Origin of the sequence: Rhodovulum marinum, from assembly GCF_004343075.1 — a bacterium.
GTDB classification, from domain to species: domain Bacteria; phylum Pseudomonadota; class Alphaproteobacteria; order Rhodobacterales; family Rhodobacteraceae; genus Rhodovulum; species Rhodovulum marinum.
In genome coordinates this window covers 167459-223590 of record NZ_SLXP01000002.1, presented here as the reverse complement: position 1 = coordinate 223590, position 56132 = coordinate 167459, and the positions used below count along the sequence as shown (strand labels likewise).

54 protein-coding genes and 2 pseudogenes (2 of these 56 running past the window's edge) are annotated in these 56132 nt (G+C 68.6%); 44 read left to right on the top strand and 12 right to left on the bottom strand.

Features of this window, described 5'->3' with window-relative positions; genetic code table 11:
• From EV662_RS04170 to EV662_RS04155, 4 genes are all read left to right on the top strand, one after another.
• On the top strand, window positions 1-386 hold the 3' end of the coding sequence (locus tag EV662_RS04170; RefSeq protein ID WP_132460884.1) for a cyclodeaminase. 607 nt of this gene lie to the left of the window's left edge; only the last 386 of its 993 coding nucleotides appear in the window; the start codon falls outside the window, past its left edge; it ends in the stop codon at window positions 384-386.
• Between the two features lie 7 nt (window positions 387-393).
• Window positions 394-879: an Lrp/AsnC family transcriptional regulator gene (locus EV662_RS04165; protein WP_132461231.1), complete on the top strand. Its 486-nt coding sequence runs from the start codon at window positions 394-396 to the stop codon at window positions 877-879.
• Window positions 880-995: 116 nt separating this feature from the next.
• The gene (locus tag EV662_RS04160) at window positions 996-2480 is read left to right on the top strand and encodes an NAD-dependent succinate-semialdehyde dehydrogenase (protein ID WP_132460883.1); all 1485 of its coding nucleotides are present in this window, start codon (window positions 996-998) and stop codon (window positions 2478-2480) included.
• 99 nt (window positions 2481-2579) lie between these two features.
• On the top strand, window positions 2580-3950 hold the full coding sequence (locus EV662_RS04155) for an aspartate aminotransferase family protein (RefSeq protein ID WP_132460882.1): 1371 nt from the start codon (window positions 2580-2582) through the stop codon (window positions 3948-3950).
• Between the two features lie 65 nt (window positions 3951-4015).
• Here the strand turns inward: EV662_RS04155 and EV662_RS04150 are convergent, their stop codons facing one another.
• Both EV662_RS04150 and moaA read right to left on the bottom strand, forming a co-directional pair.
• Window positions 4016-4462, bottom strand: coding sequence for a DsrE family protein (locus EV662_RS04150; protein ID WP_207903588.1), 447 nt, complete (start codon window positions 4460-4462; stop codon window positions 4016-4018).
• Between the two features lie 145 nt (window positions 4463-4607).
• The gene (gene moaA, locus EV662_RS04145; RefSeq protein WP_132461229.1) at window positions 4608-5618 is read right to left on the bottom strand and encodes a GTP 3',8-cyclase MoaA; all 1011 of its coding nucleotides are present in this window, start codon (window positions 5616-5618) and stop codon (window positions 4608-4610) included.
• A gap of 101 nt (window positions 5619-5719) precedes the next feature.
• On the opposite strand from moaA, the gene EV662_RS04140 reads away from it, so the two are divergent.
• The 4 genes from EV662_RS04140 (at window position 5720) to EV662_RS19840 (ending at window position 9433) form a co-directional block, all read left to right on the top strand.
• Window positions 5720-6181: a D-galactarate dehydratase gene (locus EV662_RS04140; RefSeq protein ID WP_132460881.1), complete on the top strand. Its 462-nt coding sequence runs from the start codon at window positions 5720-5722 to the stop codon at window positions 6179-6181.
• A gap of 3 nt (window positions 6182-6184) precedes the next feature.
• Window positions 6185-7789, top strand: coding sequence for an AMP-binding protein (locus EV662_RS04135; RefSeq protein WP_243695762.1), 1605 nt, complete (start codon window positions 6185-6187; stop codon window positions 7787-7789).
• A gap of 208 nt (window positions 7790-7997) precedes the next feature.
• On the top strand, window positions 7998-8678 hold the full coding sequence (locus EV662_RS04130; protein WP_132460880.1) for a phosphatidylserine decarboxylase: 681 nt from the start codon (window positions 7998-8000) through the stop codon (window positions 8676-8678).
• Complete coding sequence (locus tag EV662_RS19840; protein WP_165915514.1) at window positions 8675-9433, top strand: CDP-alcohol phosphatidyltransferase family protein; 759 nt, start codon at window positions 8675-8677, stop codon at window positions 9431-9433. Before EV662_RS04130 ends, EV662_RS19840 begins: the two co-directional genes overlap by 4 nt.
• A gap of 9 nt (window positions 9434-9442) precedes the next feature.
• On the opposite strand, the pseudogene EV662_RS19835 reads toward EV662_RS19840, so the two are convergent.
• Window positions 9443-10117 (bottom strand): annotated as a pseudogene (locus EV662_RS19835) (DNA alkylation repair protein); the annotation flags it as partial.
• A gap of 112 nt (window positions 10118-10229) precedes the next feature.
• Between EV662_RS19835 and EV662_RS04120 the strand changes: the two are divergent.
• A complete protein-coding gene (locus EV662_RS04120) occupies window positions 10230-10832 on the top strand; it encodes a hypothetical protein (RefSeq protein ID WP_132460878.1) in 603 nt (200 codons plus the stop codon).
• Window positions 10833-10836: 4 nt separating this feature from the next.
• On the opposite strand, the gene glmS is transcribed toward EV662_RS04120, so the two are convergent.
• Window positions 10837-12657, bottom strand: a complete 1821-nt coding sequence (gene glmS / locus EV662_RS04115) for a glutamine--fructose-6-phosphate transaminase (isomerizing) (RefSeq protein WP_132460877.1) — start codon at window positions 12655-12657, stop codon at window positions 10837-10839.
• A 4-nt stretch (window positions 12658-12661) separates the two neighbouring features.
• The gene (gene glmU / locus EV662_RS04110; RefSeq protein WP_132460876.1) at window positions 12662-14011 is read right to left on the bottom strand and encodes a bifunctional UDP-N-acetylglucosamine diphosphorylase/glucosamine-1-phosphate N-acetyltransferase GlmU; all 1350 of its coding nucleotides are present in this window, start codon (window positions 14009-14011) and stop codon (window positions 12662-12664) included.
• 126 nt (window positions 14012-14137) lie between these two features.
• Here glmU and EV662_RS04105 point away from each other — a divergent pair, with 126 nt between their 5' ends.
• Window positions 14138-14818 (top strand): HAD-IA family hydrolase, encoded by a 681-nt coding sequence (locus tag EV662_RS04105; RefSeq protein ID WP_132460875.1) that lies wholly within the window; start codon window positions 14138-14140, stop codon window positions 14816-14818.
• Window positions 14815-16002 carry a DegT/DnrJ/EryC1/StrS family aminotransferase gene (locus EV662_RS04100; protein WP_132460874.1) on the top strand — a complete coding sequence of 396 codons (1188 nt, stop codon included), beginning with the start codon at window positions 14815-14817 and terminating at the stop codon, window positions 16000-16002. The genes EV662_RS04105 and EV662_RS04100 overlap by 4 nt, the downstream gene beginning before the upstream one ends.
• Window positions 16003-16050: 48 nt before the next feature.
• Here the strand turns inward: EV662_RS04100 and EV662_RS04095 are convergent, their stop codons facing one another.
• Window positions 16051-16512, bottom strand: a complete 462-nt coding sequence (locus tag EV662_RS04095; RefSeq protein WP_132460873.1) for a CreA family protein — start codon at window positions 16510-16512, stop codon at window positions 16051-16053.
• 184 nt (window positions 16513-16696) lie between these two features.
• On the opposite strand from EV662_RS04095, the gene EV662_RS04090 reads away from it, so the two are divergent.
• The 32 genes and pseudogenes from EV662_RS04090 to EV662_RS03930 all read left to right on the top strand — a co-directional run bounded on the left by EV662_RS04090 (window position 16697) and on the right by EV662_RS03930 (window position 47354).
• Window positions 16697-16972, top strand: a complete 276-nt coding sequence (locus EV662_RS04090) for a beta/gamma crystallin family protein (protein WP_132460872.1) — start codon at window positions 16697-16699, stop codon at window positions 16970-16972.
• Between the two features lie 157 nt (window positions 16973-17129).
• Window positions 17130-18293 (top strand): isovaleryl-CoA dehydrogenase, encoded by a 1164-nt coding sequence (locus EV662_RS04085; RefSeq protein WP_132460871.1) that lies wholly within the window; start codon window positions 17130-17132, stop codon window positions 18291-18293.
• 36 nt (window positions 18294-18329) lie between these two features.
• Window positions 18330-18845 (top strand): lysozyme inhibitor LprI family protein, encoded by a 516-nt coding sequence (locus EV662_RS04080; RefSeq protein ID WP_132460870.1) that lies wholly within the window; start codon window positions 18330-18332, stop codon window positions 18843-18845.
• A gap of 113 nt (window positions 18846-18958) precedes the next feature.
• On the top strand, window positions 18959-20563 hold the full coding sequence (locus EV662_RS04075; protein WP_132460869.1) for a carboxyl transferase domain-containing protein: 1605 nt from the start codon (window positions 18959-18961) through the stop codon (window positions 20561-20563).
• 81 nt (window positions 20564-20644) lie between these two features.
• The gene (locus EV662_RS04070; RefSeq protein WP_132460868.1) at window positions 20645-22588 is read left to right on the top strand and encodes an acetyl-CoA carboxylase biotin carboxylase subunit; all 1944 of its coding nucleotides are present in this window, start codon (window positions 20645-20647) and stop codon (window positions 22586-22588) included.
• Entirely contained in the window at window positions 22585-23244 is a 660-nt protein-coding gene (locus tag EV662_RS04065) for a glutathione S-transferase family protein (RefSeq protein ID WP_132460867.1), read from the top strand. The genes EV662_RS04070 and EV662_RS04065 overlap by 4 nt, the downstream gene beginning before the upstream one ends.
• Complete coding sequence (locus EV662_RS04060; protein ID WP_132460866.1) at window positions 23237-24112, top strand: hydroxymethylglutaryl-CoA lyase; 876 nt, start codon at window positions 23237-23239, stop codon at window positions 24110-24112. Before EV662_RS04065 ends, EV662_RS04060 begins: the two co-directional genes overlap by 8 nt.
• Window positions 24105-24899, top strand: coding sequence for a crotonase/enoyl-CoA hydratase family protein (locus tag EV662_RS04055; RefSeq protein ID WP_132460865.1), 795 nt, complete (start codon window positions 24105-24107; stop codon window positions 24897-24899). The genes EV662_RS04060 and EV662_RS04055 overlap by 8 nt, the downstream gene beginning before the upstream one ends.
• 304 nt (window positions 24900-25203) lie before the next feature.
• Entirely contained in the window at window positions 25204-25521 is a 318-nt protein-coding gene (ndhC, locus tag EV662_RS04050) for an NADH-quinone oxidoreductase subunit A (protein WP_425056993.1), read from the top strand.
• Complete coding sequence (locus EV662_RS04045) at window positions 25512-26045, top strand: NuoB/complex I 20 kDa subunit family protein (RefSeq protein WP_132460863.1); 534 nt, start codon at window positions 25512-25514, stop codon at window positions 26043-26045. The genes ndhC and EV662_RS04045 overlap by 10 nt, the downstream gene beginning before the upstream one ends.
• Window positions 26046-26193: 148 nt before the next feature.
• The gene (locus tag EV662_RS04040; protein WP_132460862.1) at window positions 26194-26805 is read left to right on the top strand and encodes an NADH-quinone oxidoreductase subunit C; all 612 of its coding nucleotides are present in this window, start codon (window positions 26194-26196) and stop codon (window positions 26803-26805) included.
• Window positions 26806-26807: 2 nt separating this feature from the next.
• On the top strand, window positions 26808-27683 hold the full coding sequence (locus tag EV662_RS04035) for a sulfotransferase (protein ID WP_165915513.1): 876 nt from the start codon (window positions 26808-26810) through the stop codon (window positions 27681-27683).
• A 2-nt stretch (window positions 27684-27685) separates the two neighbouring features.
• Window positions 27686-28897, top strand: coding sequence for an NADH-quinone oxidoreductase subunit D (locus EV662_RS04030; RefSeq protein ID WP_132460860.1), 1212 nt, complete (start codon window positions 27686-27688; stop codon window positions 28895-28897).
• The gene (locus EV662_RS04025) at window positions 28894-29199 is read left to right on the top strand and encodes a hypothetical protein (RefSeq protein WP_132460859.1); all 306 of its coding nucleotides are present in this window, start codon (window positions 28894-28896) and stop codon (window positions 29197-29199) included. Before EV662_RS04030 ends, EV662_RS04025 begins: the two co-directional genes overlap by 4 nt.
• Window positions 29199-29921 (top strand): annotated as a pseudogene (gene nuoE, locus EV662_RS04020) (NADH-quinone oxidoreductase subunit NuoE); the annotation flags it as partial. The gene EV662_RS04025 and the pseudogene nuoE, both read left to right, overlap by 1 nt.
• A 73-nt stretch (window positions 29922-29994) precedes the next feature.
• Window positions 29995-30708 carry an NADH:ubiquinone oxidoreductase gene (locus EV662_RS19435; protein WP_165915511.1) on the top strand — a complete coding sequence of 238 codons (714 nt, stop codon included), beginning with the start codon at window positions 29995-29997 and terminating at the stop codon, window positions 30706-30708.
• Between the two features lie 255 nt (window positions 30709-30963).
• Window positions 30964-32259: an NADH-quinone oxidoreductase subunit NuoF gene (gene nuoF, locus EV662_RS04005; protein ID WP_132460857.1), complete on the top strand. Its 1296-nt coding sequence runs from the start codon at window positions 30964-30966 to the stop codon at window positions 32257-32259.
• Window positions 32260-32387: 128 nt separating this feature from the next.
• Window positions 32388-32798, top strand: a complete 411-nt coding sequence (locus tag EV662_RS04000) for a DUF5333 domain-containing protein (protein WP_132460856.1) — start codon at window positions 32388-32390, stop codon at window positions 32796-32798.
• 128 nt (window positions 32799-32926) lie between these two features.
• Window positions 32927-34939: an NADH-quinone oxidoreductase subunit NuoG gene (gene nuoG, locus EV662_RS03995; protein ID WP_132460855.1), complete on the top strand. Its 2013-nt coding sequence runs from the start codon at window positions 32927-32929 to the stop codon at window positions 34937-34939.
• A 4-nt stretch (window positions 34940-34943) separates the two neighbouring features.
• Entirely contained in the window at window positions 34944-35351 is a 408-nt protein-coding gene (locus EV662_RS03990) for a hypothetical protein (RefSeq protein ID WP_132460854.1), read from the top strand.
• A gap of 17 nt (window positions 35352-35368) precedes the next feature.
• The gene (gene nuoH, locus EV662_RS03985) at window positions 35369-36406 is read left to right on the top strand and encodes an NADH-quinone oxidoreductase subunit NuoH (RefSeq protein ID WP_132460853.1); all 1038 of its coding nucleotides are present in this window, start codon (window positions 35369-35371) and stop codon (window positions 36404-36406) included.
• A 3-nt stretch (window positions 36407-36409) separates the two neighbouring features.
• Entirely contained in the window at window positions 36410-36925 is a 516-nt protein-coding gene (locus EV662_RS03980; RefSeq protein ID WP_132460852.1) for a hypothetical protein, read from the top strand.
• Window positions 36926-36997: 72 nt separating this feature from the next.
• Window positions 36998-37492: an NADH-quinone oxidoreductase subunit NuoI gene (nuoI, locus tag EV662_RS03975; RefSeq protein ID WP_132460851.1), complete on the top strand. Its 495-nt coding sequence runs from the start codon at window positions 36998-37000 to the stop codon at window positions 37490-37492.
• Window positions 37493-37676: 184 nt separating this feature from the next.
• On the top strand, window positions 37677-38093 hold the full coding sequence (locus tag EV662_RS03970) for a carboxymuconolactone decarboxylase family protein (RefSeq protein WP_207903587.1): 417 nt from the start codon (window positions 37677-37679) through the stop codon (window positions 38091-38093).
• Window positions 38090-38704, top strand: coding sequence for an NADH-quinone oxidoreductase subunit J (locus EV662_RS03965; protein ID WP_132460849.1), 615 nt, complete (start codon window positions 38090-38092; stop codon window positions 38702-38704). The genes EV662_RS03970 and EV662_RS03965 overlap by 4 nt, the downstream gene beginning before the upstream one ends.
• A gap of 46 nt (window positions 38705-38750) precedes the next feature.
• Window positions 38751-39056 (top strand): NADH-quinone oxidoreductase subunit NuoK, encoded by a 306-nt coding sequence (gene nuoK, locus EV662_RS03960; protein ID WP_132460848.1) that lies wholly within the window; start codon window positions 38751-38753, stop codon window positions 39054-39056.
• A 6-nt stretch (window positions 39057-39062) separates the two neighbouring features.
• Window positions 39063-41132, top strand: coding sequence for an NADH-quinone oxidoreductase subunit L (gene nuoL / locus EV662_RS03955; RefSeq protein WP_132460847.1), 2070 nt, complete (start codon window positions 39063-39065; stop codon window positions 41130-41132).
• Complete coding sequence (locus EV662_RS03950; RefSeq protein ID WP_132460846.1) at window positions 41132-42673, top strand: NADH-quinone oxidoreductase subunit M; 1542 nt, start codon at window positions 41132-41134, stop codon at window positions 42671-42673. Before nuoL ends, EV662_RS03950 begins: the two co-directional genes overlap by 1 nt.
• A 10-nt stretch (window positions 42674-42683) precedes the next feature.
• Entirely contained in the window at window positions 42684-44126 is a 1443-nt protein-coding gene (gene nuoN, locus EV662_RS03945) for an NADH-quinone oxidoreductase subunit NuoN (RefSeq protein WP_132460845.1), read from the top strand.
• Complete coding sequence (locus EV662_RS03940) at window positions 44116-44892, top strand: biotin--[acetyl-CoA-carboxylase] ligase (RefSeq protein WP_132460844.1); 777 nt, start codon at window positions 44116-44118, stop codon at window positions 44890-44892. The genes nuoN and EV662_RS03940 overlap by 11 nt, the downstream gene beginning before the upstream one ends.
• Window positions 44893-44904: 12 nt before the next feature.
• A complete protein-coding gene (locus EV662_RS03935) occupies window positions 44905-45684 on the top strand; it encodes a type III pantothenate kinase (protein ID WP_132460843.1) in 780 nt (259 codons plus the stop codon).
• Window positions 45681-47354 (top strand): ribonuclease J, encoded by a 1674-nt coding sequence (locus EV662_RS03930; RefSeq protein ID WP_132460842.1) that lies wholly within the window; start codon window positions 45681-45683, stop codon window positions 47352-47354. Before EV662_RS03935 ends, EV662_RS03930 begins: the two co-directional genes overlap by 4 nt.
• A 351-nt stretch (window positions 47355-47705) precedes the next feature.
• Here EV662_RS03930 and EV662_RS03925 read toward each other — a convergent pair whose 3' ends face one another.
• From EV662_RS03925 to kynU, 6 genes are all read right to left on the bottom strand, one after another.
• Window positions 47706-49157, bottom strand: a complete 1452-nt coding sequence (locus tag EV662_RS03925; RefSeq protein ID WP_132460841.1) for a DEAD/DEAH box helicase — start codon at window positions 49155-49157, stop codon at window positions 47706-47708.
• A gap of 153 nt (window positions 49158-49310) precedes the next feature.
• A complete protein-coding gene (locus tag EV662_RS03920) occupies window positions 49311-49904 on the bottom strand; it encodes an exopolysaccharide biosynthesis protein (protein ID WP_132460840.1) in 594 nt (197 codons plus the stop codon).
• A 117-nt stretch (window positions 49905-50021) separates the two neighbouring features.
• On the bottom strand, window positions 50022-50495 hold the full coding sequence (locus EV662_RS03915; RefSeq protein ID WP_132460839.1) for a DUF6869 domain-containing protein: 474 nt from the start codon (window positions 50493-50495) through the stop codon (window positions 50022-50024).
• Between the two features lie 85 nt (window positions 50496-50580).
• The gene (locus tag EV662_RS03910) at window positions 50581-53679 is read right to left on the bottom strand and encodes a Hint domain-containing protein (RefSeq protein ID WP_132460838.1); all 3099 of its coding nucleotides are present in this window, start codon (window positions 53677-53679) and stop codon (window positions 50581-50583) included.
• A 203-nt stretch (window positions 53680-53882) separates the two neighbouring features.
• Window positions 53883-54383 (bottom strand): GNAT family N-acetyltransferase, encoded by a 501-nt coding sequence (locus EV662_RS03905; RefSeq protein WP_132460837.1) that lies wholly within the window; start codon window positions 54381-54383, stop codon window positions 53883-53885.
• The gene (gene kynU / locus EV662_RS03900; RefSeq protein ID WP_132460836.1) at window positions 54341-55534 is read right to left on the bottom strand and encodes a kynureninase; all 1194 of its coding nucleotides are present in this window, start codon (window positions 55532-55534) and stop codon (window positions 54341-54343) included. Before kynU ends, EV662_RS03905 begins: the two co-directional genes overlap by 43 nt.
• Before the next feature lie 189 nt (window positions 55535-55723).
• Between kynU and EV662_RS03895 the strand changes: the two genes are divergently transcribed.
• On the top strand, window positions 55724-56132 hold the 5' portion of the coding sequence (locus EV662_RS03895; RefSeq protein WP_132460835.1) for a methyltransferase family protein. It continues 47 nt past the right edge of the window; the window shows 409 of its 456 coding nt (coding positions 1-409); it begins with the start codon at window positions 55724-55726; the stop codon falls past the right edge of the window.

Sequence of the window (56132 nt, the reverse complement as noted above, 5' to 3'; positions counted from 1 at the left end):
TCACCACCACCCCCGCGCGCGAACCCGTGCTGCGCGCCGCCTGGCTGCACCCGGGCCTGCATGTCACCGCGATGGGCGCCGACCGGTCCGGCAAGAACGAGATCGAGGCCCGCGCCCTGGCCGAGGCCGATCTCTATGTCGCCGACAACGCCGCGCAATGCGCGCGCCTGGGCGAGCTGCGCGCGGCCGAGCGCGCCGGTCTCTGGACGCGCGGCCTGCCGCCCGAACTGGGGCAGGTCGTCACCGGCGCGCATCCGGGGCGCACCGATGACGCGCAGGTCACCATCTGCGACCTGACCGGCACCGGTGCGCAGGACACCGCCATCGCCACACATGCGCTGCGGGCCACGCAGGCCGCCGGCGCAGGTATCAGGATCGAGACGTAACCCAATGATACAGCTTGACGATCGCGACCTGGAAATCCTGCGCATCCTGTCGCAAGACGGCCGCATCACCAAGGCCGAGCTTGCCCGCCGGATCAACCTGACGCCGACGCCGGCCTGGGAACGGCTGAAGCGGCTGGAACAGGCCGGCCTGATCGCGGGCTACCGCGCCGAGATCGCGCTCAAGGCATTGGGCCCCCATGTCACCGTCTTCGTCGCGGTCGAACTTTCGGGCCACACGGTCGAGGATTTCACCCGCTTCGAGGGTGGGCTGAACGCCTATCCCGAAGTGACCGCCTGCTGGGCACTGGGCGGCGGGTTCGATTACCTGATGCAGGTCGTCACCCGCGACATCGACAGCTATCAGCGCCTGATCGATCGCATGCTGGAGAACCGGATCGGGCTGTCGCGCTATTACACCTACATCGTGACGAAACCGGTCAAGGGGCCGGGCCTGCCGCCCCTGGGCCTGCTGGCCGGTCCGCAGAAGGACTGACTGCCGGCCCGGCCGGGGCGCAGTCGAATCCTCTGCCGGGGCGCGGGACTTTGGTCCCTTCCTCTGGGCGGAACAGGGCATTCTTCCGGGACACGCCAAAGCGCGAAGGAGACGCCATGACCCTGCACCAGAGCCATCCGGATTCCCCGCTTTCCGGCCTGTCCGACCCCCGGCTGGTTCGCAGCTTTTCCTATGTGAACGGCAAGTGGACCGGCGGCGCCGAGGGCGCGACCTTCGCCGTCACCGACCCGGCCACGGGCGACTGGCTGGGCGAGGTCGCGGCGCTGACCGCCGCCGATAGCGCCGCCGCCGTGGACGCCGCGCAGGCCGCCTTTCCCGCCTGGGCGGGGCTGTTGCCGCAGGACCGTTCCGCCCTGTTGCGCAAGTGGTTCCGGCTGATGGAGGAAAACCGCGAGGACCTTGCCCGGCTGATGACCCTGGAACAGGGCAAGCCGATTTCCGAGGCCCGTGGCGAGATCGACTATGCCGCCTCGTTCCTGGAATTCTATGCCGAGGAAGCGAAACGCCCGAACATCGAAGGCGTGACCAGCCACCTGGCCGATGCCGAGATGGAGCTGTGGCGCGAACCGGTGGGCGTGGCCGCCTGCATCACGCCGTGGAATTTCCCTTCCGCCATGCTGACCCGCAAGGCGGGGGCCGCGCTGGCCGCGGGCTGCACGGTCGTCGCCCACCCCTCGCACGAAACGCCGTTCTCGGCGCTGGCGCTGGCGGAACTGGCCGAACGGGCGGGGATCCCGGCGGGCGTGTTCAACGTGGTCACCGGCGACGCGGCCACCGTGGTGAAACCCTGGACCGAAGACCCCCGCGTCCGCGCGCTGTCCTTTACGGGGTCCACCGAGGTCGGGCGGCTGCTGTACCGCCAATCCGCCGGGACCGTGAAACGGCTGGTGCTGGAACTGGGCGGCCACGCGCCCTTCATCGTCTTCGCGGATGCCGACCTGGACGAGGCCGTGGACGAGGCGATCAAGGCCAAGTTCGCCACGTCGGGCCAGGATTGCCTGGGCGCCAACCGTTTCTACGTGGAAAGGCCGGTCTATCTCGAGTTCTGCGCGCGCTTCGCCGAGGCGACGGCGAAGCTGAGCGTGGGGCCCGGGATGGGCGACCCGGATATCGGCCCGCTGATGAACGCGGCCGCGATCGCCAAGCAGGAGGACCACGTGGCCGATGCGCTGGGGCAGGGCGCGCGCCTGTTGACCGGGGGCACGCGCCACGAGGCGGGGCCCCTGTTCTATCGCCCCACGGTGCTGGCCGGCGTGCCGGACGGGGCGAAGATCATGGCCGAAGAGACCTTTGGCCCCGTTGCCGCGATCACCCAATTCGAGACCGAGGAAGAGGTGATCCGCCGCGCCAACGCCACGGAATTCGCGCTGGTGGCCTATGTCCACACCCGCGCGCCGCGGCGTATCTACCGCGTGGCCCGGGCCCTGCAATTCGGCATGGTCGCGGTCAACCGCACCAAGGTCACCGGCGCGCCGATCCCCTTTGGCGGCTACAAGCAGTCGGGGCTGGGCCGCGAAGGCGCGAGGCTGGGGATGGAGGCCTTTACCGAAGTGAAGTATGTCTGCCGCGACTGGGCCTGAAAGGGGGCCGGCCCCTGCGGGGCCGGTGCCTCCGGCGGGGATATTTTTGGCCAGAAGAAGGGCAGGGCGCTTGTGCCTGTCAACGAAAGGACGAACGATATGTTGAAGAACGACATGCTGGAGCAGTGGGACCGCGAGAACTTTTTCCATCCCTCGACGCATCTGGGCCAGTTCGCACGCGGCGAGGCGTCCGAGCGGGTGATCCGGGGGGGCGAGGGCGTTTTCATCGAGGATCGCGACGGAAACCGTTTCCTCGACGCCTTTGCCGGGCTTTACTGCGTGAACGTGGGCTATGGCCGGACCGAGATCGCCGAGGCGATCGCCGAGCAGGCGAAGCAACTCGCCTATTACCACGCCTATGTCGGCCATGGCACCGAGGCCAGCATAACGCTGGCCAAGATGGTGATGGACCGGGCGCCGGGGCACATGTCGAAGGTCTATTTCGGGCTGGGCGGGTCTGACGCGAACGAGACCAACGTGAAACTCGTCTGGTATTACAACAATATCCTCGGCCGCCCCGAGAAGAAGAAGATCATCTCGCGGATGCGCGGCTATCACGGTTCGGGGCTGGTCACCGGGTCGTTGACGGGGCTGACGCTGTTCCACAACAAGTTCGACCTGCCGCTGGATCGCATCCTGCATACCGAACCCGCCTATTACTTCCGCCGCCCGGACCTGGACATGTCCGAGGCCGATTTCGTGGCCTTCTGCGCGGCCGAACTGGAGGCGCTGATCGAGAAGGAAGGCCCCGACACCATCGCCGCCTTCATCGGCGAGCCGGTGATGGGGACGGGGGGCATCGTGCCGCCGCCGGCGGGCTACTGGGAGGCGATTACGCCGATCCTGGAGCGTCACGACATCCTGCTGATCGCCGACGAGGTGGTGACGGGCTTCGGGCGGCTGGGCACCATGTTCGGATCGGACCATTACGGGCTGAAGCCGGACCTCATCACCATCGCCAAGGGCCTGACCTCGGCCTACGCGCCGCTGTCGGGGTCGATCGTGTCGGAAAAGATGTGGAAGGTTCTGGAACAGGGCACCGACGAGTTCGGCCCCATCGGCCATGGCTGGACCTATTCGGCGCATCCGATCGGGGCGGCGGCGGGTGTCGCCAACCTGAAACTGGTGGACGATCTTGGTCTGGTGCAGAACGCGCGCGAGGTGGGCGGCTATTTCGTGGGCGCCATGGCCGACGCGCTGGGGGCCCATGCCCATGTCGGCGAGGTGCGCGGCGAGGGAATGCTGTGCGCCGTCGAGTTCGTCGAGGACAAGGGCGCGCGGACCTTCTACGACCCCGCGGGCAAGGTGGCCGGCGCCGTGGTGGCCGAGATGGCCAAGGATGGGGTCATCGCACGCGCCATGCCGCAGGGCGACATCATCGGCTATGCGCCGCCGCTCTGCCTGACCCGGGAAGAGGCCGACCAGGTGGTGGCGGCGACGGCGAAGGCGGTCAAGGCCGTGCTGGGCTGAGCCCCCGAAGGGGAAAGCGCGGAGCGCCACCCTGGCGCTCCGCATCCATAGGGCCGGAGGCTGGCCTACCAGGACAGCGTCTTGACCTCGGGGTCGAACAGCCAGCTTTCGACCAGCGGGAATGTCCCCATCTGCACGCCGTCGATATAGTCCTCGGCGGTCAGCCCTGCGGCCTGCGAGCACGCCTGGCACATGATCACCACGCCGCCATCGGCCATGAAATTGGCCAGCATGTCCTGGATCGAGAGGCCCTGATCGGCCATCAGACCGTGCACATGGCTGGGCCGTTTCCTGTCGGCTAGGTAGACCGCGCGCACGTTCATCCAGATCGCCGTCTTGTGGCCGTTCTTCAGCGATTTCTCATGTGCGAACATGATCGCCTTGGCCGCGGCCCAGGTGTCGTCGGTGGTCAGGTTGATGAATAGCCCCGGCTTGGCGTCCTGGGCCGCCGCCGCGAGCGGCGCGAGCAGCAGCGCCAGCGCAAATGTAAGTTTCAGAATCATGAATCGCATGTCGTCCTCCTGTGCCTGCGGTGACAGGCTCGGACGAACGGCGCGTTTCGGGTTTGATTTCGGTCAAGTGCACGACAAATCGGGGTATTTTCGGTTCGTGTGACAAACCGGACGCATGCGTTCACCGTTCCGGGGGCGGCCCAATTCAGCCGCCGGTATGGCTCATGTGCCGGGAAACCTGCCCATCCGCCCGCTGCCGGGAATAGTCGAAATCGTGGCCCTTCGGTTTCCGCTCGATCGCCGCGCGGATGGCCGCCACCAGCGGCGCGTCGTCGTCCGGTGAGGCGCGCAAGGGCGCCCTCAGGTCGGCCATGTCCTCCTGGCCGAGGCACATGTACAGCTCGCCGGTGCAGGTCAGGCGCACGCGGTTGCAGCTTTCGCAGAAATTGTGGCTCAGCGGCGTGATGAAGCCGACCTTCTGGCCCGTCTCTTCCAGCCGCACGTATCGCGCAGGCCCGCCCGAACGTTCGGCGAGGTCCACGGTCGTGAACCGCTCCTCCAGCCGAGAGCGCACGTCGCGCACCGACCAGTATTGCCCGACCCGGTCCTCGTTGCCCAGGTCGCCCATCGGCATCACCTCGATGAAGGTCAGGTCCATGTCGCGGCCCGCGCACCAGTCGACGATGTCGAACAGCTCGGCCTCGTTGAACCCTTTCAGCGCGACGGTGTTGATCTTGACCCGCAGCCCTGCCGCCTGTGCCGCGTGGATGCCGCGCATCACCTGGTCCAGCTTGCCCCACCGCGTGACGCGCGCGAATTTCTCGGCGTCCAGCGTGTCCAGGCTGACATTCACCCGGCGCACGCCCGCCGCATAGAGATCATGGGCGAATTTCTCCAGCTGCGAGCCGTTGGTGGTCAGCGTCAGCTCGTCCAGCGCGCCCGACTCCAGGTGCCGGCCCATCGCGTTGAAAAACGTCATGATGCCCCGGCGCACCAGCGGTTCGCCCCCGGTGATGCGCAGCTTGCGCACGCCGAGGCCCACGAAGGCCGAACACATCCGGTCCAGTTCCTCCAGCGTCAGAAGTTCCTTCTTCGGCAGGAAGGTCATGTTCTCGGCCATGCAATAGACGCAGCGGAAATCGCAACGGTCGGTGACCGAGACGCGCAAGTACGTGATCGCGCGGGCGAAGGGGTCGATCAGGGGCGGCTGCTGCATCATGTCGCAGAACGTAAGGGCGGGGCAGCCGCGCGGCAAGCGTCTTTCGGGGCGCGGCGCGACCGGCTAGGCTGGGGCAGCACCGACGGGGAGGCGCGGCGATGGGACGGATCAACGCGATGGCACTGGCGCTGGCACTTGCGGGCTGCGCGGCGGCGCCGCCCGGCGAGGCCCCTGCGCCCCAGAGGGAACCGGGGGCGCCGCTCTCGGTGCTTCAGCCGCCTGCCGCCGCGCGCACCGTCGAGGAGTTCGACACGACGACGGCCGCCCAGCGGGCCGCGGCGACGCGGGCGCCCTCGACCCCCGAGGAAATGCTGGGCCGCACCGTCGCCAGCCTCGGCGATCCGGCCGATCCGGGGTTCTGGGCGCTGACGCCCTTGGTGTCGTCCGTCCGGCAGGGGCGGCTGGTCGACCCGGTCACGGGGTTCAGCGTGCTGGTGGAACTGCGCCCGCGTAGGGCCGATCCGGGGGCGGGCACGCTGGTGTCCTTGCCCGCCCTCCGGGCGCTGGGGGTGCCGTTGACGGCGCTGCGCGAGATCGCGGTCTATTCGGCGGGGTCCTGAGCGATGCGCGACCGCAGGCTCTTGCCGGACCAGGGCGACTGGGACGCGATGCGGGCGGGGTTCCGCTGTGACATTCCCGCGCGCTTCAACATCGCGCGCGCCTGTTGCGACGACTGGGCGGCCGAGGCGCCGGACCGGGTCGCGGTGATCGACGCCAGCGACGGCGACCGGGACTGGACCTATGGCGCGCTGAAAGACGCGTCCGACCGGCTGGCAAGCGTGATGGCGGCCGCGGGCGTGGGGCCGGGCGACCGGGTGGCGGTGCTGTTGCCGCAGGCACCCGCGGTGCTGATCGCGCATTTCGCGGCGATGAAGCTGGGGGCCATCGTGCTGCCGCTGTTCACGCTGTTCGGGCCGGACGCGCTGGAATACCGGCTGGCCGACAGCGGTGCGAAACTGGCGGTGACCGATGCCGAGGGCGCGGCGAAGCTGGCCGGGATCGCGGACCGGCTGCCCGCGCTCGATCACGTGTTTTCGGTCGATGGCGGCCCCGCGCGCGATCTCTGGGCCGAGATCGCCGCCGCCGAGCCGATCCCCGCGCCCCGCGACACCGCCGCCGAGGACCCGGCAGTGCTGATCTACACCTCGGGCACCACCGGCCCGCCCAAGGGCGCGCTGCACGCGCACCGCTTCCTGATCGGCCACCTGCCGTCGATCGAGCTGCACCATCGCGGCTTTCCGCAGGAGGGCGACCGCGGCTGGACGCCGGCCGACTGGGCCTGGATCGGCGGGCTGATGGACATGGCGATGCCCTGCCTTTTCTACGGCGTGCCGCTGGTGGCCTGTCGCATGCGCAAGTTCGACGCCACCGAGGCCTGGGCGTTGATCGACCGGCTGAAGGTGCGCAACCTGTTCCTGCCGCCCACCGCGCTGAAACTCATGCGGCAGGTTCCGGTGCCTACGGGCATCGCCTTGCGCAGCGTGGGATCGGGCGGCGAAAGCCTGGGGCCCGACCTGCTGGCCTGGGGGCGGGACGTGCTGGGCCTGGAGATCTGCGAATTCTACGGCCAGACCGAATGCAACCTCGTCGTCACCTGCGTGCCCGGGCTGATGGACGCGCCCCCGGGCGCGATGGGCCGCGCGACGCCCGGTTTCGACGTGGCGGTGATCGGGCCGGACGGGGCGCCGTTGCCGCCGGGCGGGCTGGGCGAGATCGCGGTGAGGCGCGGCGCGGCCTCGATGTTCCTGGGCTACTGGGGCCAGCCAGACAAGACCGCGGCGAAATTCGCGGGCGACCGGATGCGCACGGGCGACCTGGGGCGGTGCGACGCGGGCGGGCATTTCACCTATGTCTCGCGCGACGACGACGTGATTACCTCCGCGGGCTACCGGATCGGGCCGACCGAGATCGAGACCTGCCTGACAGGCCATCCCGACGTGGTGATGGCCGCCGTGGTGGGCGCGCCCGACCCGGTCAGGACCGAGATCGTGGTGGCCCATGTCGTGCTGCGCGCGGGCGCGGACTGGGACGGTCTGGCCGAGGCGCTGATCCAGCGCGTGCGCGACCACGTCAGCCCCCATGTCGCGCCGCGCAAGGTGATCCGCGCCGACAGCCTGCCGATGACCGCGACCGGCAAGATCATGCGCCGGGCGCTGCGGGGCGGATAGGGCGGGCGCTGACCGGTTTCGCCCTGGCGTTGCCAGGGCGACCCGCCGGGGGGCGCTGCCCCCCCCGACCCCCCGGGATACTTGTGGCCAGAAGAAGGGGCGGGTGCGACGATGAGCGGGCTCGGCCACCGGCCGGGCGAGGATCCGCCGTTTCCTTGGGCACGCAACTGGTCTAAGGACGGGGCCAGCCAAAAAACCGGGTGTTCTCATGTCCGTTTCGATGCTGTCGACCTTCGTCAAGCCGATGCACCCCGAGGGGCGCCGCTTCGTGGCCATCGCCGCTGGGATCACGTTGCTGGCCTTCCTGCTCTGGGCGCCGCTGGGCTGGGTCTGCGCGGGTCTGACGATCTGGGTCTACTACTTCTTCCGCGACCCCGAACGGGTCGTGCCCGACCGCCCCGGAATCATGGTCTCGCCCGCCGACGGGATCGTCTCGCTGATGGGGCGCGCTGTGCCGCCGGCCGAACTGGGCCTGGGCGAGGCGCCGATGATGCGCATCTGCGTCTTCATGTCGGTGTTCAACTGCCATGTGAACCGGTTGCCCGCCGCGGGCCGGGTCACGGCGGTGGCCTACCGGCCGGGCAAGTTCCTGAACGCCTCGCTCGACAAGGCGTCCGAGGACAACGAGCGTAACGGTCTGGCGGTCGAGATGGCGGACGGGCGGCGTTATGGCGTGGTGCAGATCGCCGGGCTGGTCGCGCGCCGCATCCTGTGCTGGACGGCGCAGGGCGACCGGTTGGCCACGGGCGCGCGGTTCGGCCTGATCCGCTTCGGCTCGCGGCTGGATGTCTACCTGCCGGAGGGGGCGGTGCCGCGGGTCGCCATTGGCCAGACCATGGTGGCGGGCGAAACCGTGATCGCGGATCTGGTCGCGGAGCCGCGCCCATGAGACGCTTCGGCCCGCGCAATCCCGACAGCCTGGACCGCGTGCCGGTGCTGCAACTGCTTCCGAACATGGTGACGCTGGCGGGGATGTGCGTGGGTCTCACCTCGATCCGCTTCGCGATGGACGAACGCTTTGGCGTGGCGGTATTCCTGCTGCTGGTGGCGGCCGTGATGGACGGGCTCGACGGGCTGATCGCGCGGCGGCTGCAGGCGACCTCGGAAATCGGGGCGCAGCTCGATTCGCTGTCGGATTTCCTGTGCTTCGGGGTCGCGCCCGGCGTGCTGATCTACCAGTTCCACCTGGCGCCCGCGGGCAGCCTGGGCTGGATCTTCGTGCTGGTCTTCGCCGCCGCGACCTGCCTGCGGCTTGCGCGGTTCAACGTGATGTCCGGCAAGGCACAGGAAGACGACACCGCGAACACGCATTTCGTCGGCGTGCCCGCGCCCGCGGGCGCCATGCTGGCGCTGATGCCGGCCTTTGCGACGCTGGGCGGCGTGGTGGATTTCCACCAGGTGCCGCTTCTGGTGGCGGCCTGGATCGGCGTCGTCGCGCTTTTGATGATCTCCAAGGTGCGGACGCTGTCGCCCAAGTCGATCCGGGTGCCGCGCCGGCTGATCGGGCCGATCATGTTCGCCCTGGTGATCGGGGTCGGGCTGACCTTCTCGCGGCCCTGGGCGCTTTTGCTGGTGCTCGACCTCGTTTACCTGGGCCTGGTGATCCGCAGCTTGGCCGCGGCGCGCTGGCGGTTGTTCGGCTGACGCCCAGGGCAACAGCCGCGCGGCGTCTTTCCGGGCAAAGGGTTTCATCGCCGCACCATGGGCGTCGAGAAAGGCGCGCACCCGGCACGCATCGCGTTTCGAAAGGTCGCGCAGCCACCAGGCCACCGCCTTCTGGATGAACCGGTCGCGGTCCCCGACGTAAGCGGCCGCCCAGCCCAGCACCCGCTCGCGGACGCCCAGGTCGGCGGGCTTGGGGTTCGGCATCTTGGCCCAGGGCAGCGTCATCACCAGCGCGGCGCGGCGGGTCCACATGTGATCCGACCGGGTCCAGCCCGCCACCTCGTCCAGCCGCCCGGGGTCGGCCACCAGCCGTTTCTGCCCGGCGATCGAGGCCGCATCGGCGATCGCCCAGCCATCGAAGTCCGGTACCCAGGAGGCGATCAGCCGCCAGGCCCCCGTGTCGTCGGGGCGTATCCGCGCCTGCGTCAACAGCTTCGCCGCCGCGATCCGCGCCTCGTGGATGTCGCTGTCCCACAGCGCCCCGGCCAGCGCCAACCGTTCCTCCAGCGAGCACGCCGCCCGCCAGCCCTTGGCCAACGCGTCGATCTCGGGGTTTGCCACGCCCAGGTAGACCCGTTGCGCCTTGTTATAGGCCGCCATCTCGGCGGCCTTGGCGGGGTCGGCGTGGGCGGTCAGCTCGGCGAGGGCGTCCTCTGGTGTCATGCTGCGTTCCTGACCCCGGCCCGGCCCCCCGTCAAGCCGGGACCGAGCGTCCCATTCTCCCGCCGGGCGGTCCGGGCTATCGAGGGGACGACCGGGACGGAGGAGCAGGGCGATGGCGCAGGATCGGGTCTGGGTGAGTGCGATCAAGACCGACTCGTCCTTGGTCAAGGGGCTTGAGAAGGACGAGAGCGAACCCGGATGGGTGGCGCTGAACGAACGCCGCGATCCCGCCGAGCAGGACCTACCGGTGCATCTCTATGGCAAATACCGGGACGATCCGCTCAAGGACCTGCCACCGCTGTTCATGGGCGGCAGCGGCATCAGCATGAGCGGCCAGATCGCCGCGCCCATGCTGAACTTCGACCTCGGCCGGACGCTGCTGTTGCCGCTGCGGATTCTCCTCGCCGACCGCACCACCGAGATCGGGGCGGAGCGCGCCTTCTACACGATCCCGCGCTACCACGTCTTCGAGGCGCTGGCGCCCGAGGACAGCCCGGCACTGCGGCAAAGCGAATACGACGATGCACAATGGCTGCTGCCGCGCGCGCCGAAGGATGGCGACGTGGCCGTGAAGCCCCAGGCGCTGGAGGCCCCGGCGATCTGGTTCGACTCCAGGCTGATCAATGGGTTCTTCATGAGCGGCCCGCTGGTCGCCGCCCTGCAGGAGGCGGGCGTGGCGCGATACTGGCAGCTCTTCGAGTGCCGGGTGGTCTGAGGCGCTATTCCACCGTCACCGATTTCGCCAGGTTGCGCGGCTGGTCCACGTCGGTGCCCTTGGCGACCGCCGTGTGATAGGCCAGCAACTGCGCGGGCAGCGCATAGAGGATCGGTGCGAAAAGTTCGGGCGCCTCGGGCAGAACCAGCGTCTGCCAGACGCCCTCGCCCGCCTCGGCCGCGCCTTTCGCGTCGGTGATCAGCAGCACCTTGCCGCCGCGGGCCATCACCTCCTGCATGTTCGACACGGTCTTGTCGAACAGCCGGTCATGGGGGGCCATCACGATCACCGGGACGGTCTTGTCCACCAGCGCGATGGGGCCGTGCTTCAACTCGCCGGATGCATAGCCTTCGGCGTGGATATAGCTGATTTCCTTGAGCTTCAGCGCCCCTTCCAACGCCAGCGGATACATCGTGCCGCGGCCAAGGAACAACACGTCCTCGGCCTCGGCCAGGCGCCGCGCGGTCTCGGCCACCGTGGCCTCGGTGGCCATCGCGGCGTTCAGCCGGCCGGGCATCGAGCGCAGGTCCTGAACATGCGCCGCCAGCGTCGCCGCGTCGAGCGTGCCCCGCTGCCGCGCGGCCTCCAGTGCGACCAGCGCCAGAACGGCCAGCTGGCAGGTGAACGCCTTGGTCGAGGCCACCCCGATCTCGGCGCCGGCCAGGATCGGCAGGGCCAGGTCGCTTTCCCGCGCGATCGAGCTTTCGGCCACGTTGACCACCGAAACGATCCGCTGCGCGCGCCCCGTGCAATAGCGCAGCGCGGCCAGCGTGTCGGCGGTTTCGCCCGATTGCGACACGAAAACGGCCAGCGTGCCCTCGGGGATCGGCGGCTCGCGATAGCGGAACTCGGATGCGATATCGACATCCACCGGCAGGCCCGCCAACTGCTCGATCCAGTATTTGGCGGTCATGCAGGCCAGGTAGGCGGTGCCGCAGGCGACCATGGTCAGCCGGCTGACACCGGTGAAGTCGATGCCGCCCCCGGGCAGGGTGATCTGGCCGGTTTCGCCCAGGTAATGGCGCAGCGCATCGCCCAGAACGGCGGGCTGCTCGGCGATTTCCTTGGCCATGAAATGCTTGTAGCCGCCCTTTTCCACGCGGGTGGCGTCGATCTCGATCGTGCGCACCTCGCGGGTGACGGGCTGGCCCGCCTCGTCGAAGAACGCCGCGCCCGCGCGGGTGATCACCGCGCGGTCGCCTTCCTCCAGATAGGTGATCCGGTGGGTCAGGGGGGCCAGCGCGATGGCGTCCGAGCCGACATACATCTCGCCCTCGCCATGTCCCACGGCCAGCGGGCTGCCCTTGCGCGCGGCGATCATCAGGTCGTCCTCGCCCTCGAACAGGAACAACAGCGCAAAGGCGCCGTCCAGCCGGGCCAGCGTGCGTTCGGCGGCCTCGCGCGGGGACAGGCCGTCGTCCAGGAAGGCCTGCGCCAGGTGCGCCACGGTCTCGGTGTCGGTGTCGCTTTCGAACCCCGCGCCCCGGGCCACCAGCTCGTCGCGCAGCGTGCGGAAATTCTCGATGATCCCGTTATGGACGACCGCGACCCGGCCCGCGCGATGCGGGTGGGCGTTGGCCACCGTGGGCGCGCCATGGGTGGCCCAGCGGGTGTGCCCGATGCCCGACTTGCCCGCCAGCGGGTCGTGCACCAGCAGGTCCGACAGGTTGACCAGCTTGCCCACCGCGCGGCGGCGGTCCAGTTTGCCGTCATTCACCGTGGCCAGCCCCGCGCTGTCATAGCCGCGATATTCCAGCCGCCTGAGCGCCTCGACCAGGATGGGGGCCACCTCGTGATCGCCCAGGACGCCGACTATTCCGCACATGGGTCTACTCGCCTTTCCGCCGGGCCTTCTCGGCCCGCAATCTCTCGAACAGCTTGGTCGCAAGGCCGGGCTTGTTCTCCTGCCGCGCGCGGCCGACCGCCAGCGCGCCGTCGGGCACGTCGCCGGTGATGACCGACCCCGACCCGGTCATCGCGCCCGCGCCCACCCTGACCGGCGCCACCAGCATCGTGTCGGACCCGATGAAGGCCCGCGCGCCGATCTCGGTGCGGTGCTTGAACACGCCGTCGTAATTGCACGTCACGGTGCCGGCGCCGATATTCGCGTGCTCGCCCACCGTGGCATCGCCCACGTAACTCAGGTGGTTGATCTTGGCGCCCTCGGCGACCAGCGCGTTCTTGACCTCGACGAAATTGCCGATGCGCACATCCTCGGCCAGTTCCGCGCCGGGGCGCAGCCGGGCATAGGGCCCCACCACCGCGCCGCGGCTGACATGGGCGCCCTCGAGATGGCTGAAGGCGCGGATGCGGGCGCCCGATTCGACCGTCACGCCGGGGCCGAAGATCACGTTGGGTTCGATCACCGCATCACGGCCCACCACCGTGTCGTAGGCGAAGAACACCGTTTCGGGCGCGACCAGCGTCACGCCGTTCTCCATCGCCTCGGCGCGGGCCCGCGCCTGGAACGCGGCCTCGGCGGCGGCCAGATCGGCGCGGGAATTCACGCCCAGCGTCTCGGCCTCGTCGCAGGTCACCACGCCCGCCGACAGCCCGCGTGCCCGCGCCAGCGCCACGATGTCGGTCAGATAGTATTCGCCCGCCGCGTTGTCGTTGCCGACCTCGGCGATCAGCTCGAACAACAGGCTCGCATCGGCCGCGATCACGCCGGAATTGCACAGCGCAATCGCCCGTTCGGCGGCGCTCGCGTCCTTGTATTCCACGATCCGGTCCAGCTCGTCGCCCGCCATCACCAGGCGCCCGTAACGCCCCGGCTCGGCCGGCTCGAAGCCCAGCACCACGACCGCGTGGCGCGCCCGCGCCTCGGCCATGGCGGCCAGCGTTTCGGGCCGGATGAAGGGCGTGTCGCCGTAAAGGACGATCGCGTCGCCCTCGAACCCGTCCAGCGCGGCGCGGGCCTGGGCGACGGCATGCGCGGTGCCCAGCTGCTCGGGCTGCACCGCGACGGTCACGTCGGGATCCAGGTCCAGCGCGGCCGCCTGCACCGCCTCGGCGCCGTGGCCCGCCACGATCACCGTGCGGGCGGGCTCTACCGCGGCCCCGGCCGCCATCGCATGCGCGATCAGCGGCGCGCCCGCCACCTCGTGCAGCACCTTCGGACGGTCGGACCGCATCCGTGTGCCTTGGCCCGCGGCCAGGATGATCAGCGCTGTCGGCATGGGGTCTGTCGCTCTTTCCTTTTGGACGCATCCCTTTTATCGCGGTTCTGCGGGTGCGCAACCGGCACCCGGATCACTTGGGGTTTCGCTCTGTTTCAGGGGCGGAACGCGCGGGGCGGAGGGGAAATGCGCACGGTCATCTTCGATCTCGACGGCACGCTGGCCGACACCAGCCGCGATCTGATCGACGCGGCGAATGCCTGTTTCGAGGGCGTCGGGCTGGGCCTGCCGCTGGATCCGGTGAAGGATGCCGCCACCGCGTTCCTGGGCGGCCGGGCGATGCTGCGGCTTGCGTTCCAACGGCTGGGCCTGCCCGAGGCCGAAACCGAGATCACCCGACAATTCCCCATCTTTCTGGACCATTACGCCCGCAACATCGACCGCCACACGCGGATGTATCCCGGCGCCATCGACGCGGTGGAACGGCTGCGGGACGAGGGGTTCCGCGTCGGGATCTGCACCAACAAGCCCGAGGCGCTGGCCGAGGACCTGCTGGGACGCCTTGGCGTGCGGCGGCTGTTCGGCTCGCTGGTCGGCGCCGACACGCTGCCCGTGCGCAAACCCGACCCCGCGCCCTATCGCGCGGCGGTGGAACGGGCGGGCGGCGCCGTTGCGCGTTCCATCCTGATCGGCGATTCCGCGACCGACCGGAACACCGCGCGTGCCGCCGGTGTGCCTTGCGTGCTGGTCACCTTCGGCCCCGCAGCCGACGCGATGCCGGGGCTCGACCCCGAGGCGCTGATGGCCGATTACGCCCAGCTTCACGGCCTGGCCGAACGCCTGATCCCGCGCGGGACGGCGCAATGAGCGACCGGTTCACCGGCAGCTTCACCCAGCAGGAACCGATCCCCGAGGACGCGATCGATGCCGCCGTCGCCGTGCTGCGCCACGGCCGGCTGCACCGCTACAACCTCGCCCCCGGCGAGACGGGCGAGGTGGCGCTTCTGGAACAGGAATTCGCGCGGTTCACCGGCGCGCGCTATTGCCTGGCGGTGGCCTCGGGGGGCTATGCGCTGGCCACGGCGCTTCGCGCGCTGGGCGTCGTGCCGGGCCAGCCGGTCCTGACCAACGCCTTCACGCTCGCCCCCGTGCCCGGCGCCATCGCCAGCCTTGGCGCACGCCCCGTTTTCGTCGAGACCACCGCGGACCTGGTGATCGACCTGGGCCACCTGGCCCGGCGTATCGCCGAAACCGGCGCGCGGGTGCTGACGCTCAGCCACATGCGCGGGCATATCTGCGACATGGCGGCACTCATGGCGATCTGCGACGCGGCGGGGGTCACCGTGATCGAGGATTGCGCGCATACCATGGGGGCGGCGTGGAACGGCACGCCCTCGGGGCGGCACGGGGCCATGGGCTGCTATTCCACCCAGACCTACAAGCACTTGAATTCGGGCGAGGGCGGGTTGATCCTGTCGGACGACCCCACGCTGATGGCCCGCGCCATCCTGCTGTCGGGGTCATACATGATGTATGACCGCCACCGCGCCGCGCCGCCCCCCGAGGCGTTCGAGGGGCTGGTGGCCGAGGTGCCCAATGTCTCGGGCCGGATGGATGCGCTTCGCGCGGCGATCCTGCGCCCGCAACTGGCCCGGTTGCCCGACCGGGTGGCACGCTGGAACCGGCTTTACCGCGCGGTCGAGGCCGGGCTTGCGGGGGCACCGGGTATCGCGCTGATCGACCGCCCCGAGGCCGAAGGCTTCGTCGGGTCGTCCTTCCAGTTCCGGCTGCCCGATTTCCGGCCGGACCGGATCGCGGATTTCATCCGGCGCTGCGCCGCCCGGGGGGTCGACCTGAAATGGTTCGGCGCCCCGGCCCCGGCCGGGTTCACCTCGCGCTATGCCCACTGGGCCTGGGCGGCGCCCGAACCGCTGCCGCAGACCGACCAGGTGCTGGCGGGGCTGATCGACCTGCGCCTGCCGCTGACCTTCACCCCGGACGATTGCGCCCGGATCGCCCGCATCATCCGGGAAGAGGCGACCGCCGGCTGAATCGCGGCTTGGCCGGCATGGTCCGCCCCGGTCGCGGGGCCTGTTGCCTTATTCCACGCCCGACCCGTAAAGCGGCACGGTCGAGATCGCCATCTTGGCCGATCCCTGGGCCAGTTCCCGCGCATGCGCCAGGTAGATCAGCGTTCGGTTCGGCGCATCGTAGATACGCTTGACCCGGATCGACTTGAACACGATTGACTGGCGCTCGCGGAACACCTCTTCGCCATCGGGACCCATGTCGATATCGCCGATCTCGATCGGCCCGGTCTGGCGGCAGGCGATCGAGGCGTTCGACGGGTCCTCGAACCAGTTGCCCTGGCTGAGACGGTCCAGAAGCGACCGGTCGAAATAGGTCAGGTGGCAGGTCACGCCCTTTACCTTGGGGTCGTGGACCGCCTCGATGATGATGTCGTTGCCGGTCCAGTCGACGCCCACGCGCCCGACTTCCTCGGCAGGGGCGGCCAGCGGCAGGGCGGCAAGCAGCGCGGCGAACAGGGCAGGGCGTCTCATGGCGGCTCCTCCGGGTGGTTGCGCGCCAAAGGTAAGCACCCCGCCGGCCGGTTGCCACCGTTTCAACCCGGCGCCCCCGGTCCGCGCCCGGCCCGTGCGGCAATATGTGCGCCACCCCGCGCTATCGGGAATCGGTTCGGCCGTGCTGAACTCACCCCATGGTTGAGTAAAAAGGAGATTGGCCATGCCCATGCCCATTCCCGTCCGGGGACAAATCGTTTTGTACCAACACGCGAATTTGCGCGGCGCGTCGAGACATGTCTTCAACGAGTGCAACCGGCTTACGGATTTGAACTTTAATGACACGGTCTCCAGTTTCGTCGTGCTTTCGGGCTATTGGCGGTTCTACCAGCATGCCAATTATGGCGGCTGCTACGCCCCGATCCTGGGGCCCGGCATCTACAATTCCTGCCGGCATTTCGGCATTCCGAACGACCAGATTTCGTCCCTGCGCTGCTAGGCGGCCCATCCATTCGGTTTGGTGATCCAGAGGCCCGCGCCCGCATGCTGGCGCGGGCCTCGTCCTGTCGGGGCTGTCGCGTGGCGATTGACGCCGCACCCGGCCCGGTGCTATTTAATGAACAAGCGTTCAATAAGCGCAGCGGAGGAGGCCCCACATGTTCACCGCCACCATGGATTTCGACCTCGACGAGGATACCGCCGCCCTGCGCGACATGGTGCATCGCTGGGCGCAGGAACGGGTGCGCCCGATGGCCGCCCAGATCGACAAGACCAACGATTTCCCCGCCGAGCTGTGGCGCGAGATGGGCGAGCTGGGCCTTCTGGGCATCACCGTGCCCGAGGAATACGGCGGTGCGGGCATGTCCTATCTCGCCCACACCATCGCCATCGAGGAAATCGCCCGCGCGTCGGCCAGCGTTTCGCTGTCCTACGGGGCGCATTCGAACCTGTGCGTGAACCAGATCAAGCTGAACGGCACCGAGGAGCAGAAGCGGAAATACCTGCCGAAGCTCTTGAGCGGCGAACATGTCGGTGCGCTCGCCATGTCCGAGGCGGGCGCCGGGTCCGACGTCGTGTCGATGAAGCTGCGCGCCGAGAAGAAGAACGGCTATTACACGCTGAACGGCACGAAATACTGGATCACCAACGGCCCCGACGCCGAAACGCTGGTGGTCTATGCCAAGACCGACCCGGAGGCGGGGCCCAAGGGCATCACCGCCTTCATCATCGAGAAATCCATGAAGGGGTTTTCCACCTCTCCGCATTTCGACAAGCTCGGGATGCGTGGGTCCAACACCGGAGAGCTGATCTTCGACGACGTGGAAGTCCCCTTCGAGAACGTCCTTGGCGAGGAGGGCAAGGGCGTTCGGGTGCTGATGTCGGGCCTCGACTACGAACGCGTGGTCCTGGCGGGCATCGGCACCGGTATCATGGCCGCCTGCCTGGACGAGATCATGCCCTACATGCGCGACCGCAAGCAGTTCGGCGAAAGCATCGGGAATTTCCAGCTGATGCAGGCCAAGATCGCCGACATGTACACGGCGATGAACAGCGCGCGGGCCTATGTCTACGCGGTTGCACGATCTTGTGATCGCGGCGCGGTGACGCGGCAGGACGCCGCCGCCTGCGTGCTTTACGCCTCCGAAGAGGCGATGAAACAGGCCCACCAGGCCGTGCAAGCCATGGGCGGGGCTGGATTTTTGGCCGATTCAGCGGTCAGCCGCCTGTTCCGCGACGCCAAGCTGATGGAGATCGGCGCAGGCACGTCCGAGATCCGGCGGATGCTGGTGGGGCGTGAACTCATGAAGGCGATGGGGTAAAGGTGACTTATACAGTCAACTTTATGAGGTGATCCCATGCGACTCCCCCTGATCCTTGCCGCCTGCCTGGCCGCAGCCCCCGCCGCCGCCCAGGAGGTCAAGTTCTCGCCCGACGCCACGCTCGACTGCATGGAAAAACAGCGCCTGCCCGGCGCCGATGACACCTGCATCGGCGAATCCGCGCGGGTCTGTTTCCAGCGCATGAAGAACCCCAGCAATTCCGATATCGCCGCCTGCATGGGCAAGGAATCCGAATACTGGAAGGGCCGTCTGGACGCCGCCTATGACCGCATGGTGGAACTGGCCAAGGTGGCCGATGCCGAGTTCGAAAAGACCGCCAAATCGAAGGACATCCCCTTCAGCCTGGTGGAGGATCTGGCGATCCAGCAGGAGAAATGGGGCGACTGGCGCGAGATCCGCTGCGCGGTCGAGGCCATGATGCGCCGCGGCACGCCCTACACGATGACGGCCGCCGCCAGCTGCACGATGAAACGCATGGGCGAACAGGCGCTCTTCATGGAAAGCGCCGTGACCTACATGGAAACCAAGTAAGCCTGCCCGCGCGCGGCCCCGGGGGAGGGGGCCGCGCAGCGCGGGCGCACAGGGAGGAGCGGGACAATGGGAACGGCTTGCGCGATGACTTCCGCCTGCGCGGGGGATCGGCGATGAAACTGACCTCCGCCGCCGTCCCGGGCTCCGAGGCGTTCCAGGCCAATCGCGCCGCCCATCTCGACGCGCTGCGCGTGGTTCGCGAGGCCGCCGCGCTGGCCGCCGCGGGCGGCGGGTCCAAGGCGCGCGACCGGCACCTCGCGCGCGGCAAGATGCTGCCCCGCGAGCGGGTGGCGAACCTGCTCGACCCCGGCGCGCCCTTCCTCGAAATCGGCGCGACCGCCGCCCATGGCCTTTACGACGGCGCCGCCCCCTGCGCGGGCGTGATCGCGGGCATCGGCCGCGTCCACGGGACCGAGGTCATGGTGGTCTGCAACGATGCCACGGTAAAGGGCGGCACCTACTACCCGATGACGGTCAAGAAACACCTCCGCGCGCAGGAAATCGCCGAGGAATGCGCGCTGCCCTGCGTTTACCTGGTGGATTCGGGCGGCGCCAACCTGCCGAACCAGGACGAGGTCTTCCCCGACCGCGACCATTTCGGCCGCATCTTCTACAACCAGGCCCGGATGTCGGCCAAGGGGATCCCCCAGATCGCCGTGGTCATGGGAAGTTGCACCGCGGGCGGCGCCTATGTCCCGGCCATGTCGGACGTGACCATCATCGTGCGCGAACAGGGCACGATCTTCCTTGCCGGGCCACCGCTGGTGAAGGCCGCGACCGGCGAGGTGGTGACAGCCGAGGACCTCGGCGGCGGCGACGTCCACACGCGGCTGTCCGGCGTGGCCGACTACCTGGCCGAGGATGACGCCCACGCGCTCGCGCTCGCCCGCCGCGCGGTCAGCCATCTGAACCGGGAAAAACCGCAAACCGTCCGCTGGGAAACCCCCGAAGACCCCGCCTACGACCCCGAGGAACTGCTGGGCGTGGTCCCCGCCGACCTGCGCACCCCCTACGATATCCGCGAGGTGATCGCGCGCCTCGTCGACGGCTCGCGCTTCGACGAGTTCAAGCCGCGCTTCGGCGAAACCCTCGTCACCGGCTTCGCCCATGTCATGGGCTGCCCGGTCGGCATCATCGCCAATAACGGCGTCCTCTTCTCCGAAGCCGCCCAGAAAGGCGCGCATTTCGTCGAACTCTGCAGCCAACGCGGCACGCCGCTTGTGTTCCTGCAGAACATCACCGGCTTCATGGTCGGCCGGAAATACGAAAACGAAGGCATCGCGCGCCACGGCGCCAAGATGGTCACCGCCGTCGCCACCACATCGGTCCCCAAGATCACCATGATCGTCGGCGGGTCTTTCGGCGCCGGGAACTACGGCATGGCCGGCCGCGCCTACCAGCCGCGCTTCCTGTGGTCCTGGCCGAACTCGCGCATCAGCGTCATGGGCGGCGAACAGGCCGCGGGCGTGCTGGCCACCGTGAAACGCGACGCCATCGAACGGTCGGGCGGCACCTGGTCCCCCGAGGAGGAAGCCGAATTCAAGCGCCCCACCATCGAGATGTTCGAGGCCCAAAGCCACCCGCTCTACGCCTCGGCGCGGCTCTGGGATGACGGCATCGTGGACCCCCGCAAGTCCCGCGCGGTCCTCGCCCTCTCGCTTTCCGCCGCGCTCAACACCCCGATTCCCGAAACCCGCTTCGGCGTCTTCAGGATGTAACCCCATGCCCTTTTTCTTGGTCCAAATACTCCGGGGGGCGCGGGGGGCTGGCCCCCCGCCATGGTCCGGCAAGAGGTGAACATGTTCCGCAAACTCCTGATCGCCAACCGTGGCGAGATCGCGTGCCGGATCATAGAAACGGCGCACCGGATGGGCGTTGCCACCGTCGCCGTCCATTCCGAGGCGGACGAACTGGCCCGCCACGTGGCGCTGGCCGATCAGGCCGTGCCCATCGGCCCGCCGCCGCCTGCCGAAAGCTACCTGCAAGGCGCGCGGATCATCGAGGCGGCGCAGGCCACGGGGGCCGAGGCGATCCACCCGGGCTATGGGTTCCTCTCCGAGAACCCCGATTTCGTCGAGGCCGTGGAGCGGGCGGGCCTGACCTTCATCGGCCCCTCGGCCAAGGCGATCCGCGCCATGGGCCTCAAGGACGCGGCCAAGGCGCTGATGGAACAGGCCGGCGTGCCGGTCGTGCCGGGCTATCACGGGGAAAACCAGGACGACGCGCACCTTTCCGGCGCGGCCGAGGCGATCGGCTATCCCGTGCTCATCAAGGCCGTCGCGGGCGGCGGCGGCAAGGGGATGCGCAAGGTGATCCGCGCGGCCGAGTTCCCCGCCGCCCTCGCCGCCGCACGGTCCGAGGCCCGAAATGCCTTCGGCAATGACGCGGTGCTGATCGAGAAATATATCGAGCAGCCCCGCCATATCGAGGTGCAGGTCTTCGGCGACGGCACGGACGCCGTCCACCTCTTTGAGCGCGACTGTTCGCTGCAACGCCGCCACCAGAAGGTCATCGAAGAGGCCCCGGCGCCCGGCATGACCCCCGAGATGCGCGCGGCCATGGGCGATGCGGCGGTCCGGGCGGCCAAGGCCATCGGCTACAAGGGCGCCGGAACCATCGAATTCATCGTCGACGGCTCGGACGGGCTGCACCCCGACCGGTTCTGGTTCATGGAAATGAACACGCGGCTCCAGGTCGAGCATCCCGTGACCGAGGCCGTCACCGGGCTCGACCTCGTGGAATGGCAACTCCGCGTGGCCGCCGGCGAGGGGCTGCCGCTGACCCAGGACCAGATCCCGCTGAACGGCCACGCCTTCGAGGCGCGGCTTTACGCCGAGGACGTGCCCGCCGGATTTCTGCCAGCCACCGGCACGCTCGCCCACCTCGCCTTCCCCCCCGGCATCCGCGCCGACACGGGCGTGCGCAGCAGCGACGCGATCAGCCCGTTCTATGACCCGATGATCGCCAAGATCATCGCCCATGGCCCCACTCGCGCGGTGGCGCTGAACCGGCTGGCCCGCGCGCTGGAGGATACCCGGGTCGCCGGGACCACCACCAACCTCGCCTTCCTGGGCGCGCTGGCCCGCCACCCCGGTTTCGCGCGTGGCGAGGTCGACACCGGCCTGATCGAGCGTGATCTGTCCACGCTGACCGCCGCAACCGGCCCCTCGCGGGCGGTCCAGGCCGCCGCGATGCTGGAGGCCGCCGCCCCGCCCGACGGCCCGCTTGCGGGTTTCACCCTCTGGGCACCCTTGCGCCGCACGCTGACGCTGGCCCATGCGGGCGACGAGATCACCGGCGCGGTGCTGGTCCACGGCCCGGGCCGCGCCACGGTCGAGATCGACGGCGACACCCTAGAGGCGCATCGCGACGCGGGCGGCTGGCGTATCGCGGGCGCCTCGCCGGGCCAGGTCGCCCGCGCGGGCGGTGCGATTCATGTCTTCGCGGGCGCGGCGGGCACGTTCTCCTTCACGTCGCTCGACCCGCTCGACCGTGCGGCCGCCGCCGCCGCCCATTCCGGCCTGATCGAGGCGCCCATGCCGGGCCTCGTCAAATCCGTCATGGTGGGCGCGGGCGAGGCCGTGACAACCGGCCAGCCGCTCGCCATCCTCGAGGCGATGAAGATGGAACACACCCTCACCGCGCCCCGCGACGGCACCGTGGCCGAGGTGATGGCCACAGCCGGCGCCCAGGTCGAGGCCGGGGCCGCGCTGATCCGGCTGGACGAGGAGGACACCGAATGATCCGCCTTCACCACTGCCCGCAGGCGCGGTCCTTCCGCACGCTCTGGCTGATGCACGAGATGGGGCTGGACTTCGACATCCGGCACTACTCGTTCTTCGACCGCTCGCTGCGCCATCCCGATTACCTGGCGCTGTCGCCCGCGGGCCGGGTGCCCGCGCTGGAAATCGACGGGCGGGTTCTGTTCGAGTCGGGCGCGATCACCGAATACCTGGTCGAAACCCGGCCCGACTGCGGCCTCGGCCGCTTCCCGGGCGAGGAGGAGCGCGCCGACTGGCTGGAATGGCTGCATTTCGCCGAAACCATCGGCCAGCACCTCGCGATCCTGACCCAGCAGCATATCGCCCTGCGCGAGGACTGGATGCGCAGCCCCACCGTGATGCGGCTGGAAGCCAAGCGGCTGGAAAAGGCGCTGGAGGTTGTCGACCGCGCGCTGGAAGGGCGCGACTGGCTGTTGCCCTCGGGGTTCTCGGCGGTGGATACCAACCTGGGCTACGGCGTGATGATCGCGCGCCGCTTCGTGCCTGCCGACCTGCTGCCCGGGGTGGACGCCTATTACCACCGCCTCGCCGCGCGCCCCGCCTTCCAGAAGGCTATGGGCGAGGACGGCACGCCCGAGATCTATACCCGCGATTTCTACGGGCCGCCCGATGCCTGAGCGGGTCGAAATCTTCGAGGTCGGCCCCCGCGACGGGCTGCAGAACGAGAAACGCCCGATCCCCACCGCGGACAAGATCGCGCTGATCGACACGCTGTCGCGCGCAGGGTTCCGGCGGATCGAGGTCGCCAGTTTCGTCTCGCCGAAATGGGTGCCGCAGATGGCCGACGGGGCCGAGGTGCTGGCGGGCATCACCCGCGCGCCGGGCGTGCGCTACGCCGCGCTGACCCCCAATATCAAGGGCTATGACCGCGCCCGGGCGGCCCGCGCCGACGAGATCGCCATTTTCGGCGCGGCGTCCGAGGGCTTCAGCCGCGCCAATATCAACGCCACCATCGCCGAAAGCCTGGACCGCTTCGCCCCCGTGGCCGAGGCGGCGCGCGCCGACGGGATACCGGTGCGCGGCTACATCTCCTGCGTGACCGATTGCCCCTATGACGGCCCGACCGCGCCCGGCAAGGTGGCCGAGGTCGCCGAACGCCTGCTGGCGCTGGGCTGCTACGAGATATCCTTGGGCGACACGATCGGGCAGGGCACGCCCGACACCGTGACCGCGATGCTGCGCGCGGTGCTGGACGTCGCCCCCCCCGACCGGCTGGCGGGGCATTTCCACGACACGGGCGGCCGGGCGCTGGCCAATATCGAGGCGTCGCTGGACCTGGGCCTGCGGGTCTTCGACGCCGCCGTGGGGGGGCTGGGCGGCTGCCCCTATGCAAGGGGCGCGACCGGCAATGTCGCGACCGAGGCGGTGGCCGACCGTCTGGCGGCGCTGGGCTATGAAACGGGCCTGGACCGCGATGTGATCGCCGCGGCGGCCGACATGGCCCGCGCGATGCGGACAAGCGAGGGAGATCAGCGCGATGCGTGAGGAACTGGGGGTCGCCATCGACGACCGCGGCGTGGCACGGCTGACGCTGAACCGCGTCGACAAGCACAACGCCCTGTCCGAAAGCCTGATCGCCGCCCTGCACGAGGCCGCCGACCGCCTGGGCGCCAACCCGGACGTGCGCGCCGTCGTGCTGACGGGCAACGGCGCCAGTTTCTGCGCGGGGGGCGATCTGGCCTGGATGCAGGCGCAGATGGCCGCCGATGCCGACACCCGCGCCGCGGCCGCCCGCCGCCTTGCGCGGATGCTGGGCGCGCTCAACACCCTGCCCAAGCCGCTGATCGGCCGGGTGCAGGGCCAGGCCTTCGGGGGCGGGGTGGGGCTGATCTCGGTCTGCGACGTGGCGGTGGCCGTCAACACCGCGCGTTTCGCCCTGACCGAAACGCGGCTGGGGCTGATCCCGGCCACCATCGGCCCCTATGTCGCCGCCCGCCTGGGCGAGGCGGCGGCGCGGCGGGTCTTCCTGTCGGGTCGGCGTTTTGATGCGGGCGAGGCGGTGGCGCTGGGCCTTCTGGCCCGCGCCGTCCCCGAGGCCGAACTGGACGCCGCGACCGAGGCCGAGATCGCGCCCTACCTGGCCTGCGCGCCGGGGGCCGTCGCGCGCGCCAAGGCGCAGCTGCGCGCGCTGGGCCCGCGCATCGACGACGCGGTGATCGAGGACAGCATCCGCCGCCTGGTGGACGCCTGGGAAAGCGACGAGGCGGCCGAGGGAATCGCGGCCTTTTTCGGCCGGCGCAGGCCGCGCTGGGCCCCGGGCGAGGCCGGTTGACCGGACCGCAAAGGCCCCCGAATCCCCTGAAAGCCGACTGCCAAGACTTTGTGAAGAAACCATTTCGTCCTGATGCGGCATTCCGGCGCGTTTTCAATGCGCACGACTGTATACATTTCCGGAAGACCACGATAACAGAGGGGCCAAAGATCGGCGCGGGGCTTTGTTGACCCGGCCCCGGCGGCCCGGCTAACGTCGACGTCGAAAAGACGCGCATCAAATGCAAGAATGCGCCGAAGACAGAAGGGAGAACCCGGTGGAAAACCTGCTGAGCGACTACCTTCCGATCGCGATCTTCTTCGGTATGGCGATCGGGCTTGGCCTGCTCTTGATGCTGTCGGCCCTCGTGATCGCCGTCCGCAACCCCGACCCCGAGAAGCTGTCGGCCTATGAATGCGGCTTCAACGCGTTCGACGATGCGCGCATGACCTTCGACGTGCGGTTTTACCTCGTGGCGATCCTGTTCATCATCTTCGACCTGGAAATCGCGTTCCTGTTCCCCTGGGCGGTGTCTTTCGGCACGGTGGGGATCGTGGGCTTCTGGTCGATGATGGTGTTTCTTGCCGTGCTGACCATCGGCTTTGCCTATGAATGGAAGAAGGGGGCGCTGGAATGGGAGTGACGACGAATCCGACCACTGCGGGCGCCGATGCCGAACACGCCACCCGGGCCCTGAACGCCGAGTTGCAGGACAAGGGCTTCCTCGTCACCTCGACGGCGGACATCATCAACTGGGCGCGCACCGGGTCGCTGCACTGGATGACCTTTGGCCTCGCCTGCTGCGCGGTCGAGATGATGCACACCTCGATGCCGCGCTACGACCTCGAACGGTTCGGCACCGCGCCGCGCGCGTCCCCGCGCCAGTCCGACCTGATGATCGTCGCCGGAACCCTGACCAACAAGATGGCCCCGGCGCTCCGCAAGGTCTATGACCAGATGCCCGAACCGCGCTACGTGATCTCGATGGGATCCTGTGCCAACGGGGGCGGCTATTACCACTACAGCTATTCGGTGGTGCGCGGTTGCGACCGGATCGTGCCGGTGGACATCTACGTGCCCGGCTGCCCGCCGACCGCCGAGGCGCTGCTGTACGGCATCCTGCAATTGCAGCGGAAAATCCGCCGCACCGGGACCATCGTGCGATGACCGGGCGGCCTGCGACATCGGTTCGGCGCGGGGGTGACTTGGTCACATACTTGCGCCCCGGACATGCCGCAGAACGTGTCGGCACGGCGGCGCGCGCCCCCCTTGCGGGGGGGCATGGCGCGGCGCGGTGCCAAGGGAGGAACCTGTGATGAACGAGGCGCTGAGGGAACTCGGGGCACATATCGAGGCACGCCGGCCGGATTGCGTGATCTCGTGGGAGGTGGCCCATCACGAGCTGAACGTGATCGCCGCGCCCAGTTCGATCGTCGGGCTGACCGACTTCCTGCGCACGGATGCCACCTGCCGGTTCTCGTCGCTGGTCGACATCACCGCCGTCGACTACCCCGAGCGCGAGGCGCGCTTCGACGTGGTCTACCACTTCCTGTCGATGTACCAGAACCAGCGCATCCGCGTGAAATGCGCCGTCCGCGAGGACGAGATGATCCCGTCCATCGTGTCGGTCCACCCCTCGGCCAACTGGTTCGAGCGCGAGGTGTTCGACATGTTCGGCATCCTCTTCTCGGGCCATCCCGACCTGCGCCGCATCCTGACCGATTACGGCTTTCGCGGGCACCCGCTGCGCAAGGATTTCCCGACCACCGGCTATACCGAGGTGCGCTATTCCGAGGCGCAGAAACGCGTGGTCTACGAACCCGTCAAGCTGACCCAGGAATACCGCCAGTTCGACTTCATGAGCCCGTGGGAGGGTGCCGATTACATCCTGCCCGGCGACGACAAGTCCCGCGGGGCCGGGGGATGACCATGACGGACGAGGCAACCCTTCTGTTCGGCGTCGGCGCCACCAAGGCGGGCACCAGCTGGCTGCATGCCTACCTGGCCGGCCACCCCCAGTGCCACCTGCGCTCGATCAAGGAGCTGCATTACTTCGATACCCTGGAGGAGGGTCGCACGGCGCGCGCGAGAGAGGAGCTCGACGCAGAGCGGGCCCTTCTCGCCGCGCGCCCGGTCCCCTCGAACCGTGCGCGGGCCGAGGCGCGCGCCCGGCGGCTGAAGGACATGGCCGACTGGTCGGCGGCGCTGGCCACCGGGACCGAGGCGGCCTATCTCGGCTACCTGTCGGACGGTCTCGGCAAACGCCGTCTCGTCGCGGACATAACCCCTGCCTATTCCTTGCTGCCGGTGGGGCGTTTGAAACGGATGGCCGCGATGGCGTCTGACGTGCGCTTCGTCTACCTGCTGCGCGACCCGGTCGAACGGCTGTGGAGCCATGTGCGCATGATCGCGCGCCGCCGCGCCAACCCGGGCGAGGCGATCGGGCCGCGCGCCGGCCGCATCCTGGCGCGGGTGCTCGCGGGCGACGAGGCGCATATCGCCGAGCGCGGCGATTACCGGGCGGTGCTGACCCGGCTGTGGTCGGCGGTCGACCCGACCCGGCTGTGCCTGTCCTATTACGAAGAGCTGTTCTCGCAATCCTCGGTCGACCGGCTGTGCGGCTTTCTCGGCATTCGCCCGGTGCAGGCCGAATTCGGGGTGCGCGTCCATGCCGGCGTGCCGGTCCCGATGAGTCGCGACCAGCGCCGCGCGGCGGCCGAATGGCTGGCGCCGCAATACGATTTCGTCGCCGAACGGCTGGGCCGGGTGCCCGCCGTCTGGCAATCGCATCGGGTGGGGGTGTGACGATGAAGGACAACGCCTTTCACGACGCGCGGACAGGCGAACAGAGCATCCGCAACTTCAACATCAACTTCGGTCCGCAACACCCTGCGGCGCATGGCGTTCTGCGCCTGGTGCTGGAGCTGGACGGCGAGATCGTCGAACGCGCCGACCCGCATATCGGCCTGCTGCACCGCGGCACCGAAAAGCTGATGGAAAGCCGTACCTACCTGCAGAACCTGCCCTATTTCGACCGGCTCGATTACGTGGCCCCGATGAACCAGGAACATGCCTGGTGCCTGGCCATCGAGAAGCTGACGAAAACCGAGGTGCCGCGCCGGGCACAGCTGATCCGGGTTCTGTATTCCGAAATCGGCCGGGTGCTGAACCACCTGCTGAACGTCACCACGCAGGCGATGGACGTGGGCGCGCTGACGCCGCCGCTCTGGGGCTTCGAAGAGCGCGAAAAGCTGATGATCTTCTACGAGCGGGCCTGCGGTGCGCGCCTGCACGCGGCCTATTTCCGGCCCGGCGGCGTGCACCAGGACCTGCCCGACGAGTTGATCGAGGATATCGACCGCTGGGCGGTGGAATTCCCCGCGGTGATCGACGACATCGACGGCCTGCTGACGGAAAACCGCATCTTCAAGCAGCGCAACGCCGATATCGGTGTCGTCACCGAAGAGGAAATCCTCGAATGGGGCTTTTCGGGGGTGATGGTGCGCGGCTCGGGCCTGGCCTGGGATTTGCGCCGGTCGCAGCCCTATGAATGCTATGACGAGTTCGAGTTCCAGATCCCCGTGGGCAAGAACGGTGACTGTTACGACCGCTACCTCGTCCGCATGGAAGAGATGCGCCAGTCCACCCACATCATCCGCCAGTGCTGCGAAAAGCTGCGCCGCGAAAAGGGCGATGTGCTGAACCGGGGCAAGATCGCGCCGCCCACGCGGGGCGACATGAAAACCTCGATGGAAGCGCTGATCCACCATTTCAAGCTGTATACCGAGGGCTTCCACGTTCCCGAGGGCGAGGTCTACGCCGCGGTCGAGGCGCCCAAGGGCGAATTCGGCGTCTACCTGGTGGCCGATGGCACCAACAAGCCCTACCGCGCCAAGCTGCGCGCGCCGGGTTTCCTGCACCTGCAGGCGATGGACCACATCACCCGCGGCCACCAGCTGGCCGACGTGGCCGCGATCATCGGCACGATGGACGTGGTGTTCGGGGAAATCGACCGGTGAGCGGCCCGCGTCCCATAACCGCCCGCGCCGCGACGGCGCTGGGCCTTGCCGGCGCGCTGGCGCCATGGGCGGCCTTCGCCGAGGTCGGCCAGTCCGATCTCGACGCGCTGCGCCGCGCGATGGTCGATGTCGGCTGTCTCGTCGACAGCGCGGCCCGGGCCGCCGCCGTGGAAACCGCCACCGGCTTCGACGAGGCCAAGCTGGAAGAGATCGCCGCCGCGCTGCGTGCCCGCGGCGAGATCGAGGACCAGACCGGCGACCGGGCCGGGATCCGGCTCATTTCGGGAGACTGTGCCAAGTAATGCAAAGACGTCTGCACCACGACCAACCCGACAGCTTCGCGTTCACGCCCGAGAACCGGGCGTGGGCCGAGGCCCAGATCGGCAAATATCCGCCCGGCCGCCAGGCCAGCGCCATCATCCCGCTGCTGTGGCGTGCCCAGGAGCAGGAGGGCTGGCTGACCCGGCCGGCCATCGAATACGTGGCCGACATGCTGGGCATGGCGCATATCCGCGCGCTCGAGGTGGCGACGTTCTATTTCATGTTCCAGCTGGCCCCGGTTGGCTCGGTGGCCCATGTGCAGATCTGCGGCACGACGTCCTGCCTGATCTGCGGCGCCGAGGACCTGATCGCGGTCTGCAAGGACAAGATCGCCACCCAGCCCTTCACGCTGTCCCCTGATGGCAAGTTCAGCTGGGAAGAGGTCGAATGCCTGGGCGCCTGTTCCAACGCGCCGATGGCGCAGATCGGCAAGGATTACTACGAGGATCTCACCGCCGAGCGGCTGGGCTGGATCCTCGACGAACTGGCCGCGGGCCGGGTGCCGACCCCGGGGCCGCAGAACGGCCGTTTCGCCTCGGAACCCAAGGGCGGCGCGACCAGCCTGACCGGGCAGGGCGGTGCGAAACTGGCGCAGAACGCCTCGGTCGAACTGGCCACCACGATCGGCGACACGGTCAAGCGGATCGACGGCACCGAGGTGCCGCTTCTGACGCCCTGGCGGCGCGCGGGACCTGCGGCGGAAGAGGTCAAGACATAGGGCGGCGGACGCGTTACAAATGGCGTCGGACGAATAACCGTCGGAGCGGAGACAAGAGATGAACATTTCTCGCAGTGAAGCAAAGTTCAAATGCGCGATCTTCTGGTGGGCGATCGCCGCCGTGATCGGCCTGACCGTGGTGGCCTTCGGCAACCTGATCGGGCTGTGGGCGCTGGGGTCCTTCATCGGCGGTGCCGGTGTCGGCATCGTGGCCGGGCTCGTGCTGACCATGAACTTCTGCAAGACCGATGCCGAGTTCAAGGCAGAGGCCCAGGCGCGTCGGGAGGCAGAGGCCGCCCGCAAGCCCTATCTCGAGGCCAACGCGGCCAAGGAAATCAAGACCGCCGAAAAGCCGGGCGGCCCCAAGGTGGCGCCCACCGTGCCGAAATCGGCGCCCAAGCCCGCCGCCGCCAAACCGGCGCCGAAACCCGCGCCCGCGCCCGCTCCGAAGCCGGCCCCGGCGCCTGCGCCGGCCGCCGCCGAGGTGGGCAAGCGCCCCGTGGCGCTGTCGGGTCCCCGCGCGGGCGGTGCCGACGACCTCAAGCTGATCAAGGGCGTCGGACCCAAGCTTGAAAAGCTGTGCAACGAGCTGGGCTTCTACCACTACGACCAGATCTCGGCCTGGACCGCGGACGAGGTCGCGTGGGTGGACGAGCACCTGGAAGGCTTCAAGGGCCGCGTCAGCCGTGACGACTGGGTTGCCCAGGCCAAGATCCTGGCCGCCGGCGGCGAGACCGAGTTCTCGAAGCGGGCCAGCGAGGGCGAAGCCTGACGAGGTGACCGTGACGGGTGGGGTGATCGACGACGGCGCGCGGCGCGGCGCGGGATGGGGTCCATGACGGTGGACCGACCCCGCCGCGGGCACCGCCCGCCGGTCGCCTCCCCGGCGGCACGGGGCCAGGGGCAGGGACACCTGCCCGATGGCCCCCAACATCCGGCGCATCAGGCCGGGCACGCCTCCCGCGCCACGGCGCGGGGCGCGACAGGAACGCTTCGGCTTTCGGGCCGGAACCAACGGGGATAAGGCATGCTGACCGACCAGGACCGCATCTTCACCAATCTCTACGGGATGTATGACCGCACCCTCTCCGGCGCGCGCGCCCGGGGGCATTGGGACGGCACGGCGGCACTCATCGCCAAGGGCCGCGACTGGATCATCGACGAGATGAAGAAATCCGGTCTTCGCGGCCGTGGCGGCGCGGGTTTCCCCACCGGTCTTAAATGGTCCTTCATGCCGAAGGAAAGCGACGGGAGGCCGCACTACCTGGTGATCAACGCGGATGAATCCGAGCCGGGCACCTGCAAGGACCGCGAGATCATGCGCCACGACCCCCACACGCTGATCGAGGGGGCGCTGATCGCCAGTTTCGCGATGCAGGCCCATGCCTGTTACATCTACATCCGCGGCGAATACATCCGCGAGCGCGAGGCCCTGCAGGCCGCCATCGACGAGGCCTATGACGCGGGTCTTCTGGGCAAGAACGCCGCGAAATCCGGCTGGGATTTCGACCTTTACGTCTCGCACGGTGCCGGCGCCTATATCTGCGGCGAGGAAACCGCGCTTCTGGAAAGCCTCGAGGGCAAGAAGGGCATGCCCCGGATGAAGCCGCCCTTCCCGGCGGGGTCCGGCCTGTACGGCTGTCCGACCACGGTGAACAACGTCGAATCCATCGCCGTCGTGCCCACCATCCTGCGCCGCGGCGGCGACTGGTTCGCCAGTTTCGGCCGGCCGAACAACGCGGGCACCAAGCTGTTCGCGATCTCGGGCCATGTGAACAACCCCTGCGTGGTCGAGGAAAGCATGTCGATCAGCCTGCGCGAGCTGCTGGATCTGCATTGCGGCGGCGTGCGCGGCGGCTGGGACAACCTCAAGGCGGTGATCCCGGGCGGCTCGTCCGTGCCGCTCTTGCCCGCCAGCCTCTGCGACGAGGCGATCATGGATTTCGACTGGCTGCGCGAACAGCAATCGGGGCTGGGCACCGCGGCGGTGATCGTGATGGACCAGTCGACCGACGTCATCAAGGCGATCTGGCGCCTGGCCAAGTTCTACAAGCATGAAAGCTGCGGCCAGTGCACCCCCTGCCGCGAGGGCACCGGCTGGATGATGCGGGTGATGGAACGCCTCGTCCGCGGCGAGGCCGAGGTGGAAGAGATCGACATGCTGTTCGACGTGTCGAAACAGGTCGAGGGCCACACGATCTGTGCCTTGGGCGATGCCGCCGCCTGGCCGATCCAGGGCCTGATCCGGCATTTCCGCGACGAGATCGAGGACCGCATCAAGGCCCGCAAGACCGGCAAGATCAGCGCGGTGGCGGCCGAGTGATCGGGACGGGGCGCATATCCCGGGCCGGGGGGGGCTGTTATTGCATAGCGGCACCCCGCGGCCCCATCTTCGGGGCGGGACGGGGCGCGCGCGCCGCCGTTCCCGCCATCCGCAGAGAGGTCCGCGCCATGCGTCTTGTCCTGTCCGCCGTCCTTGCCACGGGTCTTGCCGCCGGCACCGCCGCTGCCGCCCAGGCCCGGCCGCCGCTGTCCGAACATGCGCAGATCAACCAGGGCCTGACGGTCATCGCCATCGCGAACATGATCCGCCGGAACTGCGACCGCATCGAGCCGCGTTTCCTGCGCGCCTATGGCTTCATGCGCGACCTCAAGCAGGCCGCCAATGAGGCGGGCTATTCCGACGACGAGATCGAGGCCTTCGTCACCGACAAGGCCGAGAAGACGCGCGTCGAGGACGCCGCCCGCGCCTGGCTGGTGGCGCGGGGCGTGACGCTGAAGGACGGGGCCAGCTATTGCCCCGTCGGCCTGACCGAAATCGACCGGAACAGCCAGATCGGCGTTCTGTTGAAGGCGAGGTAGGGATGGGGCCGCGGGGCGACAACGACAGGCGATCCCGCGGGGCGCCGGGCCGGACAGGCTCGGGCCGCGGCATTCGGAACCGGACGGGGCGCCTGGGCGCACCGCAGGACAGGTGACAAGGCAAGGGCATGGCAGAGCTACGCAAGATCATCATCGACGAGCACGAGATCGAGGTCGACCCCGCGATGACGGTGCTGCAGGCCTGCGAGGTGGCGGGGATCGAGATCCCGCGCTTCTGCTACCATGAACGGCTGTCCATCGCGGGCAATTGCCGGATGTGCCTGGTGGAAATCGTCGGCGGCCCGCCGAAACCGGCGGCCTCCTGCGCGATGCAGGTGCGCGACCTGCGCCCCGGCCCCGAGGGCCAGCCGCCTGTGGTCCGGACGAACTCCCCAATGGTCAAGAAGGCCCGCGAAGGGGTGATGGAGTTCCTGCTCATCAACCACCCCCTCGACTGCCCCATCTGCGACCAGGGCGGGGAATGCGATCTGCAAGACCAGGCAATGGCTTACGGCGTGGACTTCAGCCGCTACCGCGAACCCAAGCGCGCCGTCGAGGACCCGGACCTGGGCCCGCTGGTGGGCACCTGCATGACCCGCTGCATCTCCTGCACCCGCTGCGTGCGCTTCATCACCGAGGTGGCGGGGATGCCGGAACTCGGCCAGACCGGCCGCGGCGAGGATGCCGAGATCACCTCCTACCTCGGCCAGACGCTCGATTCCGAATTGCAGGGCAACATCATCGACCTCTGCCCGGTGGGCGCGCTGACCTCGAAACCCTATGCCTTCACCGCCCGGCCCTGGGAACTGACCAAGACCGAGACGATCGACGTGATGGACGCGCTGGGGTCGAACATCCGCATCGACACCAAGGGCCGCGAGGTGATGCGCATCCTGCCGCGCAACCATGACGGCGTGAACGAGGAATGGATCTCCGACAAGACCCGTTTCGTGTGGGACGGGCTGCGCCGGCAACGCCTCGACAAACCCTACATCCGCGAGAACGGCAAGCTGCGCGCGGCCTCCTGGCCCGAGGCGCTGGCCGCCGCCGCGACCGCCATCAAGGGCGCGAAGAAGCTGGCCGGTCTGGTGGGCGACCTGGTGCCCGTCGAACCCGCCTTCGCGCTCAGGGAACTGGTCGAGGGGCAGGGCGGCCATGTCGAATGCCGCACCGACGGCGCGAAACTGCCCGCGGGCAACCGGTCCGCCTATGTCGGCAATGCCGCGATCGAGGATATCGACCACGCCCGCACGATCTACCTGGTGGGCACCGACCCGCGCGCCGAGGCGCCCGTTCTGAACGCCCGCCTGCGCAAGGCCTGGCTGCACGGCGCCACCGTGCACCGCGTCGGCCCGCCATCGGACCTGACCTTCGACGTGGTCGAACACGGCACCGACCGCGCCGCGCTCAAGGCGCTCGTCGACGGGGCCGAGACGCAGGAAAACGCGCTGGTCATCGTCGGGCAGGGTGCGCTGACCGGGGACGATGGCGCGGCGGTGCTGGCTGCGGCGATGCTGCTCTCCGAACGCACCGGCGGCGGGATGCTGGTGCTGCACACGGCCGCCGCGCGCGTCGGCGCGATGGATGCGGGCTGCGTCGGCCCGAACGGCGTGGCCGACCTGCTGAACGGCGCCGACGTGGTCTACAACCTCGGCGCCGATGAGATCGACATCGCGCCGGGTCCCTTCGTGATCTACCAGGGCAGCCATGGCGACCGCGGCGCGCACCGCGCCGACGTGATCCTGCCGGGCGCGGCCTATCCCGAGGAACAGGGCCTGTTCGTCAACACCGAAGGCCGCCCGCAACTGGCGCTTCGCGCCGGTTTCCCGCCGGGCGAGGCCAAGGAGAACTGGGCGATCCTGCGTGCCCTTTCCGCCGAGATCGGCGCCACGTTGCCCTATGACACGCTCGTTCAGCTGCGCCAGCGCCTGGTCAAGGCCGCCCCGCACCTGGCCCTGATCGACGAGGTGCCGGAAAACGCCTGGGACGCGCTGCCCGAGGGGCCGCTGGGCACCGGCGCCTTCGACAGCCCGGTCCGGGATTTCTACCTGACCAACCCGATCGCGCGCGCCTCCAAGCTGATGGCCGAACTCTCGGCCCTGGCCAAGGCGCGCCGGACCGGCGCCATGGCCGCGGAATAGGCCGATGCAGCGGGTCCGCCACCCTATCGCGCCGCTTCTCGCGCTGGGCCTTATGGCCGGGGCGGGCGGCTGTGCGCCGACCCTGCCGGGCGCCGACCGCGCGCCCGCCTACCTGGGCGCCGAGGCGGCGGTGCTCAGCGACGACCTGGTGAACATGGTCGTCCGCATGAAGCACCCCGACGGCCCCGAGGCGGTGCAGGCCTATGCGCGTTGCGCGGCGGCGAATTACGCGCTGGGCCGGGGCTACGGCTTTCTGCGCCACGTGCGCACGCAGCTGGGCCAGGAACGCGGCGGCATCGTCAAGGCCGATGCCGTCTATACCATGTCTGCGATCCTGCCCGAGGGCATCCGGACCATCGACGCCGAAGTCGTCGTGGCCGATTGCGCCGGGCAGGGCATACCGACGGTCTGAGGAACGATAGGGACGAGATGGCGGATTTTCTGGATACCGGGTTCGGGGTGGCGCTGACGATCATGGCGCAGGGGCTGATGGTGATCGCCTTCGTGATGATCTCGCTGCTGTTCCTCGTCTATGGCGACCGCAAGATCTGGGCCGCGGTGCAGATGCGCAAGGGGCCGAACGTGGTGGGCGTGTTCGGCCTGCTGCAGACGGTGGCCGACGCGTTGAAATACGTGGTCAAAGAGGTCGTCATTCCCGCCGGTGTCGACCGTCCGGTCTTCCTGCTGGCGCCGATGATTTCCTTCGTCATGGCGATGATCGCCTGGGCGGTCATCCCGTTCTCCGACCGGCTGGTGCTGGCCGACCTGAACGTGGCGATCCTCTATGTCTTCGCGATTTCCTCGCTCGAGGTCTACGGCGTCATCATGGGCGGCTGGGCGTCGAACTCGAAATACGCCTTCCTGGGCAGCCTGCGCTCGGCGGCGCAGATGATCTCCTACGAGGTGTCCATCGGCCTCATCATCGTGGGCGTGATCCTGTCGACCGGCTCGCTGAATTTCGGTGACATCGTCCACGCGCAGGACGGCCGGTTCGGCCTGTTCTCGTGGTACTGGCTGCCGCACCTGCCGATGGTGTTCCTGTTCTTCATCTCGGCCCTGGCCGAGACCAACCGCCCGCCCTTCGACCTTCCCGAGGCGGAATCGGAACTCGTGGCGGGCTACCAGGTGGAATATTCCTCGACGCCGTTCCTGCTGTTCATGGCGGGCGAATACATCGCCATCTTCCTGATGTGCGCGCTGATGACGCTTTTGTTCTTCGGCGGCTGGCTGTCGCCCATCCCGGGCCTGCCCGACGGGGCGCTGTGGATGGTGGCCAAGATGGGGGTGTTCTTCTTCCTCTTCGCCATGGTCAAGGCCATCGTGCCCCGCTACCGCTATGACCAGCTGATGCGCCTGGGCTGGAAGGTGTTCCTGCCGATGAGCCTGGCCTGGGTCGTCATCGTGGCGTTCTTCGCGCAATTCGAACTGTTCGGCGGCGCCTATGCCCGCTGGGCCGTGGGGGGCTGAGCCATGCGATATTCCCTTCTCGCCGCCCTGTTTCTGGGGCTTGGGGGCATCGCCGGCACGGCCGCGGCGCAACCGGCGAACCCTGACGCCAAGGCCATGGAATGTGCCGAGAACGGCGATTTCATCTGTGCGCTTCGCAGCTTCAGCGCGTTCATGATGTCCGATCAGGCCGCGCCACTCGAAAACCCGGATGGCGACCTGACCGTGGCCGGCGCGCGCTGGGAGGTGTTCGTCCGGCTCGCCGTTCCACAGCTTGGCAATCTGGCCGCGCGCAACGAGGTCGAGCGCCTTCTGGAATTCGTCCGCGCGGAATATGGCGACACCCGTTACATGTACGCCACGCTGCACATGGTACGCGCCGAAACCTGCGCGGCGCTGGGCGATGCGGCCTGCGCCGAGGACAGCAAGAGCGCGCTGTGCGAAAACCTGGAAAACTGGGCGGCCCCCTTCGCGATGCCCGCCCAGGGCGCCGAGATGACCGAACGGGTCAAGGCCGTCACGTCCGAATGCGAGGAATGACATGACCGCAAGCGAACAAGACCGCATCGGCCCCCCGCATCCGTCGCCCCGTCCCGAAAAGGAGTCCGTCCGATGACCACCATGGATTGGAAACGCGCCGGGAAATACTTCCTGCTGATGGATTTCCTCGAAGGCTTCCGGCTGGGGATGAAATACTTCCTCGCGCCCAAGGCCACGGTGAACTACCCGCATGAAAAGGGGCCGCTGTCGCCCCGGTTCCGCGGCGAACACGCGCTGCGCCGCTATCCCAATGGCGAGGAACGCTGCATCGCCTGCAAGCTGTGCGAGGCGATCTGCCCCGCCCAGGCCATCACCATCGACGCCGAACCGCGCGAGGACGGCTCGCGCCGGACCACGCGCTATGACATCGACATGACGAAATGCATCTATTGCGGCTTCTGCCAGGAGGCCTGCCCCGTGGATGCCATCGTCGAGGGCCCGAATTTCGAATTCGCCACCGAAACCCGCGAGGAACTGTTCTACGACAAGCGGAAACTGCTTGAGAACGGCGAACGCTGGGAGGCCGAGATCGCCCGCAACCTGGAACTGGACGCGCCCTACCGATGACGTGGGACATAGCACAAAAGAAGCTGGAAAACGACATCCTCAACGTGAGTTCTGAGGTGTCTGACCTCGAGTTGCGCCTAGAGGAAGCTTTGAATGAGATACGAGATTTGCGAGCAAAGCTTAGCAGCTTAGAGGGCACAGTATCCGACTTGGACCTCCGCGTAGAACATCTCGGGGAGAATTCGTGATGAGCGGATACGAGAAACTCTTCCAGCAGATGCTGGAGCAAAGCCACAAGATGGCCAAGTCCTTCAATCCCGCCTTGGAGAGCTTCCAGGTGCATGGCTTCGACAAGCTGATGCCGACCATGCCCAAGGACTTCATGGAGATGATGTGGGGCAACACCTTCAACCCCGAAGGGCTGGACGCCAAGACGCGGCTTCTGGTGGTGCTGGCGGGGCTGACGGTGCTGGGCGCGCAGGCCGATGCGCAGTTCAAGCTGACCGTGCGCCACGCGCTGGAGGCCGGCGCCAGCGAACGCGAGATCGCCGAAGTGATCTACCAGATGTCCATGCTGGGCGGCATCCCCGCGATGAGCCGCGCGCTGGAACTGGCGCAATCGGTGTTCGACGAAAAGACGGGTGAGGAGGACGGCGGATGAGCGTCGCGGATTTCGCATTCTACTGCTTTGCCGCGGTGACGGTGGCCTCGGGGCTGTTCGTCGTGCTGGCGCGCAACCCGGTGCATTCGGTGCTGTGGCTGATCCTGGCCTTCCTGTCCTCGGCGGGCCTGTTCGTGCTGCTGGGCGCGGAATTCGTGGCGATGCTGCTGGTGATCGTCTACGTGGGCGCAGTCGCGGTGCTGTTCCTGTTCGTCGTGATGATGCTCGATGTCGATTTCAGCGAGCTGAAGGCCAAGATGGCCGCCTATTTCCCCATTGCGGGGCTGATCGGGGCGGTGTTCCTGGCGCAGCTGGTGATGGTCTTCGGGGTCTGGCAATCGGCCGATGGCGCGGCCCAGTTGCGCGGCGCGCCCACCCCCGACCCGGCCCAGGTGCACAACACCCGGGCGCTGGGGAACCTGATCTACGACGACTACATCCACCTGTTCCAGGCCGCGGGGCTGATCCTGCTGGTCGCGATGATCGGCGCCATCGTGCTGACGCTGCGCTACCGGCCCGACGTCAAGCGCCAGAACGTGCTGGCGCAGATGTATCGCGACCCGGCCAAGGCGATGGAACTGAAGGACGTGAAACCGGGGCAGGGCCTCTGACCGCGGAACGCAACGACAGGCGGGCGGGTGCGCCCGGAGGGACGGAATGATCGGACTTGAACATTACCTGACGGTGGCCGCAGCGCTTTTCGTCATCGCCATCTTCGGGATCTTCGTGAACCGCAAGAACGTGATCGTCATCCTGATGTCGATCGAACTGATGCTCTTGTCGGTCAACATCAACCTTGTCGCCTTCTCGGCTCATCTGGGCGACCTGGTCGGGCAGGTGTTCACCATGTTCGTCCTCACCGTCGCCGCCGCCGAGGCCGCCATCGGCCTTGCGATCCTCGTCTGTTTCTTCCGCAACCGCGGGTCCATCGCGGTGGACGACGTCAACGTGATGAAGGGCTAGGGGCACATGGAAAAGATCATCCTCTTCGCACCCCTGATCGGCGCCATCCTCTGCGGCTTCGGCTGGCGGGTCCTCGGCGAAAAGGCCGCGATGTGGACCACCACGGCGCTGGTCTTCCTGTCCTGCCTGTTCTCCTGGGTGGTGTTCCTGGGCTTTGACGGCGAGATGCGCCAGGTCGAGATCTTCCGCTGGATCGAAAGCGGGTCGATGGTGGCCGACTGGGCAATTCGCGTCGACCGGCTGACCGCGATCATGCTGATCGTGGTGACGACCGTCTCGGCCTTCGTCCATCTCTACAGCTTCGGCTACATGGCCCATGACGAGAACTGGCGCGAGGGCGAAAGCTACAAGCCCCGCTTCTTCGCCTATCTCTCGTTCTTCACCTTCACCATGCTGGCGCTGGTGACCGCCGACAACATCGTCCAGCTGTTCTTCGGCTGGGAAGGCGTGGGCGTCGCCTCCTACCTGCTGATCGGGTTCTATTACCGCAAGCCGTCCGCGAACGCCGCCGCGATCAAGGCGTTCATCGTCAACCGGGTGGGCGATTTCGGCTTCCTCCTGGGCATCTTTGCGCTGTTCTTTCTGGTCGATTCCGTGCGCTTCGACGACATCTTCGCCGCGGCGCCCGTGATCGGCGAGACCGACCTGACCTTCCTCAACGGCACCTGGAACGCGGCGAACGTGGTGGGCGTGCTCTTGTTCATCGGCGCGATGGGCAAGTCGGCGCAGCTGTTCCTGCACACCTGGCTGCCCGACGCGATGGAGGGTCCGACGCCCGTCTCGGCGCTGATCCACGCCGCGACCATGGTGACGGCGGGGGTGTTCCTGATCTGCCGGATGTCGCCGGTCATGGAATTCGCGCCCGACGCCAAGACCATGATCGTGGTGCTGGGCACCGCGACGGCGTTCTTCGCCGCGACCGTGGGCCTGGTGCAGAACGACATCAAGCGGGTGATCGCCTATTCGACCTGTTCGCAGCTGGGCTACATGTTCGTGGCCGCGGGCGTCGGCGTCTACTCGGCGGCGATGTTCCACCTGCTGACGCATGCCTTCTTCAAGGCGCTGCTGTTCCTCGGCGCGGGCAGCGTGATCCACGCCATGCACCACGAACAGGACATGCGGAACTATGGCGGGCTGAGGGACAAGATCCCCTATACCTTCTACGCCATGCTGATCGGCACGCTGGCGATCACCGGGGTGGGGATTCCGCTGACCTATATCGGTTTCGCCGGTTTCCTGTCCAAGGACGCCATCATCGAAAGCGCCTGGGGGGCCGGGGCCACCTGGCCGTTCTGGGCGCTGGTGATCGCGGCCGCCATGACCAGTTTCTATTCCTGGCGGCTGATGTTCATGACCTTCTGGGGCACGCCGCGCGGCGACAAGCACACCCATGAGCACGCCCATGAAAGCCCAAGGGTGATGCTGATCCCGCTGGGCGTGCTCAGCGTGGGCGCGGTGCTGGCGGGCATGGTCTGGCATGGCAGCTTCTTCGGCGACCACGACCAGGTGAACCGCTTCTACGGCATCCCCGTGCACGAGGTGGCGGCGGACGCCGGCCACGGCGAAGCGGCGGGCCATGGCGAGGACGCGGCCCATGGCGCGGCCATGTCCTACCCGCTGCCCGGCGAGGGCGCGCTTTACATGGCGCCCGACAACCACGTCATGGACGCGGCGCACCACGCGCCGAAATGGGTCAAGGCCGCGCCGTTCCTGGCGATGCTGCTGGGCCTGGGCACCGCCTACCTGTTCTACATCCGCGCCCCGGAACTGCCCGGCCAGACGGCCAAAACCTTCCGTCCCGTCTACCTGTTCCTGCTGAACAAGTGGTATTTCGACGAGCTTTACGACGCGATCTTCGTGAACCCGGCCAAGAATATCGGCCGCGCGCTGTGGAAGGGGGGCGACGGCAGCGTGATCGACGGCGCGGTGAACGGGGTCTCGATGGGGATCGTGCCGTTCTTCACCCGCGTCGCGGGCCGGCTGCAGTCGGGATACCTGTATCACTATGCCTTCGCGATGGTGATCGGCATCGCCGTTCTGATCACCTGGATGATGCTGACCGGGGGGGCGGAATAATGGACAACCTGCTTTCCATCATCACCTTCACCCCGCTGATCGCCGCGCTGATCCTCGGGATCGGCCTGCGGGGCGAGGACGAGGCCGCGCAGAAGAACGCCAAGTGGCTGGCCCTGATCGCCACCACCGCGACCTTCCTAATCTCGCTTTTCGTGCTGTTCGGCTTCGATGCCTCGGATCCCGGCTTCCAGTTCGTCGAGGAACGCGACTGGCTTCTGGGCCTGAAATACAAGATGGGGGTCGACGGCATCTCGGTGCTGTTCGTGATGCTGACCACGTTCCTGATGCCGCTGACCATCGCGGCCTGCTGGAACGTCACCCACCGCGTCAAGGAATACATGATCGCGTTTCTCGTGCTGGAAACGCTGATGCTGGGGGTGTTCTGCGCGCTCGACATGGTGCTGTTCTACCTGTTCTTCGAGGGCGGGCTGATCCCGATGTTCCTGATCATCGGCATCTGGGGCGGCAAGGAACGCATCTACGCCACGTTCAAGTTCTTCCTCTACACCTTCCTCGGCTCGGTGCTGATGCTGGTGGCCATGGTGGCGATGTATGTGGACGCCGGCACCACCGACATTCCCACGCTGCTGACGCATCAGTTCAGCGCGGGCGATATCGTGATCGGCGGCAAGACCATCGTCGGCGGCATGCAGACCTTCCTGTGGCTGGCCTTCTTCGCCAGCTTCGCGGTCAAGATGCCGATGTGGCCGGTGCATACCTGGCTGCCCGACGCGCACGTCCAGGCGCCGACCGCCGGATCGGTCGTGCTGGCCGCGATCCTCTTGAAGATGGGCGGCTACGGCTTCCTGCGCTTCAGCTTGCCGATGTTCCCGGTGGCGTCCGACATCTGGGCGCCCATGGTGTTCTGGCTTTCGGCCATCGCCATCGTCTACACCTCGCTGGTGGCGCTGGCGCAATCCGACATGAAAAAGCTGATCGCCTATTCATCGGTGGCGCATATGGGCTTCGTCACCATGGGCATCTTCGCGGCGAACCAGCAGGGGCTCGATGGCGCGATCTTCCAGATGCTGTCGCACGGCTTCATCTCGGGCGCGCTGTTCCTGTGCGTCGGCGTGATCTACGACCGGATGCACACCCGCGAGATCGACGCCTATGGTGGCCTCGTGAACCGCATGCCCGCCTATGCCTTCGTGTTCATGCTGTTCACGCTGGCCAATGTCGGCCTGCCGGGCACATCCGGGTTCATCGGCGAATTCCTGACGCTGGCGGGCGTGTTCCAGGTGAACACCTGGGTCGCTGCGGTGGCCTGCACCGGGGTGATCCTGTCGGCGGGCTATGCGCTGTGGCTGTACCGGCGGGTGGTGTTCGGCGACCTGATCAAGGAAAGCTTGCGCGCGATCAAGGACATGAACCTGCGCGAACGCGCGATCTTCGCGCCGCTGGTGGCGATGACCGTCCTGTTGGGCGTCTACCCGGCGCTGGTGACCGACATCGTCGGGCCCTCGGTCGAGGCGCTTTTGTCGAACTACAACACCGCGCTGATCGAGGCCGAGGCCGCGACGCGGCTCGCGCAGAACTGAGGGGAACGCGATGATTTCTGCCGATCTTTCCGTGGTCCTGCCCGAGATCGTCCTCGCGGTTTACGCGATGGGCGCGCTCCTGGCGGCCGTCTATACCGGCAAGGACAAGGCCGCCCCGGTCCTGGTCTGGACCACCGCGGCGCTGTTCTTCGCGCTGGCCGCCTGGACCGGCCTGACCGCGGGCGAGGCGCGCACGGCCTTTGGCGGGGCCATCGTCGATGACGGGTTCGCCCGCTTCGCCAAGGTGGTGATCCTGGTCTCGGCCGGCGCCGTCCTGCTGATGAGCAAGGACTACATGCGCCGGCAAAAGACCCTGCTGTTCGAATTCCCGGTGCTGGTGGCGCTGTCGGTCGTGGGCATGATGCTCATGGTCTCGGCCCATGACCTGATGACGCTCTACATGGGGCTGGAGCTGCAATCGCTGGCGCTTTACGTCGTCGCCGCGATCCGCCGCGACAGCGTCAAGGCGACCGAGGCGGGGCTGAAATACTTCGTGCTCGGCGCGCTGTCCTCGGGCCTTCTGCTCTATGGCGCGTCGCTGACCTATGGTTATGCGGGCACCACGCTGTTCTCGGGCATCCTGTCGACGCTGGGCGAGGGCGAGATGTCGATCGGCCTGCTGATCGGTCTGGTCTTCATGATCACCGGCCTCGCCTTCAAGGTCTCGGCGGTGCCGTTCCACATGTGGACGCCCGATGTCTACGAGGGCGCGCCGACGCCGGTCACCGCCTTCTTCGCCTCGGCGCCCAAGATGGCGGCGATGGGCCTGTTCGCGCGCGTCCTGCACGACGCCTTCGGCGCGGTGCCGGGCGACTGGGGCCAGGTGGTCGCGGTTCTCTCGCTGTTGTCGATGGCGCTGGGCGCGGTGGCCGCGATCGGCCAGCGCAACATCAAGCGGCTGATGGCCTATTCCTCGATCGCGCACATGGGTTACGCGCTGATGGGGCTGGCGGCGGGCACGCAACTGGGCGTGCAGGCGATGCTGATCTACATGGCGATCTACGTCACCATGAGCGTCGGCACCTTCGCCTTCATCCTGTCTATGGAAAAGGACGGCCAGCCCGTCACCGATATCCGCAGCCTGAACATGTATGCTGCGCGCGAACCCTTGAAGGCGCTGGCGATGCTGGTGCTGTTGTTCAGCCTGGCGGGCGTGCCGCCGCTGGTGGGCTTCTTCGGCAAGTTCTACGTGGTGCGCGCGGCGGTCGATGCGGGGCTGGTCTGGCTGGCGGTGGCCGGCGTCGTCGCCTCGGTGGTGGGCGCGTTCTACTACCTGCGCATCGTCTTCTACATGTATTTCGGCGAAGAGGGCGACGCCCGGCTGGATGGCGCGATGCCCCCGGTGCTGTGGGGGATGCTGATGATCTCGGCCTTCGCGATGGTGGCGGGTGTCATCAACCTCTTCGGGGTCGAGGGGCTGGCGCTGACCGCGGCGGAAACCCTTGTCAACTGAGGCAGGCGCGGGGCAGGGCGGCTGGCACTGGCCGGCCGGGCACGACCTGATCCTGCTCGACGTGGTCGACAGCACCATGGCCGAGGCGCGCCGCCGCGCGCCGCTATCGCGCCCCACCTGGATCGCCGCCCGCCGCCAGACGGCGGCGGTGGGCCGGCGCGGCCGCGCCTGGGCCGCGCCCGAGGGCAACCTGTCCGCCACGCTCAGTTTCGATCCGGGCTGCACACCGGCGCAGGCCGCGCTTTATTCCTTCGTCGCCTCCTACGCGCTTTACGCCACGCTCCTGGCCTATGTGGACGACCGCGACGCCGTCGCGCTGAAATGGCCGAACGACGTGCTGCTTTCGGGGGGCAAGCTGGCGGGCATCCTGCTGGAATCCGAGGGCAACACCCAGGCGGTCCAGCGGCTGTCCATCGGGATCGGCGTCAACCTGAACACCGCGCCCGCGGCGGTCGCGCTGGAGCCGGGCGCCGCCCCGCCCGTCACGCTGGCCGAGGTCATCGGCGAACCGGTCGACCCGCTGGAATTCCTGGCCTTCCTGGCCGAACACATGGCCCACCAGGACGCGTTCTTCCGCGCCAACGGCTTCGGCCCCCTGCGCGCCGCCTGGCTGGACCGCGCCGCGCGCCTGGGCGAAACGATCACCGCCCGCACCGGCACCGAGACCGTCACCGGCACCTTCGTCACGGTGGACGAGGACGGCCAGCTTGTTCTAGAGACGCCCGGCGGGCGGCGCACCATCGCCGCGGCCGACGTGTTCTTCTGAAGGGCGGCGCCCATGCTTCTGTGCATCGACTGCGGCAACACCAATACCGTCTTCTCGATCTGGGACGGCGAACGGTTCCTGTGCACGCTGCGCACCGCCACCGAACACACCCGCACCGCCGACCAGTATTTCACCTGGTTCGCGACGCTGATCGCCCATCACCGGATCGAGGCGCGGATCACCGATGTCATCATCTCGTCCACGGTGCCGCGCGTCGTGTTCAACCTGCGCGTCTTCGCCGACCGTTATTTCAACACCCGGCCCATCGTGGTGGGCAAACCCGAATGCCTGCTGCCGCACCCCGCGCGCGTGGATGCCGGAACCAATGTCGGCCCCGACCGGCTGGTGAACTCGGCCGGCGCCTATGACCGGCACGGCGGCGACCTGATCGTGGTCGATTTCGGAACGGCCACCACCTTCGACGTGGTGGCCCATGACGGCGCCTATGTGGGGGGCGTGATCGCGCCCGGCGTGAACCTGTCGCTGGAGGCCCTGCACATGGCGGCCGCGGCGCTGCCCCATGTCGACGTGACCAAACCGCAGGCTGTGATCGGCACCAACACGGTGGCCTGCATGCAATCGGGCGTGTTCTGGGGTTATGTCGGCCTCGTGCGCGAGATCTGCGCGCGCATCCGCGCCGAGTACGAGGCGCCCATGCGCATCATCGGCACCGGGGGGCTTGCACCTCTCTTCGCCACGGGCGATGTGCTGTTCGACACCATCGAGGACGATTTGACGATGCACGGCCTGACCGTGATCCACGCCTATAACAAGGAAAACGGCGCAGCATGAGCAGCAGCAAGGACAGACTGATCTACCTCCCCCTCGGCGGCGCCGGGGAAATCGGGATGAACGCCTATGTCTACGGCTACGGCGCGCCCGGCAAGGAAAAGCTGATCCTGGTCGATCTCGGCGTGACCTTCCCCAACATGGATACCACGCCCGGCGTCGACCTGATCTTTGCCGATATCTCCTGGCTCGAGGAACGCCGCGACCGGCTGGAGGCGATCTTCATCACCCATGCCCACGAGGATCACGTGGGCGCGGTGGGCCACCTGTGGTCGCGGCTGCGCGCGCCGGTCTACGCGCGCCCCTTCACCGCCAACCACGCCGCCCGCAAGATGGAGGAACAGGGCCAGGACCCGTCGAACGTCAAGGTGGTCGAGCCCTGGCCGAACAAGGTCAAGGCGGGCCCCTTCGAGGTGGCGTTCCTGCCGGTCTCGCACTCCATTCCCGAAAGCTCGGCCATGGTGATCGACACGCCCGCAGGCCGGGTGGTGCATACCGGCGATTTCAAGCTGGACCCGACGCCGCTGGTGGGCGAACCCTTCGACCGTGGCCTCTGGGCCGAGGTGGCGAAACCCGGCGTCAAGGTGCTGACCTGCGATTCCACCAACGTCTTCTCGCCCAACCCGGGCCGGTCCGAGGCGACGCTGGGCCCGGCGATCCGGCAACTGGTGGAACGCGCGCCCCAGATGGTGGTGGCCACCACCTTCGCCTCGAACATCGCGCGGGTAAAGACGCTGGCCGAGGCGGGCGTCGATGCGGGCCGCTCGGTCTGCCTGATGGGGCGCGCGATGCGCCGCATGGTCGAGGCGGGCGTCGAATCGGGCGTGCTGACCGATTTCCCGCGCACCGTCACCCCCGAACAGGCCGCCGACCTGCCGCGTGGCAACCTGATGCTGATCGTCACCGGCAGCCAGGGCGAACGCCGCGCGGCCTCGGGCCAGCTGTCGCGGGGCAAGTACATGGGGCTGGAGCTGAAAGAGGGCGACCTGTTCCTGTTCTCGTCCAAGACCATCCCCGGCAACGAACGCGACGTGCTGCGCGTGGTCAACGCGCTTTCGGAAATGGGCGTGGACGTGGTCGATGACAGCGCCGACCTCTATCACGTGTCCGGGCACGCGAACCGGCCCGATCTTGCGACGATCCACATGCTGATGAAACCGGGCGTCGTGGTGCCCATGCATGGCGAACACCGCCACCTGCGCGAACATGTCAAGCTGGCAGCCGAGAACGGGCTTCCGGCGATGCTGGCGCCCAATGGCACGATGCTGGACCTGACCGGCGATCAGCCCCGGGTGGCCGAGTTCGTCGAGACGGGCCGCACCTACCTGGACGGCCGCGTGCAGATCGGCGCGCTGGACGGGGTGGTGCGCGACCGCATCCGCATGGCGCTGAACGGGCATGTCACCGTGTCGCTGATCCTGGACGAGGATGACGAACCGATGGGTGACCCTTGGGTGGATCTCTCGGGCCTGCCCGAAACCGCGCCGGGCGGCGTGTCGCTGGTCGAGGCGGTCGAGGAAAAGCTGGGCACTTTCCTGAACCGGGCCGAGGACAAGGTGCTGACCGATGACGACCTTCTGGAAAAGGATCTCAAGATCATCGCGCGGCGCACCGTCGAGAACGAGATCGGAAAGCGCCCCGAGGTCACGGTGGTGATCAGCCGGCTGGCCTGAGGCGCGGGGGTCTGGTTTCGCCTTGGCTGCGCCAAGGCGACCGGGGGCCGGGGGCTGACGCCCCCGGCCCCTTTGCGTTCTGGCCTGCAGGCGTGGGGATGCGCGGCGACGGGCGGTGCCGGAACGGGTTCACCCCGGCCTGCGGTTGCGCAAGGCCGGGCGATCCATGGGCAGATGCGGGGCTGTGAGCGGGCGGGGCGATTGTGGCTGCCGTTTCGCCCCGGCAAGCCGGGGCGACCCGCCGGGGGCGCTGCCCCCGGACCCCCGGGGCATGGCACGCCCGACGCGGCGCTGGGGCCCGCGAACGCATGCCCGCCGGCGCGACCGTACAGGCCCGCTGAAAGGGCCGGTTCAGTCGGCGGTTTCCTCGGTGGTCTCGGGATCCGGTTTCGGCTTGAACGAGCGGGTCAGGAAGGCGGGCATGTGATCGCCCATGCCGACCACCGCGTCGTCGCGGCCCGATTTGCCGCCGCGCCGATTGCGCCCGCCCCGGTCCCGGTCCCGGTCCCGGTCGCGATCCCGCGGCGTGCGGGGGGCGGTCGGGGCGGGGTCGGCCGCGGTGTCGCGGGGCCGCGGCGCGGGGGCGGCGGGGGCCTCCTTGGCCGGTGCCGCGTCGTCCTGCACGTCCCGGTCGCGCCGCGCCTTGGCGCCGCCTTTCAGCGGGCTTTCGACGCGGGGGATTTCCTTTTCGACCAGGTCCTCGATCGCGGCCAGCCACTTTTCGTCATGCGGCACGCAGATCGTCAGCGCCTTGCCCAGCTTGCCCGCGCGCCCGGTCCGGCCGATCCGGTGGACGTAATCCTCGGCGTGGGAGGGCACGTCATAGTTGAACACGTGGGACACGTCGGGAATGTCCAGCCCCCGCGCGGCCACGTCGGAGGCGATGAGGAACCGCAGCGATCCGTCGCGGAACGCGGCCAGCGTGCGCGTGCGCTGCGACTGGTCCAGGTCGCCATGGATCGGCGCCGCGTCATAGCCGTATTTCTTCAGCGACTTGGCGACGATGTCGACCTCGGTCTTGCGATTGCAGAAGATGATCGCGTTCTTGCACTTCTCGCCCTCGCCGTCGATCAGCGCGCGCAGCAGCGCGCGTTTCTCGCTGGCCTGGCGGTCCTTGCGGGTGGCGGTGTATTTCACCACGCCCTGCTCGATGCTTTCGGCGGTGGTGGCGCGGCGCGCGACCTCGATCTTTTCCGGGGCCGACAGGAAGGTGTTGGTCACCCGCTCGATCTCGGGCGCCATGGTGGCGCTGAAGAACAGCGTCTGGCGGGTGAAGGGCGTCAGCTGGAAGATGCGCTCGATATCGGGGATGAACCCCATGTCCAGCATCCGGTCGGCCTCGTCCACCACCATGATCTGCACACCGGTCAAGAGCAGCTTGCCGCGCTCGAAATGGTCCAGCAGGCGGCCGGGGGTGGCGATCAGCACATCCACGCCCTTGTCGATCAGCGCGTCCTGTTCCTTGAACGACACGCCCCCGATCAACAAAGCCTTCGTCAGCTTGGTGTTCTTGGCATAGGTGTCGAAATTCGCGGCCACCTGGGCGGCCAGTTCCCGCGTGGGGGCCAGGACCAGGCTGCGCGGCATCCGGGCGCGCGCACGTCCCCGGCCCAGCAGCGTGATCATCGGCAGCACGAAACTGGCGGTCTTGCCGGTGCCGGTCTGGGCGATCCCCAGCACGTCACGCCCGGCCAGCGCGGGCGGGATGGCCCCGGCCTGGATCGGTGTGGGTTCGGTATAGCCCGCGTCGGTAACGGCGGAAAGCACCTTGGGGTCCAGCCCCAGATCGGCGAATGTGGTCATGAAGGTCCTTGGCGTGGTTGCGGCATGGAATGGCCGCTCTGAACCGCGCGGCCCGACCGGCCATATTGCCGGTCTCGTCTCTCGTGGTGCGGTCCATAGGCCATGGGGGCGTTTTCGTCAAGGTTGGCGCAGGGTGGCCGATGGCCGCGCCGGTCAAAGGAAGACCGACCAGATGAACAGGACCTCGGGCAAGAGCAGTGCATAACCCGCCAGCGCGATCAGCCCGTCGCGGGTGGACAGCGCCAGCCCCAGCACCAGCACGTGCAACGACAGAACGAAGGGCAGGCCGGGGATGAACCCCGCCACGAAGATCACCGCCCCCGTCACCATCAGGATCAGGGCGACGAGGCGGCTCATCACCAGGCTGTCGACCAGGATGGCCAGGCGCGGGGCCACCAGCGGGCGCAGCCACAGCGCGGCGGGTTGCGCGCGCGCGACCGATACCGCCAGCAGGTGCCCCGAGAACGTGACCCGGCCCAGGCGCGCGGGGATCCAAAGCGTCGTCTCGCCGGTCATCATCCGCCCGCCGATCAGGATCAGGAACACCGCGACGACCGCGGGCATGCCGGGCACCATGCCCACCGGCAGGATCAGGAAGGCCGACAGCATCATCAACAACGGCCCGAACCCGCGCGAGCCCATCGCCTCGATCACGTCGGCCACGCTGACCCGGTCGCGCGACAGGGCAAGCGCGCCAAGGTCTTCCAGCAGGGACGAGATGATCCAGTGGTCGTCGTCAGAGCTCATCGCGCGCGGATGTCCCGCCTTGCGCCGGGCCGCCGGCGGTTTCGGGGGGCACGGCTTGCGGCCACGCCCCCTCCAGATGTCGCCGCAGCGCGGCGTGAAATCAAGGGCGCCGGGGCGTCAGGCGGGCAGGGGGTCGCCGCGGTCGATATCCGGCCCGCTGCCGCGCGCGGCCCTGACCCGCGCCCACAACAGCGCCGGCCCCCCGTCCGGCGGCCAGACCCCCGACAGCGCAAAGCGCATCCGCGGGTTTTCCGCGGCCTCCGCCTCGATCCGGCCGATCACCGCCGCGCCGTTCCCGGCGATCAGGTCCTCCAGCGGCCCGGCGGCGAGAAAGGCCACCTCCTCGGCGGTTTCGCACCGGGCCAGACAGGCGAGAAATGCGTCGAAGGCCAGCGCGGGCGCCCCCTCGGCCAGCTCCGAGAACAGCGCATAAGTCCAGACCAGCGGATGCGCGGCGGGGTCGTCCGCCTCCATCGTGGCGCGCAGGAATTCCAGGTAAAGCGCGGCGAAACCGGCCAGGGCCAGGTCCTCGGCCGGGTCCGTGCGGCCCATGGCCCGGGCGATCAGGGGGCCGGGAATGGTATCGGTCATGGCGGGGCCCCCTTGGCGGCGGCGGGGCGGTACTTGCCCCCAACCCTGCCGCAGCCGCGCGCCGATGGCCAGCGCGTCGCGCCGGTCAATGCCCCGTGGTCAGCATCCGCGCCTCGAACCGCTTGAGGCAGGGCCGCGAGGTCGGGCCGAAGGCGCGGGGTTCGGCGCGCAGCTCGGGAAAGACCGCGAACAGCTCCTCGCGCGCGGGCGCCAGGATCGCGTCCAGCCCGACATGGCCGGGGTGAAAGCTTTCGGTGCGCGCGCCCTCGGCAAAGACGATCTCGTGGTGGTCGAACAGCAGGTGGATATAGGTCACCTCGCCGCCCTCTTCCTCCAGCACCTCGTGGTGATCGACCAGGTGTTTCGCGGGCACCAGCACCTGGTGATGCCCAAACAGAAGCTGCGCGCGGTAGCCTTCGTACAGGATGCGGTGCTGGGGCGAGACGACCAGGTCGCGGGCATTGTCGAACAGCCCCGCGCTGATCCGGATCGGGGCGAACCGGCCGGTTGCCCCGACCGTGCGCCGCCCGACCCAGCGCAGCGGTTGCGCGCCCCGGTCGGCGGTGATAACCATGTCGCCCGCGGCCAGTGTTTCGACCGGGCGTTCGCCCAGCGGCGTGCGGATGCGCGTGCCGGGCGTGAAACAGATAATCTGCTCGATCCCGGCGAAATTCACCACCGTCCCGTCGATCAGCCGCGCCGCACCCGACAGCCCGCCCGCGGCGTCGCCCGGGTTGGAATAGGTGATCGACCCCTTCTCCAGCAGGCCCCGGAAGTCCAGAACGTCGCCCGTGACCTCGTCGCCCTCGCCGCCGTCGATCGCGATGGTGCCCGCGCCCGCCTCGCCGTAATCGGCCACCAGGAACGTATCGTCGCCATCGCCGCCCGTGGCGGTGTCGCCCTCGGCCACCACCAGGGTGTCGTCGCCCGCGCCCCCCGCCATCAGGTCGCGCCCCGCGCCGCCCGTAAGCACGTCGTCGCCCGCCGCCTCCACCGGGGCCAGCAGGGCTGAACTCTCCAGCGATTCCACCGTCCCCGAGGGCCATGTCACCGTGCCCGCCAGCGTGTTGCCGCCCGCGTTCTCCCAATACCGCACCTCGACCGTATAGGTTTCGCCCGCGGTCAGGGTGACGGTGCCGCTGCGCGTGGTCGCGGCCTGGTGATAGTCGTTGTCCAGGTAGTCCAGCGCCGCGCCGCCCTCGTTCAGCACGCTGACCGGCGCGCCGTCCGCGTCGAAGACCTGCAGCGTCGACCCGTCATCCGAGGTCAGGCTGAAGGTGAAGGCGCCGCTTTCGGTCGGCGTCAGGGTCGAGGTCAGGATCACCCCGAAATCGTCCGGGTCGCCGCCCGTGCCGCGCGCCTCGTGGATCAGGGCGGCCACGTCGAACCCGTCGGTCGTGCCTTGCCCGGTCAACGTGCCCGCCTCGATCACGAAGGCCTGCCCGTCCGCCGAGGAGAAATCGTAATCGTATCCCCGCCACGCCCATGCCCCCGCCGCCGCCGAGACCCCGTCGCCGGTCAGCACGTCGTCGCCCGCGCCCCCGGTCAGCCTGTCGTCGCCGCCCAGCCCCGTCAGCGTGACCCCCGCCCCGGTGGCCGAGGCGTCCACGCTGTCATCCTGCCCGGTCAGGGTGACGGCCTCGATCTCGGAAAAGGCGACCGCGTTCGCCCCGTCGCCCAGGCTGCCCGCCCCGTCGCCCGAAAAGGCGCCCGTGATCGCGCTGGACAGCGCGTGGAAATCCAGCGTGTCGGCCCCGGCGCCGCCCTCGACCCTGTCCGCGCCGAACCCGTCGCCGTACAGGAACGTGTCGGCACCCGCCTCGCCATACAGCAGGTCGTCGCCCGCGCCGCCCTCGATCACGTCGTCCCCGCCCGCGATCGGCAGCGTGTCGAATTCCACGTCGCCGATCCACACGCCCGAGGCGCCGGTGCCCACGTTGGCGTATTGCACCTCGATCCGGGCGACCGGCCCCGCGATCTCGACCAGCACCGAGCCGCCCACCGCGTCGGTGGCATCCTGCGCGTCGTCCGCGGTGACGGTGGCGCCATCGACCGTGTCGCCGCCGCCCGCGGTCAGCGTGACCGCGACGGGGTTGCCTTCCGCGTCCCAGGCGCTGACCGTCACCTGGTCGCGGTGATCGTTCGGCTGCCAGTCCAGGTCGTTGATGCGGAACCGCACGTTCTCGACCGCGTCGGCCAGCCCCGCGCCGGTCTCGGCCGTGAAATCCATGGCCAGCGTCGCCACCCCGCCGGTGCTGCCCCAACTGGCCAGCAGCACGCTGGAATTGCCGCCAAAGCTTTCGCCCGCGGCGACGTATTGCGGATCGCCCGACAACTGGACGTAATCCAGCGTCGGCCCCCCGCTGAACGAGACCGCGACCCGCATGTCGCCGGTATCGGCGGTGAACCCGCCCGCGACATCCGTCCCGGCCGCGCCTGCCTCGGCCCAGGACAGCATTTCCGTGGCGGCGGTGGCGGCCGGACCATCGCCATGGATCGTGTCGTCGCCCGCGCCGCCCGCAATCGTGTCCGCCCCCGCGCCGCCATGGACGGTGTCGTCGCCCGCCCCGGCGGACACGCGATCGTCTCCGCCGCGCGCGTCGATCACGTCGCCCATGCCGCCCGGGCCCGTGCCGGTGCCGTCATCGACGCCGTCGCCCTCGGGGTCGCCCGCATAGGCCGCGTCGATCACGTCCGCCCCGGCGCCACCGTCGATCACCCGCGCCGGCTCGGCCATGGCATCGGCGAAGTCCAGGTAGTCGAAACCCGCATCGCCGCCCGCGACGTCGGGATTCGACTCGTAGCCCATCACCTCATAGCTGCGCCCCGGCACCAGGGGCCGTTCCGACAGCGTGTAATCCCCCGCCGCCGCGCCGCCCTCGACATCGAATTCCGCGATCTGAAAGACAATCCCGGTGACGGTATCGCGCACCGTCCAGACGATCTCGGCATCGACCGTGGTGTCGGCCGAGACGGCGCCGCCCACCGCGACCGTCGCGCGCGCGGTCTCGCCACCGGCCGAATCGTCGTCCAGCGTCCTGCCCTGGGCGCCGGTTTCCATGTCGGTGATCGTGGCGCTGCCGTCGAAGGCGGCCGGCCCCGTCCAGGTGAACCGGCCGCCGACCGTCGTGGGGATCAGCCCGCCCGGATCGGTCGAATAGAACCCGACAACGTAACTTGCCATACCTGCCTCCCGCGGACCTTTCTGGTCGCCGAGGGTCTTTCACGCGGACCGTTTCACTGCTCGGCCCCGCACCCGTTGGCAGCCGGACGCCGGGGCGGGCCGCGGCGCTTTTCCGCGGCCCGTTAAGGTTAATGAAAGGTAAAGCTGGCAGGTGCTTGGCCGGATCGTGGCGAAACTGCGGCTTTCGCCGCGCGGCGCTCGCCCTAAAGGACCAGTTCCATTCGGAAATTCGTCAGCGCGACGCCATTGCGGATCACGCTTTGGCGCGCGGTCTGGCGCCAGCCGTGCCGCGCGAAGAAGGGCCGGGCGATCAGGCTGGCCTCGGTCGTCAGCAGGTCCAGCCCGGCCGCCCGCGCCGCCTCGACGATCGCCCCGTGCAGCGCCGCGCCCACGCCGCGCCCCATCCGGTCGGGGGCGACATAGGCCAGGTCCACATGGCCGTCCCCGGCCAGCGCCATGAATCCGATCACCCGGCCGCGTTCCTCGGCCAGGATCGTGGTGCAGGCCAGCAGGCGCTCCTCCCAGCCGGGGGCGGGCGTGGCCGAGGGCGCCCAGGCGGCGCGTTCCTCGGGGCCATAGGCGGCCGCGGTGCCGCCATGCACCGCCGCGAAGAACACCGCATGGGCGGCCGCGCCGTCGCCGGGGCGCGCCCGGCGCAGGCTCAGGTCACGGCGGCGCGGATACGGTAGGCGGGGTCGTCCCACAGCCGATCCTCCATCACCTGGCCCAGGATCTCGGCCGCGCGCCGGATCTCGTCCTCGCCGATGTAAAGCGGCGCGATGCCGAAGCGCATGATGTCGGGCGCGCGGAAATCGCCGATCACGCCGCGCGCGATCAGCGCCTGCATCGCCGCGTAGCCTTCGGCGAACCGGAACGACACCTGGCTGCCGCGCAGGTCCGGGTCGCGCGGCGAGGCCAGCGCCAGGTCCGGACAGCGCGCCTCGACCTCGGCGATGAACAGCTCCGACAACGCGACCGACCGCGCCCGCAACGCCGCCATGTCGACGCCCTCCCAGATATCCAGCGCGGCCTCCAGCGCGGCCATCTGCAGCACCGGCGGCGTGCCCACCCGCATCCGCGCGATGCCCTCGCCGGGCCGGTAGGCCGGTTCGAACGCAAACGGCGCGGCATGGCCCAGCCAGCCCGACAGGGCCGGGCGCGCGGCGGCCTGGTGGCGCGGGGCGACATAGACAAAGGCCGGCGCGCCGGGGCCAGCATTGAGGTATTTATAGGTGCAGCCGGCCGCGAAATCGGCCCCCGCGCCGGCCAGGTCCACCGGAATCGCCCCCGCCGAATGCGCCAGGTCCCAGACCGTCAGCGCGCCCGCCTCGTGGGCCGCGCGTGTCAGCCGGGCCATGTCGTGGCGCCGCCCGGTGCGGTAATCGACCTCGGTCAGCATCAGCACCGCCACGTCCGGGCCGATCCGGTCCTCCACCGCCTCGGGCGCGACCGTCACCAGTTCATGCCCGCGCCCCAGCGCCCCGATCAGCCCCTCGGCCATGTAAAGATCGGTCGGGAAGTTCCCGCTATCGCTGAGAATGACCCGCCTGTCCGGCCGCATCTCCAGCGCCGCGGCCAGCGCTTGGTAGACCTTGATCGACAGCGTGTCGCCGATCACGACGCTGCCCGGCTCGGCCCCCACCAGACGCCCGATCCGGTCGCCCAGCCGACCGGGTTGTGCCATCCATCCCGCGCCGTTCCAGCCGCCGATCAGCATCGCGCCCCATTCCTCGCGGACACAGCGCGCCACCCGGTCGGCGGCGGCGCCGGGCAGCGGGCCCAGCGAATTGCCGTCCAGGTAGATCACCCCCTCGGGCAGGTCGAACAGCGCGCGCGTCGCGGCGAAATCGGTCATCGCACTTCCCTTTTCGCGCCAGCCTTGCCCGGCCGCCATGGCGCGCGCAAGGGGCGTTCTGTCCTTGATCGGGCCGCCCGCCCGGGCATAAGGAAGGCGCCCGCTGGCGCGCGGGCGCGTCCCGTCCAGCGCGCGACGGCGCGAAACCGCGACACTGTTGCAGAGGCGCCGCAGAGGCGAAGAGGTGCGATGAAACGGCTCTTTCATTATGTCGAACTGCCGCCCGTGTGGCTGGCGCTTTTCGCGGGGCTGGCCTGGCTCCAGGCCCGCGTCCTGCCGCTGGACGTCACCGGGCGTGTGGGCGACGCGATCGGCACCGGGCTGGTCGGCGCGGGGCTGGCCGTGTCGGGCTGGGCGGCGCTGCATTTCGTGCTGGAGCGGACCTCGCTGATCCCGCGCGAACGCCCGGACAAGCTTGTAACCACAGGGCTTTACCGGTTTTCGCGCAACCCGATCTACCTGGCCGACGCCGCGATCCTGCTGGGGCTGATCCTGATCTGGGACGCGCTGCCCAGCCTGGTCCTGCTGCCGGTGTTCATCAAGGTGATCGAGTGGCGATTCATCCGCCGCGAAGAGGCGCTGATCCGCGCGCATTTCG

Excerpts from the sequence above, each read along its gene's own strand:
- EV662_RS04160 (WP_132460883.1), top strand. The coding sequence starts at position 996 with ATGACCCTGCACCAGAGCCATCCGGATTCCCCGCTTTCCGGCCTGTCC.
- EV662_RS04155 (WP_132460882.1), top strand. The coding sequence starts at position 2,580 with ATGTTGAAGAACGACATGCTGGAGCAGTGGGACCGCGAGAACTTTTTC.
- EV662_RS04150 (WP_207903588.1), bottom strand. The coding sequence starts at position 4,462 with ATGCGATTCATGATTCTGAAACTTACATTTGCGCTGGCGCTGCTGCTC.
- moaA (WP_132461229.1), bottom strand. The coding sequence starts at position 5,618 with ATGCAGCAGCCGCCCCTGATCGACCCCTTCGCCCGCGCGATCACGTAC.
- EV662_RS04140 (WP_132460881.1), top strand. The coding sequence starts at position 5,720 with ATGGGACGGATCAACGCGATGGCACTGGCGCTGGCACTTGCGGGCTGC.
- EV662_RS04135 (WP_243695762.1), top strand. The coding sequence starts at position 6,185 with ATGCGCGACCGCAGGCTCTTGCCGGACCAGGGCGACTGGGACGCGATG.
- EV662_RS04130 (WP_132460880.1), top strand. The coding sequence starts at position 7,998 with ATGTCCGTTTCGATGCTGTCGACCTTCGTCAAGCCGATGCACCCCGAG.
- EV662_RS19840 (WP_165915514.1), top strand. The coding sequence starts at position 8,675 with ATGAGACGCTTCGGCCCGCGCAATCCCGACAGCCTGGACCGCGTGCCG.
- EV662_RS04120 (WP_132460878.1), top strand. The coding sequence starts at position 10,230 with ATGGCGCAGGATCGGGTCTGGGTGAGTGCGATCAAGACCGACTCGTCC.
- glmS (WP_132460877.1), bottom strand. The coding sequence starts at position 12,657 with ATGTGCGGAATAGTCGGCGTCCTGGGCGATCACGAGGTGGCCCCCATC.
- glmU (WP_132460876.1), bottom strand. The coding sequence starts at position 14,011 with ATGCCGACAGCGCTGATCATCCTGGCCGCGGGCCAAGGCACACGGATG.
- EV662_RS04105 (WP_132460875.1), top strand. The coding sequence starts at position 14,138 with ATGCGCACGGTCATCTTCGATCTCGACGGCACGCTGGCCGACACCAGC.
- EV662_RS04100 (WP_132460874.1), top strand. The coding sequence starts at position 14,815 with ATGAGCGACCGGTTCACCGGCAGCTTCACCCAGCAGGAACCGATCCCC.
- EV662_RS04095 (WP_132460873.1), bottom strand. The coding sequence starts at position 16,512 with ATGAGACGCCCTGCCCTGTTCGCCGCGCTGCTTGCCGCCCTGCCGCTG.
- EV662_RS04090 (WP_132460872.1), top strand. The coding sequence starts at position 16,697 with ATGCCCATGCCCATTCCCGTCCGGGGACAAATCGTTTTGTACCAACAC.
- EV662_RS04085 (WP_132460871.1), top strand. The coding sequence starts at position 17,130 with ATGTTCACCGCCACCATGGATTTCGACCTCGACGAGGATACCGCCGCC.
- EV662_RS04080 (WP_132460870.1), top strand. The coding sequence starts at position 18,330 with ATGCGACTCCCCCTGATCCTTGCCGCCTGCCTGGCCGCAGCCCCCGCC.
- EV662_RS04075 (WP_132460869.1), top strand. The coding sequence starts at position 18,959 with ATGAAACTGACCTCCGCCGCCGTCCCGGGCTCCGAGGCGTTCCAGGCC.
- EV662_RS04070 (WP_132460868.1), top strand. The coding sequence starts at position 20,645 with ATGTTCCGCAAACTCCTGATCGCCAACCGTGGCGAGATCGCGTGCCGG.
- EV662_RS04065 (WP_132460867.1), top strand. The coding sequence starts at position 22,585 with ATGATCCGCCTTCACCACTGCCCGCAGGCGCGGTCCTTCCGCACGCTC.
- EV662_RS04060 (WP_132460866.1), top strand. The coding sequence starts at position 23,237 with ATGCCTGAGCGGGTCGAAATCTTCGAGGTCGGCCCCCGCGACGGGCTG.
- EV662_RS04055 (WP_132460865.1), top strand. The coding sequence starts at position 24,105 with ATGCGTGAGGAACTGGGGGTCGCCATCGACGACCGCGGCGTGGCACGG.
- ndhC (WP_425056993.1), top strand. The coding sequence starts at position 25,204 with ATGGCGATCGGGCTTGGCCTGCTCTTGATGCTGTCGGCCCTCGTGATC.
- EV662_RS04045 (WP_132460863.1), top strand. The coding sequence starts at position 25,512 with ATGGGAGTGACGACGAATCCGACCACTGCGGGCGCCGATGCCGAACAC.
- EV662_RS04040 (WP_132460862.1), top strand. The coding sequence starts at position 26,194 with ATGAACGAGGCGCTGAGGGAACTCGGGGCACATATCGAGGCACGCCGG.
- EV662_RS04035 (WP_165915513.1), top strand. The coding sequence starts at position 26,808 with ATGACGGACGAGGCAACCCTTCTGTTCGGCGTCGGCGCCACCAAGGCG.
- EV662_RS04030 (WP_132460860.1), top strand. The coding sequence starts at position 27,686 with ATGAAGGACAACGCCTTTCACGACGCGCGGACAGGCGAACAGAGCATC.
- EV662_RS19435 (WP_165915511.1), top strand. The coding sequence starts at position 29,995 with ATGAACATTTCTCGCAGTGAAGCAAAGTTCAAATGCGCGATCTTCTGG.
- nuoF (WP_132460857.1), top strand. The coding sequence starts at position 30,964 with ATGCTGACCGACCAGGACCGCATCTTCACCAATCTCTACGGGATGTAT.
- EV662_RS04000 (WP_132460856.1), top strand. The coding sequence starts at position 32,388 with ATGCGTCTTGTCCTGTCCGCCGTCCTTGCCACGGGTCTTGCCGCCGGC.
- nuoG (WP_132460855.1), top strand. The coding sequence starts at position 32,927 with ATGGCAGAGCTACGCAAGATCATCATCGACGAGCACGAGATCGAGGTC.
- EV662_RS03990 (WP_132460854.1), top strand. The coding sequence starts at position 34,944 with ATGCAGCGGGTCCGCCACCCTATCGCGCCGCTTCTCGCGCTGGGCCTT.
- nuoH (WP_132460853.1), top strand. The coding sequence starts at position 35,369 with ATGGCGGATTTTCTGGATACCGGGTTCGGGGTGGCGCTGACGATCATG.
- EV662_RS03980 (WP_132460852.1), top strand. The coding sequence starts at position 36,410 with ATGCGATATTCCCTTCTCGCCGCCCTGTTTCTGGGGCTTGGGGGCATC.
- nuoI (WP_132460851.1), top strand. The coding sequence starts at position 36,998 with ATGACCACCATGGATTGGAAACGCGCCGGGAAATACTTCCTGCTGATG.
- EV662_RS03965 (WP_132460849.1), top strand. The coding sequence starts at position 38,090 with ATGAGCGTCGCGGATTTCGCATTCTACTGCTTTGCCGCGGTGACGGTG.
- nuoK (WP_132460848.1), top strand. The coding sequence starts at position 38,751 with ATGATCGGACTTGAACATTACCTGACGGTGGCCGCAGCGCTTTTCGTC.
- nuoL (WP_132460847.1), top strand. The coding sequence starts at position 39,063 with ATGGAAAAGATCATCCTCTTCGCACCCCTGATCGGCGCCATCCTCTGC.
- EV662_RS03950 (WP_132460846.1), top strand. The coding sequence starts at position 41,132 with ATGGACAACCTGCTTTCCATCATCACCTTCACCCCGCTGATCGCCGCG.
- nuoN (WP_132460845.1), top strand. The coding sequence starts at position 42,684 with ATGATTTCTGCCGATCTTTCCGTGGTCCTGCCCGAGATCGTCCTCGCG.
- EV662_RS03935 (WP_132460843.1), top strand. The coding sequence starts at position 44,905 with ATGCTTCTGTGCATCGACTGCGGCAACACCAATACCGTCTTCTCGATC.
- EV662_RS03930 (WP_132460842.1), top strand. The coding sequence starts at position 45,681 with ATGAGCAGCAGCAAGGACAGACTGATCTACCTCCCCCTCGGCGGCGCC.
- EV662_RS03925 (WP_132460841.1), bottom strand. The coding sequence starts at position 49,157 with ATGACCACATTCGCCGATCTGGGGCTGGACCCCAAGGTGCTTTCCGCC.
- EV662_RS03920 (WP_132460840.1), bottom strand. The coding sequence starts at position 49,904 with ATGAGCTCTGACGACGACCACTGGATCATCTCGTCCCTGCTGGAAGAC.
- EV662_RS03915 (WP_132460839.1), bottom strand. The coding sequence starts at position 50,495 with ATGACCGATACCATTCCCGGCCCCCTGATCGCCCGGGCCATGGGCCGC.
- EV662_RS03910 (WP_132460838.1), bottom strand. The coding sequence starts at position 53,679 with ATGGCAAGTTACGTTGTCGGGTTCTATTCGACCGATCCGGGCGGGCTG.
- kynU (WP_132460836.1), bottom strand. The coding sequence starts at position 55,534 with ATGACCGATTTCGCCGCGACGCGCGCGCTGTTCGACCTGCCCGAGGGG.